General features: G+C 38.1%; 33 protein-coding genes, 12 tRNA genes and 1 pseudogene. 15 read left to right on the top strand and 31 right to left on the bottom strand.

Annotation, left to right across the window (positions count from 1 at the left end; all coding sequences use genetic code 11):
• Window positions 1-274 precede the first annotated feature (274 nt).
• The 6 genes from ESZ39_RS11040 to ilvD form a co-directional block, all read right to left on the bottom strand.
• Window positions 275-691: a YeeE/YedE family protein gene (locus ESZ39_RS11040; RefSeq protein ID WP_146879952.1), complete on the bottom strand. Its 417-nt coding sequence runs from the start codon at window positions 689-691 to the stop codon at window positions 275-277.
• Window positions 691-1,125: a YeeE/YedE family protein gene (locus ESZ39_RS11035; RefSeq protein WP_146879951.1), complete on the bottom strand. Its 435-nt coding sequence runs from the start codon at window positions 1,123-1,125 to the stop codon at window positions 691-693. The genes ESZ39_RS11040 and ESZ39_RS11035 overlap by 1 nt, the downstream gene beginning before the upstream one ends.
• Complete coding sequence (locus tag ESZ39_RS11030; protein WP_146879950.1) at window positions 1,122-1,469, bottom strand: hypothetical protein; 348 nt, start codon at window positions 1,467-1,469, stop codon at window positions 1,122-1,124. The genes ESZ39_RS11035 and ESZ39_RS11030 overlap by 4 nt, the downstream gene beginning before the upstream one ends.
• A gap of 617 nt (window positions 1,470-2,086) precedes the next feature.
• Window positions 2,087-2,290 carry a hypothetical protein gene (locus ESZ39_RS11025; RefSeq protein WP_146879949.1) on the bottom strand — a complete coding sequence of 68 codons (204 nt, stop codon included), beginning with the start codon at window positions 2,288-2,290 and terminating at the stop codon, window positions 2,087-2,089.
• Between the two features lie 123 nt (window positions 2,291-2,413).
• Window positions 2,414-3,901 (bottom strand): 2-methylcitrate dehydratase, encoded by a 1,488-nt coding sequence (gene prpD / locus ESZ39_RS11020; RefSeq protein ID WP_146879948.1) that lies wholly within the window; start codon window positions 3,899-3,901, stop codon window positions 2,414-2,416.
• Between the two features lie 317 nt (window positions 3,902-4,218).
• Complete coding sequence (gene ilvD, locus ESZ39_RS11015) at window positions 4,219-5,898, bottom strand: dihydroxy-acid dehydratase (RefSeq protein ID WP_146879947.1); 1,680 nt, start codon at window positions 5,896-5,898, stop codon at window positions 4,219-4,221.
• 1,530 nt (window positions 5,899-7,428) lie between these two features.
• Between ilvD and ESZ39_RS11010 the strand changes: the two genes are divergently transcribed.
• Window positions 7,429-10,071 (top strand): EAL domain-containing protein, encoded by a 2,643-nt coding sequence (locus tag ESZ39_RS11010; protein WP_191321765.1) that lies wholly within the window; start codon window positions 7,429-7,431, stop codon window positions 10,069-10,071.
• Between the two features lie 103 nt (window positions 10,072-10,174).
• On the opposite strand, the gene ESZ39_RS11005 is transcribed toward ESZ39_RS11010, so the two are convergent.
• Both ESZ39_RS11005 and ESZ39_RS11000 read right to left on the bottom strand, forming a co-directional pair.
• Complete coding sequence (locus tag ESZ39_RS11005; RefSeq protein WP_146879945.1) at window positions 10,175-11,074, bottom strand: ABC transporter ATP-binding protein; 900 nt, start codon at window positions 11,072-11,074, stop codon at window positions 10,175-10,177.
• Window positions 11,071-11,886, bottom strand: coding sequence for a hypothetical protein (locus ESZ39_RS11000; RefSeq protein ID WP_146879944.1), 816 nt, complete (start codon window positions 11,884-11,886; stop codon window positions 11,071-11,073). The genes ESZ39_RS11005 and ESZ39_RS11000 overlap by 4 nt, the downstream gene beginning before the upstream one ends.
• A gap of 233 nt (window positions 11,887-12,119) precedes the next feature.
• Between ESZ39_RS11000 and xdp1 the strand changes: the two genes are divergently transcribed.
• Complete coding sequence (xdp1, locus tag ESZ39_RS10995) at window positions 12,120-12,923, top strand: exosortase-dependent surface protein XDP1 (RefSeq protein ID WP_191321764.1); 804 nt, start codon at window positions 12,120-12,122, stop codon at window positions 12,921-12,923.
• 141 nt (window positions 12,924-13,064) lie between these two features.
• On the top strand, window positions 13,065-15,872 hold the full coding sequence (locus tag ESZ39_RS10990) for a tetratricopeptide repeat protein (protein WP_146879942.1): 2,808 nt from the start codon (window positions 13,065-13,067) through the stop codon (window positions 15,870-15,872).
• A 157-nt stretch (window positions 15,873-16,029) separates the two neighbouring features.
• On the opposite strand, the gene ESZ39_RS10985 is transcribed toward ESZ39_RS10990, so the two are convergent.
• The 20 genes from ESZ39_RS10985 to ESZ39_RS10890 all read right to left on the bottom strand — a co-directional run bounded on the left by ESZ39_RS10985 (window position 16,030) and on the right by ESZ39_RS10890 (window position 34,213).
• Window positions 16,030-18,444, bottom strand: coding sequence for a DUF748 domain-containing protein (locus ESZ39_RS10985; protein WP_146879941.1), 2,415 nt, complete (start codon window positions 18,442-18,444; stop codon window positions 16,030-16,032).
• A 160-nt stretch (window positions 18,445-18,604) separates the two neighbouring features.
• Entirely contained in the window at window positions 18,605-19,270 is a 666-nt protein-coding gene (locus tag ESZ39_RS10980) for a DUF2959 domain-containing protein (protein WP_223270353.1), read from the bottom strand.
• A 2-nt stretch (window positions 19,271-19,272) separates the two neighbouring features.
• Window positions 19,273-19,503 carry a hypothetical protein gene (locus tag ESZ39_RS10975; RefSeq protein WP_146879940.1) on the bottom strand — a complete coding sequence of 77 codons (231 nt, stop codon included), beginning with the start codon at window positions 19,501-19,503 and terminating at the stop codon, window positions 19,273-19,275.
• A 418-nt stretch (window positions 19,504-19,921) separates the two neighbouring features.
• Window positions 19,922-21,238, bottom strand: a complete 1,317-nt coding sequence (locus ESZ39_RS10970) for an outer membrane protein transport protein (RefSeq protein WP_146879939.1) — start codon at window positions 21,236-21,238, stop codon at window positions 19,922-19,924.
• Window positions 21,239-21,713: 475 nt separating this feature from the next.
• Window positions 21,714-22,475 (bottom strand): glycerophosphodiester phosphodiesterase, encoded by a 762-nt coding sequence (locus ESZ39_RS10965; RefSeq protein WP_223270352.1) that lies wholly within the window; start codon window positions 22,473-22,475, stop codon window positions 21,714-21,716.
• A gap of 62 nt (window positions 22,476-22,537) precedes the next feature.
• A complete protein-coding gene (locus ESZ39_RS10960) occupies window positions 22,538-24,514 on the bottom strand; it encodes a tetratricopeptide repeat-containing sulfotransferase family protein (protein WP_146879938.1) in 1,977 nt (658 codons plus the stop codon).
• 125 nt (window positions 24,515-24,639) lie between these two features.
• Complete coding sequence (locus tag ESZ39_RS10955) at window positions 24,640-27,039, bottom strand: TonB-dependent receptor (RefSeq protein ID WP_146879937.1); 2,400 nt, start codon at window positions 27,037-27,039, stop codon at window positions 24,640-24,642.
• 387 nt (window positions 27,040-27,426) lie between these two features.
• Window positions 27,427-28,776 (bottom strand): MFS transporter, encoded by a 1,350-nt coding sequence (locus ESZ39_RS10950; protein ID WP_146879936.1) that lies wholly within the window; start codon window positions 28,774-28,776, stop codon window positions 27,427-27,429.
• 727 nt (window positions 28,777-29,503) lie between these two features.
• Window positions 29,504-29,590 (bottom strand) — tRNA-Leu (locus ESZ39_RS10945).
• Window positions 29,591-29,650: 60 nt separating this feature from the next.
• Window positions 29,651-29,726, bottom strand: a tRNA-Gly gene (locus tag ESZ39_RS10940).
• 53 nt (window positions 29,727-29,779) lie between these two features.
• Window positions 29,780-29,866 (bottom strand) — tRNA-Leu (locus tag ESZ39_RS10935).
• A gap of 59 nt (window positions 29,867-29,925) precedes the next feature.
• Window positions 29,926-30,001: transfer RNA gene (locus ESZ39_RS10930), tRNA-Gly, on the bottom strand.
• Window positions 30,002-30,078: 77 nt separating this feature from the next.
• A tRNA-Gly gene (locus ESZ39_RS10925) sits at window positions 30,079-30,154 on the bottom strand.
• 65 nt (window positions 30,155-30,219) lie between these two features.
• Window positions 30,220-30,306, bottom strand: a tRNA-Leu gene (locus ESZ39_RS10920).
• A 4-nt stretch (window positions 30,307-30,310) separates the two neighbouring features.
• Window positions 30,311-30,384 (bottom strand) — tRNA-Cys (locus ESZ39_RS10915).
• Between the two features lie 70 nt (window positions 30,385-30,454).
• Window positions 30,455-30,530: transfer RNA gene (locus ESZ39_RS10910), tRNA-Gly, on the bottom strand.
• 131 nt (window positions 30,531-30,661) lie between these two features.
• Window positions 30,662-31,246: a CDP-diacylglycerol--glycerol-3-phosphate 3-phosphatidyltransferase gene (pgsA, locus tag ESZ39_RS10905; RefSeq protein ID WP_146879935.1), complete on the bottom strand. Its 585-nt coding sequence runs from the start codon at window positions 31,244-31,246 to the stop codon at window positions 30,662-30,664.
• A 74-nt stretch (window positions 31,247-31,320) separates the two neighbouring features.
• A complete protein-coding gene (uvrC, locus tag ESZ39_RS10900) occupies window positions 31,321-33,174 on the bottom strand; it encodes an excinuclease ABC subunit UvrC (protein WP_146879934.1) in 1,854 nt (617 codons plus the stop codon).
• Window positions 33,175-33,176: 2 nt separating this feature from the next.
• A complete protein-coding gene (uvrY, locus tag ESZ39_RS10895; RefSeq protein WP_146879933.1) occupies window positions 33,177-33,821 on the bottom strand; it encodes a UvrY/SirA/GacA family response regulator transcription factor in 645 nt (214 codons plus the stop codon).
• Window positions 33,822-33,958: 137 nt separating this feature from the next.
• A complete protein-coding gene (locus ESZ39_RS10890) occupies window positions 33,959-34,213 on the bottom strand; it encodes a hypothetical protein (RefSeq protein WP_191321763.1) in 255 nt (84 codons plus the stop codon).
• Between the two features lie 178 nt (window positions 34,214-34,391).
• On the opposite strand from ESZ39_RS10890, the gene fabA reads away from it, so the two are divergent.
• Complete coding sequence (gene fabA / locus ESZ39_RS10885) at window positions 34,392-34,907, top strand: 3-hydroxyacyl-[acyl-carrier-protein] dehydratase FabA (RefSeq protein ID WP_146879931.1); 516 nt, start codon at window positions 34,392-34,394, stop codon at window positions 34,905-34,907.
• Window positions 34,908-35,735: 828 nt separating this feature from the next.
• On the opposite strand, the gene gltX is transcribed toward fabA, so the two are convergent.
• A complete protein-coding gene (gene gltX, locus ESZ39_RS10880; protein WP_146879930.1) occupies window positions 35,736-37,148 on the bottom strand; it encodes a glutamate--tRNA ligase in 1,413 nt (470 codons plus the stop codon).
• A 276-nt stretch (window positions 37,149-37,424) separates the two neighbouring features.
• Between gltX and ESZ39_RS10875 the strand changes: the two genes are divergently transcribed.
• The 10 genes from ESZ39_RS10875 to ESZ39_RS18380 all read left to right on the top strand — a co-directional run bounded on the left by ESZ39_RS10875 (window position 37,425) and on the right by ESZ39_RS18380 (window position 45,175).
• Window positions 37,425-37,500, top strand: a tRNA-Val gene (locus ESZ39_RS10875).
• A 31-nt stretch (window positions 37,501-37,531) separates the two neighbouring features.
• A tRNA-Val gene (locus ESZ39_RS10870) sits at window positions 37,532-37,607 on the top strand.
• A gap of 31 nt (window positions 37,608-37,638) precedes the next feature.
• Window positions 37,639-37,714 (top strand) — tRNA-Val (locus ESZ39_RS10865).
• Between the two features lie 31 nt (window positions 37,715-37,745).
• A tRNA-Val gene (locus ESZ39_RS10860) sits at window positions 37,746-37,821 on the top strand.
• A gap of 843 nt (window positions 37,822-38,664) precedes the next feature.
• Complete coding sequence (locus ESZ39_RS10855) at window positions 38,665-39,060, top strand: RNA-binding S4 domain-containing protein (RefSeq protein WP_146879929.1); 396 nt, start codon at window positions 38,665-38,667, stop codon at window positions 39,058-39,060.
• A 962-nt stretch (window positions 39,061-40,022) separates the two neighbouring features.
• Window positions 40,023-41,732, top strand: coding sequence for a proline--tRNA ligase (locus tag ESZ39_RS10850; RefSeq protein ID WP_146879928.1), 1,710 nt, complete (start codon window positions 40,023-40,025; stop codon window positions 41,730-41,732).
• Between the two features lie 771 nt (window positions 41,733-42,503).
• A complete protein-coding gene (locus ESZ39_RS10845) occupies window positions 42,504-43,730 on the top strand; it encodes a pyridoxal phosphate-dependent aminotransferase (RefSeq protein WP_146879927.1) in 1,227 nt (408 codons plus the stop codon).
• A gap of 9 nt (window positions 43,731-43,739) precedes the next feature.
• Window positions 43,740-44,345 carry a 5'-deoxynucleotidase gene (gene yfbR, locus ESZ39_RS10840; protein ID WP_146879926.1) on the top strand — a complete coding sequence of 202 codons (606 nt, stop codon included), beginning with the start codon at window positions 43,740-43,742 and terminating at the stop codon, window positions 44,343-44,345.
• A gap of 43 nt (window positions 44,346-44,388) precedes the next feature.
• Complete coding sequence (locus tag ESZ39_RS10835; protein ID WP_317615710.1) at window positions 44,389-45,000, top strand: paraquat-inducible protein A; 612 nt, start codon at window positions 44,389-44,391, stop codon at window positions 44,998-45,000.
• A 70-nt stretch (window positions 45,001-45,070) separates the two neighbouring features.
• Window positions 45,071-45,175 (top strand): DUF2789 family protein, encoded by a 105-nt coding sequence (locus ESZ39_RS18380; protein ID WP_223270354.1) that lies wholly within the window; start codon window positions 45,071-45,073, stop codon window positions 45,173-45,175.
• A gap of 220 nt (window positions 45,176-45,395) precedes the next feature.
• Here ESZ39_RS18380 and ESZ39_RS10825 read toward each other — a convergent pair whose 3' ends face one another.
• The gene (locus ESZ39_RS10825) at window positions 45,396-45,833 is read right to left on the bottom strand and encodes a hypothetical protein (protein WP_146879925.1); all 438 of its coding nucleotides are present in this window, start codon (window positions 45,831-45,833) and stop codon (window positions 45,396-45,398) included.
• A 273-nt stretch (window positions 45,834-46,106) separates the two neighbouring features.
• Between ESZ39_RS10825 and ESZ39_RS18375 the strand changes: the two are divergent.
• Window positions 46,107-46,391, top strand: a pseudogene (locus ESZ39_RS18375) (hypothetical protein); the annotation flags it as partial.
• On the opposite strand, the gene ESZ39_RS18055 reads toward ESZ39_RS18375, so the two are convergent.
• Window positions 46,388-46,626 (bottom strand): hypothetical protein (locus ESZ39_RS18055; protein ID WP_223270351.1); only part of this gene is annotated, 239 nt, incomplete at its 5' end. The pseudogene ESZ39_RS18375 and the gene ESZ39_RS18055 overlap by 4 nt on opposite strands.

The raw sequence follows: 46,626 nt of genomic DNA, 5'->3' as shown, positions 1-46,626 counted from the left end.
CGCAGGAAAAATAACTCAAGGTAAGGCGCTCGATTGAGCAATAGCTGGCTATTGGGATTGAGAGCAACACAGCCTTGAGCTATTTTAACTAGTACAAGTGAGTAATAACTTAATGGGATTGGTATTATACCCAGGTCTGCTTAAGCAAGTATTGGTAAGTCATTTTAATACTTGAGTCAGTTTTTTTGACAAATAGGCTAAAAATATCAAGAGCAAAAAAGTACCAATCTAGTCCATAAAAGGCACTTGAAAAGAAGGTACTTGCAAATTAATTTTATTGGCTACGTTTATTCCATATTAAAAATAACCACATACCGGCCAGCATTGCAGCATTAAAGGTTAGTACCTGAGGCAGAAAGCTAACGATTGCTGTTAACGCGGGACCAGGACAGAACCCAGCCAAGCCCCAGCCACATCCAAACATGGCAGCCCCTAATATTAAGCGTTTATCAATGTCAGTTTTCTGTGGCCACTGGAATTGCGCAGAGAGTACTGGCTTGGAGCGCTGCTTCAAAAAATAAAACCCAGGGATAGTCACACTTAATGCGCCCGCCATAACAAAGCCAAGAGTCGGATCCCAATGGCCAAACCAGTCAAGAAAACCTTGCACACGCGCTGGATTGACCATCTCTGAAAGAATCAATCCCAAACCAAACAGCAAGCCAGATATTAGTGCGATAACGTTAGTCATTAAAGCCCTCCGAATAGGCGCACAACGGTAACTGTTGCAACACCAGACAAAATAAACGTTACCGTCGCCGTTATCGAGCGTGCCGACAGACGGCCAATGCCACATACGCCATGGCCACTGGTACAACCTGATCCTAATTGGCTGCCAAAGCCAACCAATAATCCAGCCACTACCAATGGCGCTAGCCCTGCTGTCACTTCAATCTCGAGAGGGGCGTTGAGTCCTTGCCACAAAAATGCGGCGAAGATCATGCCAGCGATGAACAGCAATCGCCAACCACGTCCAGACCATTTGACACGTTTTAGCTCTATGGCACCTCCCAAAATACTGCTTACACCCGCAATTCGGCCATTAAACAGCATGAGTAAAAGAGCCGAAATGCCAATCAATACACCACCAGCATAGGCTTTGGCAAATAGCTCCCAACCGCTCATAACACACCACAAGTAAGATTAACAGGTAACGCAATAGCCATTATTTTTCGATCAGATAAATCTGATTCATTGATAATTTCAAGGTATTCGGTTTGCGAAAACTCGCCAATAACGGGCACACAACCTAGCTCTTCTCGTAGCTTGTCTAATGCAGTAGTATGATCAGTATGAGTCTGGGTGTCTTTTGCACTAACCAACTTTAGACTCAGCTCACTAATGATTGGTACGTAATAATTGATATAGTCCAACACTGGACCAATGATGACTGCTTCACGCCCTTGCACACTTGACAACAGATAACTGTAGGTACTTGAGATTGGCTCAAATATTTGTCGATATAACATCAGATGACTCCTTTTTATTTGAGGATAATGAATATTCATAAAGTGGCTCACGCCATAGCAAATAGGCCCTTTAAATACTAATACCAATTTGATTAATTAAGTGCTCTACTTTTTTATGAGAAAAAATTAATAAATACAAGGCATAAAATTTAGTCAGTAATTATTCATCTTATAAATTTTATAACGCTGTAGTTTTTTATTTTAACCATTAAAAATGAGCAGATAATTAATTAACTTGGTATAAGGCACGCTAGTAGAGCAGTCCAAATAAAAATATTATCTCGTTATGTGCACCAAACAAGACAAGATTTTACGATGAATTAGTGATAATTAACGTTAGTGTTTCGCGTTTTTATAGTGCGTTTACTTGACTGCAAGCAAACATTTTACTCTTTTTTAAAATGCTGAACTTTCTACTCATATTTGAACGGTGTCACTTAGGCTGAGTTTCTTGTCTACCCCCTAAATGCTCGATTACCACTTAGAATTTACAAGGAAGTAAACAAGATTACTCCATCACACCAATACGGGTTAAATAAAGTGAGAACTATCGAGGAATTAACCTTAAAGCAGATATTCCCCTGCTAGTTATTCAGCTACAAGTGACCGCTTCTTGTCTATTCCTTTACGGTAATGTCTTCCAGTAACGTTATAATAGTGCGGTTATTGCTTAGTTTCGCTAAATCAATGAGATAGCTTTTTTCAAGCGCTTGCATTGGCTGATTTGCCAATAATTCTTTTATCGATTGCTCCTCATTATTTGCTATAGCAGTTTTCAAGGCTGCAAAAGTTGCAATACTGTGTTCATTTTTGTCCGTCATAGTAGATCCTATTAGTTTCATTCTGTTCAATGTTTGTTATTGAAGTCATAGCTTACTGCTAACACTAACAATATGACTGCGTAGGTTGCAAGATAAGTGATCCGATAAACTAAACACCGCAATTTAACCAATAACAAAGAAGTCCATAAAGCGATTTACTGGCGTAGTCTCAAGGGTGGCTTGATCTTGACAAACAGTGAAGATTTTTTGGCACTGCTGGTGTGGAAAACGTGATGCTAAGTTAGCTTTGAATTTTAGCTCCAATAATGGCATGCCTTCTTCACGGCGGCGGCGATGACCAACTGGGTATTCTACAACCACTTCTTCGGTACTGCTGCCATCGTTAAAGAAAACCTGAATGGCATTGGCAATAGAGCGTTTATCCGCTTCTAAATACTCTGTTGTAAAGCGCTTATCTTCGACAACTTCCATTTTGTCACGCAGTTCATCGATAATAGGATGTGCGCTGTGAAAGTCGTCTTCATAATGCTCTGCGGTTAAATTCCCGAACACCAACGGCACAGCAATCATGTATTGCAAGCAATGGTCGCGATCGGCAGCGTTGGCAAGCCCACCCGTTTTTGAAATAATGCGAATGGCCGACTCGTGAGTGCGGATTACGATTTTGTTAATATCCGCTAAACGAGATTTTACCTGGGGATATAAAATAACCGACGCTTCTGCAGCGGTTTGCGCATGGAACTCGGCCGGAAAGGAAATCTTAAACAAGATGTTTTCCATCACATAAGAGCCGTAATCTTGAGAAAACGAAAACTGGCGTTCAGCCTCTGGCTTTAGTGCTTGGTCTTTGTTCGTTTTCGAGAAAGAGACATCATAAAAGCCCCACTGTGGCGCGGTTAACACACTTGGTATGCCCATTTCACCGCGCATCGACATGTCAGCTAAACGAACCGCCCTTGAGGTGGCATCACCTGCGGCCCAAGATTTACGAGAGCCCGCATTAGGTGCGTGACGATAGGTGCGCAGTGCCCCACCATCGGCCCAAGCTTGAGATATTGCCGCCATAATTTGCTCTCGGTTGCCGCCCATCATTTTAGTAACAACCGCGGTTGAGGCCACTCGTACTAATAATACGTGGCATAAGCCGACGCGATTAAACGAATTTTCTAGCGCGATCACCCCTTGAATTTCATGCGCCATGACCATAGCTTCAAGTACTTCTCGCATGATGAGTGGCTGTTCGCCCTTAGACAGTCTCACTTGAGACAAATAATCTGCCACCGCCAGAATAGCACCTAAATTATCTGATGGATGCCCCCATTCAGCAGCCAACCAAGTGTCGTTGTAGTCGAGCCAGCGAATGATGCAACCAATGTCCCACGCGGCTTTAACCGGATCGAGTGTTAATGATGTTCCTGGCACTCGTGCGCCATTTGGCACCAGCGTACCTGGTACGATTGCTCCTAGGTGTTTTGTGCACTCAGGAAAGCGCAGCGCGAGCAGCCCACAACCTAAGGTGTCCATTAAACAGTTTCGTGCAGTGTTGAGAGCTTCTTCGCTGGAAACTTCAAAAGTTAAGACATAATCAGCGATATCTTGGATGACATGGTCGTAATCGGGGCGATTATTAATCTCTACATTACTACTCATTTTATCTCCTTATTCGTTTGATTTATTTTTTGGCCTAATGTTTAGGCTAATGTTTAAGCTAATGTTTATATTATTTTACGCTCAGTTATCTATGACGATATAAGCTGAATAATTTGTACATCAGCTTTAATAATGATCTTTTGTACTAGTCATTTTGCTTTTTAGCTCTTGGGTAATCATCTTTAAGGATCTGTTAAGATAGTTTAATCTTAACAGATCCTACTGTTTGCCATCAGAAGACTTAATATCTAACCCTCGCCCCCTTTGTTAGCATCACAACGGAACCAAAAATCAAAACAGACTCTGAACGGACTTGGTTAGTCTATTTCATCGGTAACACAACCTAGCGATGCAGATTTTACAGTGGCGATATACTTTCTTAATACACCATTTGTCGCTCTATAAGCTGGCTTGATCCATGCGGCTCTGCGCTTAGCGATTTCAGTCTGGTCTACTTTCAGTTGCAATTTGTTCATCACCGCATCAATGCGGATAATGTCGCCATTTTGCACCAAAGCAATCAGTCCACCTTCTGAAGCCTCAGGTGTAACGTGCCCGACTACAAAACCGTGAGAACCTCCAGAAAACCTACCGTCGGTGATTAATGCTACGTCTTTGCCAAGGCCAGCACCCATTACTGCTGACGTGGGTTTTAGCATTTCAGGCATTCCAGGCGCTCCTTTGGGTCCAGAATAACGGATAACGATAACCTCACCTTTTTGCACTTCTTCTTCAATGCCTTTTATTGCGGCGAATTCATCTTCATAAACTCTTGCTGGACCTTCGAATACTTCACCTTCTTTACCGGTAATTTTGGCAACTGAGCCTTCAGAAGCCAAGTTTCCGTAAAGAATTTGTAAGTGCCCTGTCGCTTTCAATGGCTTACTTAAAGGTCTGATAATATCTTGACCTGCTGGCAAGCCAGGTAAATCAGCTAAGTTTTCTGCGATTGTTTGCCCTGTAACGGTCAAACAATCGCCATGTAACAAACCTTCGGCCAATAAATACTTCATTACCGCAGGGATCCCACCTATGGCGTGTAAGTCTTGCATTAAGTATTCACCAGAGGGCTTTAAGTTTGCCAACAATGGCGTTTTATCAGCCATTGCTTGGAAATCATCTAAACCTAAATCAACACCACAGGCTCGAGCCATGGCTATCATATGTAAAGTTGCGTTGGTAGAGCCGCCTAGCACCATAATCATTCTTAAAGCATTTTCGAAGGCTTTTTTGGTCATGATATCTTGTGGTTTGATGTCTTTTTCCAGCAGATTTTTTACCGCATCACCCACTTTGGTCATTTCTATTTTTTTCTCATCACTCACCGCTAGATTAGACGAAGAATAAGGCAAGCTCATCCCTAAAGCTTCAATCGCTGAAGACATAGTGTTTGCGGTGTACATTCCACCACAAGCACCCGCGCCTGGGATCGCATTTTGGATCACCCCTTTATAATCTTCATCAGAGATAACGCCCTGCAATTTTTTTCCATAAGCTTCGAAAGCAGAAACAATATTTAAGTCTTCACCTTTCCATTTACCCGCTTTGACAGAGCCACCATAAACCAATATTCCGGGACGATTAACACGCGCTAAAGCCATCATTGCCCCTGGCATGTTTTTATCACAGCCGACAATCGCCACCATAGCATCATAATATTGCGCACCCGCAACGGTTTCGATAGAATCGGCAATCACATCACGAGAAACCAAGGAATACTTCATGCCTGCAGTACCGTTTGAAATACCATCACTTACGCCAATGGTGTGAAAGATTAATCCTACCAAATCGGCACCGATCACACTTTTTTTCACTTCTTTAGCAAGTTCATTTAAGTGCATATTGCAGGGGTTTCCCTCCCAACCGGTAGAAACGATACCTACTTGTGCTTTTTGCATATCCTCTTCTTTTAAACCAATCGCGTAAAGCATGGCTTGTGAAGCAGGTTGTGATTCGTCTAAAGTGACCGTTTTTGAATACTTATTTATTTCTGACATTGTTATGTTCTCCGAAACCATCATTGAATAACTGTGCTTAGAGCAAATCGCAAAAATATTTTTTGCGACCAACGCAGCGCTTTTTATATGTATTGCATTTTCTGCTCTACTGTATTTGTATTTGTATTTGTATTTGTATTTGTATTTGTATTTGTACCCAAACTACTTGAAGACACAGGGTTCAGCAAGTTAAGAGGTGCTCCAAATGCAATAAATTAATATCAACATCTTTAAGGTCAAATTCAATAATTAGTATTCCTATTTATAAATTTTACCTTTTAATCTTAACGATTAGTTCCGCCCATATAATTTGAATCTAAGGAATTAAATCATCACTGCTTGGAATAAAACTAAACTTTTGGTTAAAAATCGTTCAAACCTGAAGAAATTTATCGCATCAGAATACCATTATCAATTGAAAAATAACTAAACTACTAGTTTAATCCCGAGCGATAATAGAGCAACAAAAAACTAATAGAAAGTTCAATGCTAAATAACACCAAAACTCGACAATACAGAGACTTATACCAATCCCATTAAGTTATTGCTCACTTGTACTAGTTAAAATAGCTCAAGACTGTGTTGCTCTCAATCCCAATAGCCAGCTATTGCTCAATCGAGCGCCTTACCTTGAGTTATTTTTCCTGCGCACAACAAGATCACAAACTTAATGGAACTGGTATTAATGCTATCTGAAGTGCCTTAACACCTAAGGCAGTTGCACCTCCAAAACCATTTAGAAGCTGCAAAGTAAGTGGCCACTATTACTTAGCCACAATAGATAAGCCTTTAAATGTGGACTTCTGCTCTGGCTGAGATGTCGCCAGTTCCATTAGAAAAAGTTGCAAAAGAACAAAAACTCCCTCACCCAAAGGGCAATTATGATGGCTAAATTTTGCCCTTGATTCATATTTAACCAATCGGGTTACATAGCCACTTTCAAAATTTTAACCCACTACTTTCAAAATTTAACCTACTAATAGCTTACGCTACACCCCAGGTAGAGCGCTTACTTGCAAAGCTTGTGCTTTTCTGTGAATAACAGCACAAGCTTGGTGGAGTCCATATTTATCATATTAGGTGCGCTTAGCAATGGTTATTTGGCTAGGTTTAATTAAATTTATAAAATCACGACTATCAAAAGCTCTCTGCCTGATCCTCTTATTGTAAGTCCTAATCTTTGAATTTTATTCAAAAAATTATTTCACTAATAAGAAAACAGTGACTTAACAATGATATTTCTGCTACATTGATCACATAGAAAAATTAAATTTTTTAGCAACTACTAAGCTACTGATTTTTTCCATATTGTTAATTATTTGTACGGAGTAGAGCATTTAATGTGCCATTATTCTGCGTGACCAAGTAATATAACCTAGTGAAAATATCTAACAGCATAGGCTAAGAATAAGACCATACCCTGTTAAGCGAAATGATGTTTGCGCAACCACAAACACGGTGAGTATTGAAAAAGTTAACCGCAAAGGCGAACATTCCAAATTATCATTCATTTAGATGAGTATTTATTTTTTGATATTTTCTGAATTCAGCAAAAGAATCTCTACAGCTCTAATTACAATAATTTTACTTGCTATTGTAGCCAGCTTTGTTGGCCTTATTTATAACATTGATCAAAAGAATATAAGCGAATTAAATAGTGATTTTACTATTAATAGTAGCTATTACATAGATGAAACTGACAGTATTGACCTTAACCATATCTTAAGTAATGTTGATTTTATCGCTAGTAAATTAAATAATATTCCTTATGCATTAGCACAACAAAGTTATTGGATAAAGTTGTCTTTACACTATCCTATTGATAAAACATCGGTAACCGCCAGCGCGCAAGAAAGCTTTATTAAAGACAGTGGTAACAAGCAACTAATATTGATGGCCGAACATAGTATGCTTGATACTTTTATCGTCTATCAACTAAATGCCTTAACTGCGCCAAAAAAAGTCTTCCATAAACGCCCTAACTCAAAGAATTTAAGCCAAAATGTTTACCCTTATGCAAGACTACAGCTGAATCAATTCGGCCATAGTGAATACCTGATAAAAGTAAAAAACTCTGGTCCCCCTAATATCCCTTTACAGCTATTTACCCCACAAGACTTCGAACAAAGAGTACTGCTATCTCAACTGATATATGGTGCATTTATCGGCATATTAATCATCATGGCAATATATAACTTAGTATTATTTTTTGCTGACAAAGATAAAGTTTATTTATTCTATATTGGTTACTTATTATCTGCCTTTTCAGTGCTGTCCTCATTGACCGGTTATGGATACTTTCTTTTTTCCAACCAGGTAATGCAATTACTCAATAAATATCTCATTTTTACTGATTTCTTACTGATTATATTTCTGCTGTTATTTACCCTTTATTTTTTACGTTATGATCGCTTAAAACATTGGGCTTACAAATATTCAATCATATTTACTGTTATTATAGGTTTATTTAGCCTGTATTCTCTTTCGCTCGATGAATTAACACAAACCAAACTATTTTTCTCTCTACAGCCATTATTTTACATCGTCGCGCTCTTCTTAATTTTTAACCGCTTAAAACATGACTTTTTATGGGCACGTTTTTACTTCTTGTCCTGGTTACCCTTGTTAGTTGGCGCTATTATTCAACCTATGGTGCTGCTTAACCAGCTTGAATATAGCTTTTTAACGGGCAATGCATTCCTATTTGCTATCATGATTGAAGTGACTTTTATGGCATTTGCCTTAGCTGAGCGTATTCGCCGCAATGAGCAAGAAAAGCTAACCATGGTTGCCTACCACCAAAGTAACCATTTACCGAGACAAACAAATTTAGACCATAAAATTAGTCAACTGATAGAAGAAGGTAAGCAAGATTTTACCGTAGTAGTGATCAAACCAGAGCAATTTCACCGTATCGAACTCTATATTGATGAACAAATACGCGTCCAATTCTTTCAACACTTAAATTTAAAATTATCTTCATTATTCAGGTTTAACGATGCTGTACTTAATATCACTGAGCAATTTGAGAAACTCTGCTATCTGGAAAATAGCAGTTTAGCGATAGTTATTGATAATTCACTTAACGAGCAAGATATAGCATTGTTTGTTAACTCAATTCAGCAAGCTGCCCGCGATGTTTTTTATATTAAAGATCTTAAACTGCCCTTATCTGCGCATGTTGGTTTAGCACACTTTTCTGCTCATGATAACGTCAGTACAAACATGATTAATAACGCGTCAATTGCCGCGAATAAAGCTGAGTTAACGCAAAATAAATGGGCTTACTTTACACAAAAAGATAACCAAAGCAGTCCTTCGTCAATACAGCTAGCCATTGACTTACAACAAGCAATAACAGCGCAAGGGTTTGAATTATTTCATCAACCGCAGATCGATTTAAAAACCAATAAAGTCTGTGGTAGTGAATGTTTAATTCGCTGGCAGCACCCAACACTTGGTCATGTTTCACCTGATGTTTTTATTCCAGTAGCAGAGGATTTTGGTTTAATACCCTCATTAACATTATGGGTGGTAGAAACGGCGCTTAGCCAACAATCAGGACTAACCCAACATACCGGTATGAACCACATGGTGTCTATTAACATTAGTGGTAAAGACCTTATTCAAGCAAATTTCATTGAGGACATCACTAAAATAATTAATCACAGTGACATTAAAGCAGAGAAAATAATTTTCGAATTAACAGAGTCTGTTTCTTTTGCACAAAATAGCCTTGCAATAGAAACTATAGAAAACCTTATTGGACTCGGTATCACTATTAGCCTTGACGACTTTGGCACTGGCTATGCATCCATGTCACAAATTAATCAGTTACCTTTTCAAGAGTTAAAAGTAGACCGAGAATTTGTTGAAGATGTTTGTAGCAACAATAAACGTAAGGTTATTGCGGAAACCGCAGTAAAAATGGCAAAAGGATTAGGCTTAGAAGTGGTTGCAGAAGGTATTAATAGCAGCTTAGATGAAGAGACTTTACGCAGTTTTGGTTGCGATATTGGCCAAGGTTATTACTATGCTAAACCGATGTCTTATGAGGATTATCTAAGTTGGCTTAATCATTTATCTAATGGCCAAATACCCGCGAGTTTAGCCGGAGAATATATACCCGCTCCTCTTAAAGATACAGAGTTGTACAAACCAATAAAAGATTAGCTACAGATAAAATGTAGCTAATCCATGGATGATGCAGGTAGAGCGAGGAAGTGAGTAGTGAAACAGCTATGTTCCCATCAAAAAAAATTCAGATATTTTTTCGTTAAAACAGTTGGTTTTCAAGTGTTTTACCGTTAATAAGCTGGGCATAAGACCAATTATTACTTGCTAAAACTGTTAATAAATCCATTTCAATGGCTAGCTTACCTTGCTCATTACTGATGGTAAGTAAGTATTCTTTATCTTGTGTCATGCTCACTTGGCTAACCCCCGGGATTTGTAAGATTGCTGGCATAATTTCTGAGTAATGCTGTTTCATTCTCAGCGTTAAAAATCCAGCACTGTCATTATTCCCCAGCGTTTTATGCTGTTTTAACTGACCATTATCGAGATATAGTACTTGATCACATAATCGCTCAAGCTCGCTAAGATCATGAGAGCTTAAAATAAAGTTAACTTCGCTGGCATGCTCACTAACAATAGCGCGTATTTCTTTAGCATTAGCAGGGTCAAGCCCAGCGGTTGCTTCATCTAACATGACAATTTCAGGGCTGCCTAATAAGGCTTGCGCTATGGTTGCGCGTTTACGCATACCGTGCGACAACTCACTTGGCAGACTATTTACCACATCCGACAAAGCCACCATGTCTAGAACCCTAGCCGTATCTTTTTTGGCAAACTTATTGCTCATACCTTGTAAGCGAGCATAAAAGTTTAATTGCATCGCAATAGTAAACCTAGGGTCTAATTGCGCGTCCTGAGGCAAGGCTGACAAACGCCCAAACAGCGCTGAATTTCCAGGGACATGTCCCAATATACTAATATTGCCTGATGAAGGCTGAATATAGCCACATAACAAACTAAACAAAGTGGTTTTACCTGCACCATTAGGACCCACTAAAGCAACTGGCGCACCTTTTTCTAAGGAAAATTCGACCTTGTTGAGGACCGTCTTATCTCCATATTGTTTCGTTACTTGTTGAACATCGATAATTAAACTCATAGTGATGCCCTCTTCATCAGCAAATGGCTAGTAATTAGTAACAAAGCGGTCTGTATTAAAGGTAATAAATATTGGCTAGTGGCCATGCTGCTTTGCGATAAAATACTGCTTATTTGCTCACCTGGAAATAGCCAATTTAGATAAAAAACTTGGCCAAATTGATATTGAATAAAAGCAAGCACCAATGGGCCTAAGGCAAAGAATAATGTTGCGGCAACTATCGCAAGTCGCGCTGAATTAACGAAGCTATTAAGTAATGACATTAAGGCAATAAATGGCATAACAACGATTAACAATTCTAAAGATAATTTAGCACCAATCTGTAGGCTGGCCGATAAAAGTGTTACATCTCGCACACTGGCTAATATGGCTGTTGCTATTGAGGTCAGCAGTATTAATATCGCTATAATAAGCAGCTGACCTAAATAACGCCCTAATATTAACTCGGCTCGGGTTGTTCTTAGAGTGATAAACCTTAGTGTGCCACGATGCTTATCTGAACAAAACTGATCGCTACAGACCAATAAAGCAAAACTTGGGAAAAAATATAACGCCACTAGCCAATAAATAGCGTATTCAGCGACCGGCCAATCTAACAGTGCCGTTAGCCCCAAAGCACCAAACAATTGCGACGCCATGCTTTCAAATGAAGGCGAAATTACCATTGCAGACGCTGAGCCAACAAAATAATACAAGATAATAAACCATATTGTGGCAAAGGCTGATAACGCCAATAAACCGCGCTTAGTTGTAAACAAACGTAAAACTTCAAAAGCAACTAAGCACCAAATTCTCGACCAACTTATCTTCACATCACACCATAATAACTGTTATTTTTTAATAGATTAAAGTTAAAAGCAGCTAAATGCGAGTAATTAGTTTAAATACCTTTGATTGTTGTCAGCTTTTTTTACAGGTAAAAAACCCCCTAACTATAAGTACATGTAAAAAAAGAATAAAAAATATCGGTCTGTTTCTTGCTTGCCGCGTGATATATGTCGAAAATATTAATATACGTTTAATAAAGCATTATAGGAGTAAATTAATGAAATATTCGTTAACAACGCTAATGATGGCGGGATTGTTATTACTATCTGGACCTGTATTAGCAAGTACTACAACCGCAGATTTTGGTAACGTAATTAAAACAGGAAATAACTTTAATCAGTTTAATGTTAGTGTCGATGGTCTAACTATTAATATCTCTGGCTGGTCTGATACCGCCAACCACAGTGGCGATGGCCGAGGTGATAATACTATCGAAAGAGCAAAAAATTTGGATAAATGGAATGGTGGTTGGTCAATGCAGAATCAAGATGAAAAAAATGGTGGTTACTGCAATACATACGGCCATTCTGCAGATAATTTTGGTACTTGTGGTTATAAAGACTATGACTTCTTTTTGTTGTCCTTTTCTGAAGAGGTATCATTAGTAAGTGCAAGCTATAGCTGGATAGCAAAAAGAGCAAAAAAAACCCAGGTAAGTGTGGCAGCGTTAGATCATTCATCATTTACTGATTCTGACAGTTTAAAAAACAAAACTTGGGCCGACTTAGCAACAGGACATACTCTCAAGTCAGATTATGCGCAAGTTCAAAATGCTAGTGGTTATTATTCAAATTTTGATCGTAGTACTCATCGACAGTATTCAACTCTATGGTTAATTGGGGTATTAAATTCAGTATTTGGTGGTGATGCAGCATGGGAAGGTAATGATGGAATGAAACTATCCGGTGTTTCTTTCAACAAATCAGCTAATGATCCAGCGCAAGTACCGGAGCCTAATACGATGGTAATGTTTTTAATCGCGTTAATCGGCTTAGCACGTTTTGGTAAACGCCGCACTTAACCCTGATCAATAAAAAAGATGGCTTTGGCCATCTTTTTTTCATTTTTTCATTTTTTCATTTTTTCTCACGATTATTTTCACTAAAAATTCTATTATAAAAATTTTCGATATCAACACTACTTTTAAAAAAATCGAGGTACTATGCGCTATACCGTTTTAATATTGTCAATAATGGTGATCCCTTTTAGTTATGACAGTTATGCCAGTTATGACTATGAAAAAGCCCACATCGCATTTAATGCTAGTAAAATAGAAGCCGCTTATATACACCTAAAAAATGCTTTAAAAAATACTCCTGATGACTTACCCAGCCAGCTATTAATGGCAAAAATATTACTACAACAGCATCATTACACTGACAGCGCAAGCTTATATCAAGCAGCGTTAAGCAATGGTGCCGACATTAATTTAATATTAAATGAATTAGCTAACGCATTGATGTTATCTAAACAATACCAACAAGTTATTGCATTAAATGATTCAGGAAAATTAAATCAAAATAACCACTTACAATGGTTATTATTAGCGGCTAATGCCTATAGTGCTCTAGATGAAATAGCACAAGCTAAGGTATATTTGCAACAAGCCTATGTCATCGCGCCTGATAATATTAAGGTACTACAAAGCCTCTCGACTCATTTTTTAGAGCAAAAAGAACACTTCCAAGCAAGTGAGAAAATAACGTACCTGTTATCTTTATTTCCTGAAGATGCAAAAAATTGGTATTTGCAGGGGCAGTTACATATTGCCAAATTTGAATATAAGCAGGCCTTAGTCGCATTGGAAAAAGCCTATCAGCTTGCCCCATTAGACCCCTTTATTCAACGTGCACTTGCCAATATATATACCGGTGAAAATCGTATAAATGATGCCTTAACAATCACTAATTTAGTACTAAAAAATAGCCCTAAAGATCCCTTCGCATTATTACTAAAAAGCCGACTGCTATCAAATAGCCATCAAGAAGCAGAATCTCGCTTAATTTTAGACAACATCAGCAATCGCTTATCTTTACTGAGTGAGGAAGACAAGCAAAGTAATCAGTCACTGCTCTATGTCGCTAGTGTCAGTTCTTATGTCAAGGGTGATTTTGAACTGGCACAAACACAACTGCAAGCTTATCTAGAGGATAATTCAGACGATTTATTTGCCATTAATTTACTGGTGTCTATTTATATAAGCCAAGGGCAAACGTCTAAAGCACAAGCGACACTGGAAAATAAGGCGGTGTTAATTAAAAATGATCTAAAATTATCACTACAGTTAGTAGAAATATACCTGAAAAATAACCAACTCTTTAAAGCTGAACAAATGTTAAATAATTTGCCTGTTCACTTTCAAAGAACGCCCGACTATCTTCGTGCAGAAGCACTGCTCTTAACTCGCCTTAACCAATCAACTGCTGCTTTAACATTACTTGATAGTGCGCTAAACCTAGATGCACATCCAAAATTACTGATCACCAAAGCGTTAATTTTAAAGGAAAATAAAAACATTGCTGCTGCAATGGTTATTGCAGATAACTTACTGAGAACTGATGCAAACAATAGTGATTACTTAAAATTAAAATCCACACTGCTTTTAGCACAAAATAAATGGTTTGAAGCATTAACAATTATTGGACAAATTTTAGTGATAAAACCCAATGATTATACCAGCCTTTTTAACAAAGCTTCTGCCCTTGCCTTAGTGAATCAACTCGCTCCAGCGCTAACTATTTGTCATGATTTATTAGCACGCACACCTAATGCAAGCCAGGTATTAATATTGCAGGCAAAAATCAATCGAGATTTGGGCGAAGTTGACCAAGCAGTTACAGCACTTATTGCGCTATTACAAAAAGAACACAGCAATATCTCCGCATTAGAGACTTTACTGTATATTTACATCGACCAGAAAAATAACATTGATGCAATCAATTTATTAGATCGACTAACAAAGTTAAGTTTTTTAAATCCTGAATATGTACGCTTAAAAGCGCAAGTTTACCTCGCCTTAAAAGATCAAAACAACAGTAACAAGCAAATAGATATATTATCGAGTTTGGCAAAATCTTCACAAGACTTTTATGCTTTAGCCGAACTTCAAGCTAAAGCAAATATGTTAGTCGCAAGTAAGATGAGTCTTGATCAGGCTATTTCCACCCTGGAGGATAACTCAGCTAATAAACTTAACATTGAATTTGCACTGGTTAATGTAAATTTAATTTTGCAAGATTATGCTGCAAGCAACAAGCTTTTAAATAGCATTGAACAGCAACATCCAAAAAATAGTTTTACCACACTACTTCGTGGCCATTATTATTATGCTCAACAACAATTTCTCCCCGCTCAAGAGTCTTACCTTAAAACATTAATACTTGATAAGAAAAATTCTCAAGCATTAATTAAACTCTATCAGCTCGCGCAGCTAAATATAAAAAATGCTGAGTTTATTACGCTGGTAACTGCACTGCTGGAAGATTTTCCTGACTACGATTTAGCGCGCAATTTACTTGCTGATCATTATTTAAATAATGCCAATTTATTAGCGGCTAAACCGCACTACGAAAAACTGGCTAGCGTAAAACATTTAAAAAATCAGGCTGCCATATTAAATAATCTAGCTAATATTTTACAATTTGAAGATTTGGAAAAAGCTCGATTTTACGCAAAGCAAGCAGTTGAAATTAACTCGACCTCAGCTGCATTCTCAGATACTTATGCTTGGATCATCGCTCAACAAGGCGATTATGACTCCGCGTTGAATCTGCTACGAAATGCTTATGCTATGGACTCAAACAACCCAAGCATTACTTATCATTTAGCCTTCATATTGACCAAGCTTAAACGTAACGAAGAAGCATTAACCGTACTTAAAAAAAGCTTAGATAACAAATCAAGATTTAGTGAAAGAGTACAAGCTGAAAAACTTTTTCAAAGGTTAACTCTAGCTACAAGTCAATCGTAGCTAGAGTTAACCTTATGCTAAATATAAAGTTTTTTGCTATTTCTTTATGCTTGAAACTTTTATAGCTAGTCTTTTATACCTAACCTTTGAAAAGTAATAACAAGACTCTGAAAAAGATTAATCCCTTGTATAAAATTTTATTCAACAAACTAACTACCTAAATAACAAATTTTATACGCGGTTTAGCGCCGTTTGAAGTATCTATTTGTGGCGTACAAAACAAAAGCCGTGCTGAAGGAACTTTTAATTGCTCAACCATATGCGCTTTAAACACCTCAACACGTTGTTGCGATAGTATATTTAAGCGCGCTATGTTTTCTGGCTGATGCGCTTGTGAAGCATCAGTCAATTCAATATCACTGGCGGTTGCTATAGCACAAAGCTTAACATTGACCTTGTCTCTATCGCCAAGCATCACCGACATTTGACGACTAAATTCCAGCTGTTCAGTATTCAACTCAGTTGCACTGGCCAGATAATTTAAGTCGTTTATTCTTAGTTTAAGGGCAAATTCGCCCGCAGCCATGGCAACTTTCATCACACTGGCATAAGGCACAAACGTGGTGATCAAATAATCTTTTGCCGCTGACATTGTCGCCTGCTTAACCAGTAACGTTAACAAGCCTGATAAGCCAAATGAAGGTGAACGCGTATCGCCGGTTAGTGGTAGCGACAACGCTACATTACCATCAGAATCTTTCAACATACCCAAAGCAACATTAAACGGCACACTAAATTGCTCTTTTATCACACCTCTTTCATGATCATCCGCTGAGGTGAACTCTATACCTCGCAGTAATAAATCAATATCGCCATTGAGTTGGTTGCCCGTCAAGGCAGTTTTAAGCTTTATATCAAGTTGGCCACTTTCAATCTCGTATTGTAAAGCATCTTTAATATAGCTAGAAATACCCGGTAAACTCACCTCTTTAACCACAGCATCTAAGGTGAATTTCTGCTGGGGGGCAAATGGTAAGCCTCGCCCTTTTAAGTCAAAACTAGCATATTTATCGCTTTTCCCTTGCATATCAAGCACAACGCCCTGCTCAGGCTTACCGCTATCAACATCTGACAAAAGCAAATGAGTAATATTAACGTTGCGCTCGTAATACGGTGTAACACTACTATCTTTAAAGTCTATCTGTGCACCATCAAGCAAGCTAAACTGCCCTAATCTAAATATAGGCTTAACGGGTTTATTAGTTTCATCAACTACCCGCTCTTGTCTAACAAGTTTGTTATCCGCCGTGTTATTTTCTTGCTCAGTGTCAGGTGTTTTTTTATCGTCGTTATTAGCAGACGCCACAAGTGTGGCCAATTTTTTTTCTTTATCTAATAAAACATTAGCCACAAGTCCAGATAAAGTGATGTTATTAACAGCGATAAGCTCAGGTGTATACTCGATATTATTTACCGACAAGTGATTAAAGCTAGCTAATGCTGGCAGATTTTGTTGGCTATTTTTTGAAAATTCACTGTTAGCCACTTGCACCTTTTCAATCGTTACTTTGGTCATGTTTTGCTGGAATTGAAGGGCAATATTATTAGCTGATAAATTTGATATTTCAGCTAATAGCGCCTTACTCTCTTTCGATTTTACAGCAAGCTCCTCAATAACATAATTCAACATAACATCAACATTGATGGGTTTATTTGGCTGTAATAACACCGCTAAATCTTTTGCCTGAATTTTTTGACGCTTAATAGCTATAGCAATATTATTTTGCTCGACATGCAGATCATCAACGGAGGCTATTAGGTCACTGGCTTTGACTGATGTTTGCTCATCGCTGATGACAATATCCATTTTACTTGCATAACTTACTTTGCCATCAAACACTGATATGGAGCGAGGTAGAAAATTATTTGCCGAGTTTAACGCAATATTTTTTGCATTCAAATCTATACTGATTTGGCCTTGCTGTTTCAACAAACGACCATCTAAAGCAACTTCTACTCGTGCGCCATTTAAATGGCTGACTAAATTTAATTTAATCTCTTGTTCATTTTGTGTAAGTAAAATGTTCTGCAAAGAAAATGAATCTAATTGAATGTTATGTTTTTGTGAAAAGTGCAGTAATTCAATATGAGCATCGGTTAAGGTAAATTGAGGAATAATAACTTGATAAGGAAAATTAGTGCCTGCTTGCTCTGTTTTTGTTTCTGCTTCTGTTGCTAACGCTGTGGAATTTTCGCTACGTAATTCAACGCCGGCAACATTGAGTGACGACTCATTGACTGTGACAGGAATAAATAGGCCATTGACCGTAAATTCAGCGACATAAATTTTATCAAACAATAATTGATGTAAATGTAATTCTGCGTTCAAGCTTTGCAGTCTAAGTACGCTGCTTTGCTCGTTAGTTTTCACTTCTAAATGACTAATCGTTAAATGTGCTGTAAATGGGTTGTAGCGAATACTAGATGCAGAAGTTAGCAATAAAGGCTTTGGTAATCCATAAGTATTGAGAGCATAACGTATTATAACCGGTGAGAGTAACCAAATAAGACTATAAAGGAGAATAAAGCTGATAACTAAAATTTGGCTAAGGCGTTTAAAATAACGACCCATGTTGGATTCCTATAGGTTAAAAAATAACACAGAGCTAAACACAAAGTAATTTGCTTATGCTTATGCTTCTGCTTTAGACGATTAATTATATATAATAAAAAGACAAAACAGACTACTGCAATGTTAGTGTCATAGTCTGCAAGATAAAAAGCTCAATAAGCTATTCTGCTTTTAACAAGTCGATGAATTGCTGTGATTGCGTTATCGCTTTACTCATTTCAGATACTAAAGATTCAACATCACGTTTAATGGTTTTATACTCGCCTTGTAAAGCGCCAATAGCCTGCGCATTTAAGTTATGCTTGAGATATAAACTATTATCTTTCAAAGCTGATAACACCGGCGCCATTCTATCTTTAGCTCGATACATAGACTTAATCAAACTTTGGTAATTACGCTCAGTTTTTCTCAGTTTTTGCTGGCTTTTTTGCTTCAAGCTATTACTTGAATATTGTTGAATTTCTTCATTCCACTCAGTAAACAAGGCATCGGCAACGCTTTCAATAGCATCAATACGAGCAGCCACTTCTTCAGCCGAAGCTTTACTGGCTTGATATTGGTCATTGACCAATTCATATTGCGTTGTCAAATCACCACCGTCATAATTTATCAATTGAGACAGCTGATCTAATGCAGATTGAAACTGTTGCTGAGCATCTTCTTGAGCACCTTGGGCGTTTTCAACACGATCGAGCATAATATCGCGCTTATGCACACCCACTTTTTCCATGGCAGAATAATAAGCCGATTGGCAGCCAACAAGTAACACTAAGGCAACAACAACAAAATATAATTTTGATACTGCTCTAGTTCTCGTTTTTAACACGTTCAAAATCTGTTACCGCTAGAGAATTTTGCAGCGTCAATAATTGCCCACAAGTGGGTAATAAGTGCAAAGGCAATTGGGAAGATTAACCATGAAAGTCCCCAGAAAATGCTGGCAAAAACAAAAAACAAAATAGCAGGTAATAAACGCCCTTGCACTAATTGGCCTAAACCTGGAATAAAAAAACTACATATCGCTGCTAAAACATTACCGCCAGAACCTTGTTGTGCCATAAAAACCTCTTAAATATAGAATATTTTTAGCTAAAATACCGTGTTGTTGTCAAAAGTATAGCATTACCTTAATCTGTAAGCTGCTGTTATTAAGTTGATATAATGTAAATAAATAAGACCTAACGTTTAGCCAAGAACAGTAAATATTTTAAGACAACATCTAATTATTATTGATAATTAATTTTTTATTTAAATCAAAGTAATACCATAAAAATATAAAGCTATTTCAATAATATTAGCGTTAAAGGTTAGAGCCACCATCAATATGGGAGACTTACCTTAGGCATAAAAAAGCCAATCGTGTACACGGTTGGCTTTAAATGAATAACTGTTTAGCTGATATAGAGCGAAAAAAGCGCTTTAAAATGCGAGTAAATAAAGTGTAAATTTAATTAACTACGCAAAACACCTGATCACCTTAAAAGCTTTTGTTGTACTGTACGGCCAACAGCAATGCGTTACCTTCTGAGCTAAAGCTCCAGTCTTTATTACCAACAAATGCACTGAGTGAATCAGGTAACTGACCTAATAAGGCATCTTCTTCAGTAACCACAACATTATCACCGTTAATATATGAAAGACCAAAGTCGATGCTTTCAGTGCGACTTAACTGATATGTAGCGCCAGCGCTGTACCATAATCGGTCACTATCAGGTATTGAAATTGAACGATAATCTTCAGCAGCAGATTGGTCAAACGCAACACCAACTCTTAACGCGAGTACTGGATTAACATCATAGGTTGCCCCTAAAGCAAAGCGATAGCTATCTTCAAAATTCTCTTGTTTTTCAAACGCTAGTTCATTGCCGGCATACGCTTCAAGTTTTTCAAAACTCGACCATTGCGTATACATAATGCTGTAATGTGTTGCCCATTGCGTTGTAAATTGATGAAAACCTGAAAACTCTGTCACTGCTGGCATATCTACCGATAAACTAGCAGCGGTTACCGGCACTGCAAGTCCGGAAAATTCGCCTTCAAATGCAAGCTCTACTTTACTACGATAAGAAAGTGCGAATCGGTGATCTTCATTGATTTCATAAACAACACCCGCATTCCAACCATAACCAAAATCATCACCTGCCATGTTAACAATTTCAGTACTTGTTGGTACCGGTGCAACAACGCTACCAACACCAGGAATGATAACACCCTCTTTTAACACGCTACCTGCGTGCCTAATCAATTCAGCCTCACCATAGACTAGGTTCATACCTAAACCTAGACTAAGCTGTTCATTAATACGGTAAGAACCACTGATGTTAGCGTTGACAGTTTTTAGGTCAGTTTTACCGCCAATCGAGCCAGCAGCATAATCGTTGTCGTACTCGCTTTTAAGGCCAAAATTTGAATTAATGCCAATACCATAAGCAAAAGTATCATTTACCGGGTTAATAAAATACATTGCTGGGATAATAGCTGTTGGTACCACACCATCTTGATCAAGTTGACTAACATCGTAGTCTGCGCCAAGCATATCTGGTGCATCCAGACCTTTAATATTAACACCGGGATCGATATACGTGGCCGCTAATGAAAAAGAGGCTTTGTCGAATAAGGCCATGGCTGCTGGATTGCGCGCTAAAACAGCCGCGTCGTCGGCGATAACTGAATCACCAGCAAATGCACGACCTAAGCCAGAGGCACTGGTTTCGTTTAACTGAAAAGAGGCTGAATAGCTGTTAAACGTTGCCAATGTGATAGCAGCGGCAAGGATTGATTTTTGTAATGTCATACTAAGTTCTCGGAGATTGTGGAAAATAAAATATTTATCGTATTGTAGAAAGTGGATTAAATACTGAAGAGTCATGTGATAATACCCGACAAAACGTACTCACCTTGTTAAGAAGTGTAACGCTATATCAAAAAAGTATTTTAATAACGTGTGAGCAAAATTGTCATATTTAAAGTGATGTTGAGAATTTTAAGATAGTGACTGGCACAGGCAATATATAAAATTAATTATAAAAATAGACCATGGCAAAAAAAAATTAGAAAACAGCCTTAAATGATTTAGATAATGCGATGAGAGATCGTAATAAATGTACACTACATAGCAAAATAGTTCGTTAAATTCCTATTCTGGTTTTGGAGAAATTGAGCATTGCAAGACTTATACAATATTGTTTTTTACAAAACAGCTCATAGGTAATTCTGCCTTATTATATCGCTTAATATCACATTTAGGCTCAGATATAATATTGTCTTCATTATAGTCTTTCTGGAAAATTACAAAAAATACCATCAACATTTAATTTTGCCACTTTGGCAATATCATCATAGTCATTAACCGTATAGACATAAACTTTTAAACCGTTGTTATGTGCGTGATTGACGAAGTCCTGGTTAATAAAATCTAAACTTAAATTAATCGACTGCGCATTAAGTTCAACCGCACAATCGGAATAAGAAAGAGGAATCCCATCAATCAAAGCACCAACAGGTATTTGGGGAGATAGCTGTTTAAATTTATTTAATTCGTGATGATCGAATGAAGACACCATAAAATCAAGCGCTGACCAGGCATTTTTTTTAATATATTTATCTATGACTTGATACGTTGCAATTGCTGTTTTTCTTCCCTTTAGTTCTATGTTTACAATTACTCTTTTATCAACAAAGTCTAAGACTTCTTCAAGCGTTGGGATAAGTTCACCTTTTCCGGCGTCTAGTTGCCTTAACTCTGCAAAAGTTTTATCTTCGGTATAGCCAACACCATTGGTTGTTCTGTCTACTTTATCGTCATGGATAACGACAAGCTCACCTGTCTTGCATACGTATACGTCTAACTCTATCGCATCAACATTTAACGCTATTGCTTTTTTAAAAGACCTTATCGTGTTTTCTGGCTCATGTCCCATTGCGCCACGATGTCCTATTTTTAGTACTTTTTTAGCCAAAATTGATTCCTCTGTATTCTCTATATAGTAATATTTAACGGGTTTGAAAAGCAGCTTGTTAATTTCAGACACCGCTGCTTCTTTATTGACAGTTAATGCCGATAAAGAAAATGCAACGCTTGATTATTTGAGCCTTACTTGGTCTTGCTTAATGCTTTTTTCAGGGGCCCTAGATGTGACTCATAGTTGCGCCATTGTTCAAGGCCACTTTGATAAATGGGTTGGCGCACCTGCTCAGAACTTGGTGTACGAACAGCACGTTTATTAGTGTGAAAATCAATACAAGCCTGTTCAAAAGGCAAACCACAGTAGTCCAATATACGCCGAACCTGAGTGTCTAAATCTGCCACCACATCTTCATATTGTACCCGTAAAATCTTACCTGGTAATGCTTTGTCCCAATGGTCCATTATCTCAACATAATTGCGATAGTAATTGCCAATATCTTCAAGATCATAAGAAAACTGTTGGCCTTCGCCGAATAGTTGTTTATAACCGCTAAAACAACAAGATAAGGCATCACGCCTGGCATCAATAATTTTGGCGTTAGGGAGGATCAAATGGATAAGAGCAATATGTCTAAAGTTGTTTGGCATCTTGTCGATGAAAAACACGGCTCCTTGGCGGTGATGCTGGGTGTCTTCAATGTAACGCTTACCCATTTTAGTCAGCTCATCAGCTGATATGTCTTCTAGGATGCTAGGATATTTAGGCTTGTCCTGCGTGGCTTTTCGTCCATTCAGGCGGTGTGCTAAGCCAATAATATTGGCCAACTCCATCGTGCCATCAACCTGTGAGTGTGAAGAGAGAATTTGTTCTAAAAGTGTTGAACCCGCCCTTGGTAATCCGACAATAAATATTGGGTCAGGAGCAGAGTATCCCGCCTGTTTATTACGTTTAAAAAAAGCGGCATCAAAATTATTTTTCTGAAATTCAAACGATAACTCCAGGGATTTACTATCAAATTGGTCTTGCTCACTTTTTAACTTGTTGCCGCGATGGTAAAAAGAGAAAGCTTCGTCAAAGTGTTTGCTGTCTTCTAGGTCTTTACCAAGGGCAAAGCAGAAGTGAATTTTATCGTTTATGGCGGTTGTTGCGCTTGCTTCCTGATCCCGCATTTGCTGACGTTCATCCGCTGTAAATCGATAAGTTTTTAAATTAGCCAAACTCCAAAACGCATCGCCAAAATCAGGTCTAAGATCATAGCTTTTACGGTACGCGTTGATCGCGTCTTCAACACGGCCCATTGTTTTTAAAGCATGACCGAGTGTTAGATATATTGAATAATTGTCTAAGTTGTTATGCAATACACTTTCAAAGGTACTGACAGCCGCTTCAAAATCTCCCGTTGCTTGTTGCGCATTGCCAAGACCAATTTTAAAATTTGAATTTGTTGGATCTGAATCTAACAAAATTTTTGCTTGTTCAAGTGCTTTATGAAATTTTTGTCGCTTATGCAAAACATGAACGTAATCTAAACGAGCCCTTTTATAGTTTGGTTCAAATTCAAGGCAGCTGGCTAATAAGAATTCCGCATCGTCAAGAATTTGAAATTTTGTCCCTAACTCTGCCAGTAAGCGCATAGCTTCTGGTTGGTGCGGATTGTCTTTGAGAAAGTGACGACAGAGCCATTCTGCCCGGTGTAATTGTTTTTGGTATATTAGGCTAGAAACAGACACCAATGCCGGTGGCAAGCTAGAGAGCCAATCAACACGTTTTTTAGCTTCTTGACGCATTGGATAGTCAGGTTGATCAGCGAGTACGCGCCAACTACCAAACAATGCTGGATTTAAGGCAACCGCTTTTTCAAAGGACGCTATCGCTTGGCTAGTGTTCGCCATTGCTTTGTGAATATAACCTTGCTCTTGATGCGCCCTGCCATGATCCGGTTGTTTGACAAGAATTTGGTCCAGACTTGCCATAGCCTGGTTATGTTTTTGTTGTTTACGCTGACAGACGGCAAGACAATAAATACCTTCAATATGGCCTAAATTTTCCACCAGCATATCTTTAAGGTTTGCAGATGCTTGGCTTAAGTGGCCTTTCTTAATCAAGAGTTGACACTGTTTAATAACTTGGTCAGGTTGGAGGTTTTTTAATTGATTTGGCAAAATAATGTCTCGGTAAATATCAAGATACAATTGATATTATTTATAAAGGTCCAGAAAAAAATAGGTCGGCGTTATTAAACGCCGACCCTAACTTATCTTAAAATACTTTAAAATAAGGTCAAATGCTAATAATCATAGCTTATTCTAAAACCAATAGTACGAGGTCTTGTGGGCGAAACCCTAAAGACGTTATCAGCTGAACCTGCGGCAACTTGGCCAAGAGAGTCGGTAGCATTGTCAATAAAGAGTGTTGCTTTCCAATCATCTTTGCCGATAGAGGCTGACAGGTTAACCTGAGTATAAGATGGTAACTCGACACGGTCAGCAGCAACTAGGCTATTAAAACGTGAGTCTGTCCACTTGAAAACGCCTTGAAAAACAGCAGAAAAATCGCCGATTTCTTGATAGTAACGTCCGCCAATAACGCCTTCACTTTCTGGTGCGTAAGGCAGGTTTGACCCTACAGGGGTGATGTTTACCAATGTATTTGGAATATAGGTCAATTCTGAATCGATATAACTAAATGAGCCAAAAAGATCAATGTTACCGGTCGCAGCCCAATCAAGTTCAAATTCAGCACCATTGATTTCGGACGATCCAACATTGTCAAAGAATGAGTTATTGGCGATACTAAGGTCAAGAACACCTTGTTGCATGTCACTAAAGTCCACATTATATACAGCGCCATTAAAGCGTAATGTGTTATTTAGCCATGCCGTTTTCCAACCCAATTCAACACTAACGACATCATCGGTATCAAAAGTAGCCGGAATGCCGCCCGTGCCAGCTGAACGGTTGAATCCACCGCCTCTAAAGCCTTCTGAATAGGTACCATAGAACATCGTATCAGCATTCATTTTCCAGCGTATGTTAGCTTTATAGATGGTTCCTGATATCGTATTAGGCGTCAAACCGGCCAGTCTTGCATCTACATTTGTTCCATTATCAGCTTCTGGTCCAGACGCCCGTTGACCATTAGACGATTGTCCCATTAAGCCCATTTCAATCTCGTAGCGACGGGCACCTACGGTTACGGTAACATCGTCGGTAACATCATAAGCAAGTTCACCAAATACCGACAGCTCTTCACGATCTGTTTGGTAATCATTGAAATAGGTTACACCAGGAGGTCGAGCACTGCCATCTGTGTTAGTAAAAGCGCCCGGTATTGGAAAGTTTGGTGAGAAACCTGCTGCAATAGAACCCGCGTAGGTGAAATCGGTTAAAGTATTAAGTTGCTGATCATCATAAAAAACACCACCGATTGCTCTAAAACGGTCTTCGGCATTAGTTGCAACACGAATTTCATGCACAACACGCTCTGTTTCAAATTGTTCAGAAGTGGTCATTACAGGACTAAAGCATTCATCATAACCAGGGTAGCTACAAGTGTAGTAAGGAACGTAAGGGCCTATTTCTATATAAGCGGTATAATCAGTATTACCTTGGAATGTTCGGTTAGTGAACGAGCCGTTATAAATAACTTCAAGCCCGCCCATCATGCCATTCACCGTCCATTGAGTGAGGTCTACCTTATCATCCCCTTCAGTGGGAGAAAAAGTCGAGGCATTTAAGTCGTCTTCTGTACTAATAGCCGGGTCATATTCGAAAGAACCTTCTGTATCAAGCTGTTGGTTTGTGTGCTGTATTAACAAATCCCAATCGTTATTGATTTGCCATAATGCACTGACTCTCATGCCTCGGTATGTCGCTTCATTGTAATCATCTTTTGCCAGTGTAGAGTTACTAACTACTTGTCGAGATGAAGGTACGCCGCCAGCTAATCCTGGATTAGTCAATGGTAATGTCGTCGTGGTAAGGGCATTATCAATAAAGCCACCATCAGTAGAATTATAAGCAGCAACGCGTATTGCAAAGGTATCGTCTACAATGGGAATATTGAGATAACCTTCAGTTTTATTACTAATGCCACCACTTTTGGTAGATGACATACCTACTTCACCACCGGCCCTGAATTCGTCTAATACTGGTTTATTGGTAATAAGACGTACGGTACCTGCCTGTGAACTAGCCCCAAATAATGTGCCTTGAGGACCTTTTAAAACTTCAATGCGTTGTAGATCAACTGCATATAAATCGATATTACGACCGGAAGTAGTAATGGGTGCTTCATCAAGATAAAAGGCGACACTTGGCTCGCCTCCAATGCCAGCAAGTCTGACATCAGAACGGCCCGCGGATACACCACGGATATATGTTTCTTGTTTACCAGGCCCTTGACCTTCAGAGCTAACACCAGGTAACAATGCAATGTAATCTTCAAAGCTATCAATGCCTAGCTCTTGAAGTTTTGCACCACTCATTGTCTGTACAGCAAGCGGAACCGTTTGTTGGTTCTCTGCACGGCGAGTTGAAGTAACGACTATCGTTTCGATCTGACGTTCAGTCTCCACTTTCTTGTCTTCTGCTTTACTCTTTTCTTGGGCTTGAACGGCGCCATTACTTAGTGCAAGAGCGATTGCCATAGTCAATGCGGTTTTAACTGGTCTGTTCTTATGATACATAGGTATCCTCGTTGATTATCTTCGTTGATTATCTTCCTGCGACTTAGTCAGTTTTAATTGGTGCTAAGTAAATTAATATATTAATTTTGAAGCAAAGCGCTTATCAACAGCGACATCCTTTTGCCTCTTAACAACAGACCGTCAGAGTGATGCGAAGACGGCTGTCGCTTAGAAATTATCTGTTATATAGCTTCATTTTTTAATATAGCAGAAATTTTGACGCTACAGCATACTACAATATTTGAAAGATTACCGAATATAGGCAAAATAAACAGTAATCTTCGGTGAAAAGAATCAATTAAGAAGAAGTTATTTTTTGAACCACCCGCCAGGATTACTCAGGCGGGTAGCGATAATATTTTTATAAATATTAAGCAACTTACCTGATCAGCGCTTAATTAAGGCTTCTCCTGACTTTGCCGCTTTATATTCTGCATGCATAAATGCCCAAACAGAAATAATACCAACAGCTGAAATCAATATAAGCATATTCATAAAGCTGGACCAACCACCCGCACTATCGGCCAACCTTCCACCGATAAAAGCAAATGTCGCACTGGCTGCAAAACCAAAAGCATCAATAAGGCTCACCAGTTTTGCGCTATGCGGTCCACCATATTCAATAGAGAATATTGACATAGGTAAATAATAAGCTGGAGAAATTGAAAAAGCGAATAAGAAAATTGCGCTCAGTGCCACCATGTAATTCACTTCAACACTCAGATCAAACCAAGATAAATATTTTAAGGTAAGTACACTCAATAAACTAAGCGTCATCGCTATAGTTAATACTGTTCGGATGCCCTTTTTTGAAAAGCGGTCATAAAATGCAATTGAAGCTAAGAGTCCAGCTAAAGAGCCAATGGGAAATATAGTAGAAGCCATTGCTGCCTGTGAAGGTGATAATTGGTAAGTTTCCATAAGGTAAACCGCAACAAAATCTAGAAAAGCCATCATACAAGTAAGCATCATTAACATCAGCACTACTAGCCAAACTCTGGGACTTTTAACAAATGCTAGCATACCGGCCATCATGCTTGTGCCTTGAAGTGGGTGGTTGTATTTGTTGTCAATGGCCTGTTTTGAAGCTTTTGCTAGGGCGATACCTTCAGCACTAGTGTCAGTATTTTCATTTTCATTTTCTCTGAAAAAATTTGGGTTTTCAGGTTTTTCTTTTAGGAAGAAATAACAACCAATAAATATAACCAGTGCGAAAGCTGCAGCGATGAAGGCAACTGAGCGCCAATGCATAAAGCTCAATAACCAACCGAAAAATAAAGTAGCTAACACCACACTAAATCTAGAGCTAGTGGAAATAATACTCCACACCCGCCCATAATGATGAGGATGATACCATTCACCCACCAGTTTAGTCATACCTGGCCAGCCTGAAGACTTTGTGCAGTAAAGCAAAAATGAAAAAACAGTAAAAGCCATTACATTAGGTGAAAGTCCAAAGGCAATTACAAACAGCGCGGTAAGAAAAATGCCAATTAAAAAAGTAAAGCGCCCACCAATGACATCAGCAAGAGGCCCCCAAATGAGTTTCCCCACCAGCGCACCTAAGGTGCCATAAGCGGCAAAGTCACCAAGATTTGTTTTCGTTAAGCCTAAGGTGTCATCGGCAAGCATTGCAGGACTTAGAATAGTAACCATTTGACGACAGATCATCATGGCGGCATAACCAAGATACATGGCGATAATAATATTTAATTGCTTTGGGGGTCGATTAGACATAAATTCTCTGTGAACTGTTGCAATATAGTTAACTGAGCTGCTATAAAACTAAAGCTCTGTTGGGGGTTAATTGTTATTATTATTGTTTAAACGAGACTATGTTGCTCAGTAGCTTATACCAATTTGATTAATTAAGTGGTCTACTTTTTAATGAGGGAAAATAAAGAAATACAAGACATAAAATTTAGTAAGTAGTTACTCTACTTATAAATTTTATAACGCTGTAGTTTTTTATTTTAACCATTAAAAATGAGCAGATAATTAATCAATTTGGTATTACGTCAAATTTACGCATAAACACTCAGCGTGGGATGATACTAGACTTAAGCAAAATAAGGAAATTTCTGTCAGTACTATTTCTATGGGTAAGATTTTGGTTAGAAGACTTCAGTTTTTACTGTCGACAATATATAAAAATATTGTGAGCTGTAGTAATAAATTTAAGTTGCGTAAACGAAAAGAATTACTAAATTTTTATTTTCGTGTTTAATAGCTAAACATTAAAATTTGTGCTGATACAAATATTGATGAACTTGTGCGTAGAGAGCTTATGAAAGATGAACTTAAACAACTATTTAAGCCATTAAAACTGTTAAAATATTAATAAAAAATATAGTCAGTGGGTATTGCAGAGGTGAAATTAAAAATTTTCACACAAACGGTATTAGTAAAATTTTAATTACTATGGGGATTTTTAAATTTACTTAGCAGAACGCAAAGTAGAAGATGGTACCCGAGGCCGGACTTGAACCGGCACACTCTTACAAGCGAGGGATTTTAAATCCCTTGTGTCTACCAATTCCACCACTCGGGCAACGAGAGCTTTTTTTATAGTAGAGATTGGAACCCTACTTTGATAGTAAACTATCAGATTTGGAGCGGCTGACGAGACTCGAACTCGTGACATTCACGTTGGCAACGTGATGCTCTACCAGCTGAGCTACAGCCGCTTCGAATTACTTTACTTTATAATATAATACATCTAACTGACGTTAATCAATAATGGTACCCGAGGCCGGACTTGAACCGGCACACTCTTACAAGCGAGGGATTTTAAATCCCTTGTGTCTACCAATTCCACCACTCGGGCAACGAGAGTATTTTTATAGTAAAGATTGGGACCCTACTTTGATAGTAAACTATCGTTTTTGGAGCGGCTGACGAGACTCGAACTCGTGACATTCACGTTGGCAACGTGATGCTCTACCAGCTGAGCTACAGCCGCTTCATGTTCCTAATTTATAATAAAGCCTAGAATAAAAGCTTATAACAAAAATTAAGATTTTTAACTTATTTAAAATTTGGAGCGGCTGACGAGACTCGAACTCGTGACATTCACGTTGGCAACGTGATGCTCTACCAGCTGAGCTACAGCCGCTTCATTTTTAAATTTAATCCATACATACGTCAATATGTATTTATACCATTACTGCACTAATGAAATGGTACCCGAGGCCGGACTTGAACCGGCACACTCTTACAAGCGAGGGATTTTAAATCCCTTGTGTCTACCAATTCCACCACTCGGGCAATGTGGAGGCGGGTCCCGGAGTCGAACCGAGGTACACGGATTTGCAATCCGCTGCATAGCCACTCTGCCAACCCGCCAATTACATCAACACTACTTTCATTCACTACCAGTAGATAGTATTCCCTATATTTTCTCTTAAAGAGAAATTGGAGCGGCTGACGAGACTCGAACTCGTGACATTCACGTTGGCAACGTGATGCTCTACCAGCTGAGCTACAGCCGCTTCATCTGCTGACTCCCTGTCAACTGGAAACGCATTCTACATTGAAAAATTTATGAGTCAACCCTTTAATATCAATTTTATTTTGACTGCTCAAAAAGCGACTAATATGGTGTTTTTTTAACTAAAAACAGCTAGTTTAACTTACTTAGCTCTGGCCAAGCGGCTTTAAAATAAATCACCATTGACCAAAAAGTAAGCACAGTGGCGATAGCATAAAAACTAAAAGCCGCAAAAAGCAGTATTTCATGTGGAAATTCAAATAAAATTAATGGGATATCATAAGTTGGATACCAAATTAATCCCATAATTCCTAACATTTGCGTGGCAGTTTTATATTTACCCATTTGTGAAACAGCTATTATTTCTCTTTTACCCCGTGAAGACATAAACTCACGTAAAGCACTAATAAATATTTCGCGCGCAATCATTAATATTGCTGATATCGATATCCACCAAACTTGTAAGTCTTGAATCAAAATCACTAGCGCAGCAACCACCATTAACTTGTCAGCAACGGGGTCAATAAAAGCACCAAAAGCAGATGATTGATTAAGTTTTCTTGCTAAATAACCATCAAGGGCGTCACTAACAGCGGCAAACCAAAAAACAACAAAGGCACCAAAATGGTTCCATGACACCGGTAAATAAAACACCACGATAAAAACCGGGATTAAAACAATTCTAAATAAAGTAATTTGGTTGGGGATTGTCCACATAATATGTCTTATATTCTTATCGTTAACTAATTAAAATTGCATCGAAGTAAAAGACATTTTACACAGATTGTGAGTTAATTGTCATGCAAGGCGTTATAAATATTTTCTGCCAATAATTTACTGATACCCGGCACTTTTTCTAGCGTGGCTCTATCTGCCTTTAATACTTCTTGTAAGCCACCTAAATATTGCAACAGTGCTTGTCTTTTCTTAGCCCCTATTCCTGGAATATCTTCTAATGTTGATTTTTTACTGGCTTTTTGTCGTTTTGCTCGGTGTCCCGTGATGGCGAACCGATGCGACTCATCTCGTATATGTTGTACCAGATGCAGCGCCGGTGAGGTGGCCGGTAAAGATATTAGTTGATGACTACCGGCTAATATTAAGGTTTCTAACCCCGGTTTTCTTGACTCACCTTTAGCAACCCCGACCAACAATGGTGTTTTTACTTTATCTACGCCAGCAAAAAAATCTTCTGCTTTTGCTAACTGCCCTTTACCGCCATCGATAAAAATAATGTCAGGCATTTTTTCTTCACTGGTTACTTTGCTATAGCGTTTGTCTAAAGCAAATGCCATGGCGGCGTAGTCATCACCTGGCGTGATGCCATGCACGTTGTAACGCCGATAGTCACTTTTTAATGGCCCTTCTTGATTAAACACCACATTTGACGCGACGGTTTGTTGTCCCATAGTGTGGCTAATGTCAAAACATTCAATCCGTGATATGCCATTGGTTAATTCAAACACTTCATTTAATGCGACGAATCTTGCCTGCATTGATTCTTTATGAGAATTTTTCGTCATTAAAGCCGTTGCAGCATTTGTACACGCTAATTTAAGGTATTGCGCGCGCTCGGTGCGAACATTATGCGATATTTTTACATCATGCTCTGCTTGGGCACTGATGACCTGAACGATGTCTTGTTGGTTGTCAATGGCCTCAGGGATAATAATTTCTTTTGGGATAGCGCCTAAGTTAAGTTCATTACCAATATAATGTTGGCTGATAAAAGCAGCCATTATTTCGGCATCACTAGTATCGACAGGCACGGTGGGGAAATAACTTTTACTGCCTAATATTTTATGCTCTCTAACAAATAATAGGTGAATACAAGCTTGAGACTTATGACGATGAAGCCCGATAACATCCATTTCTGCGGCAGAGCCACTGACAAACTGCTGCTGCTGAACTTTTCTTAAGGTCGCGATTTGGTCTCGGTATTTTGCCGCATGTTCAAAATTGAGCGTTTTACTGGCGTTTTCCATATTCTCGACTAGATGTTCAATCACAATCGAGCTTTTGCCCTTGAGAAACAATTTAGCTAGCTGCACTTGCTTTTGATAATCTGTTGGCGATATTTTATCTACACAAGGTGCTGAACATCGGCCTAACTGATGCTGTAAGCATGGTCGACTTCGGGCGCGATAGTAACTGTCTTCGCACTGTCTTAGTGGGAAAAGTTTTTGCATTAAGCGTAAACTCTCCCAGACAGCACCTACCGTTGGGTATGGGCCAAAGTAATCGCCTTTAACTTTTTTCCCGCCGCGGTGTAAACCTAATTTTGGGTGTTTGTGATCGGTGATCAGTAAATAGGGATAGGTTTTGTCGTCGCGCAGTAAAATATTATATTTTGGCTGGTACTTCTTAATATAATTATTTTCAAGGATCAGCGCTTCACCTTCCGTATGGGTTACGGTAACGTCAATAGCAGAAATTTGTTTAACCAGTGCGCGAGTTTTATTACTGCCGACATCTTTGCGAAAATAACTCGCTAAGCGTTTTTTTAGCTGCTTAGCTTTACCAACATAGATCACTGTTTGGGCTATGTTGTACATGCGATAAACCCCAGCTTGTTCAGAAACTGCCGCTAGGAAGGCTTTATGATCAAATGAGCTTTCACCATTCGATAAGATATTATCAGACAATGCTATAGCACTTCAGTTTTTAGCATACCGTGGCGAATAGCCAAATGTGTTAGTTCAACATCGTTACCGACATTGAGCTTATCGAACATACGATAGCGATAGCTGTTAATGGTTTTAGTACTTAGCACTAATTGTTGTGAGATATCAGGTACTTTTTCACCACGCGTAATCATCAACATGATTTGCAATTCACGTTCAGACAAACTACTGAAAGGATTTTCATCTGGGGATTTAAATTGGCTTAACGCCATTTGCTGGGCAATCTCTGGTGTTATGTAGCGTTGACCACTATTTACGGCACGAATTGCATTGATCATTTCATCAGGACCAGCACCTTTCGTCAGATAACCTGCCGCACCAATTTGCATCACTTTGGTCGGAATCGGGTCAGTGCAATAAACCGTTAAAACGATAACTTTGACATCAGGCGCATAACGAATAATTTTTTTCGTCGCTTCCAAACCGCCAATACCTGGCATGTTCATGTCCATAAGAACAACATTAGGCTCAACTTTACGACAAAATTGCACGGCTTCCTCGCCTGTTTTAGCTTCACCAATCACCTTAAGTCCTTTTACTTCGTCTAGGATTTTTCGTATTCCAGTACGAACCAACTCATGGTCATCAACTAACAAAACATTTATCAACGGAAAATCACCTTATTTTTACTTTATAAAAAGCATCAGAATTAATAAAAATAATATAGAGAATTGGTCTCTAACACAATATAAATTCTTGCTTTTTTTCTAATTTTTTTCCTCAATCAGTGTTGTTTAAGCCATGATTATAGCTCGTTTTTATTTAGCCAGTTATTTAGCAAACCAATTTGGCCATTTTTATATGCTGCGTAAGTCAAACGCAGCGCATTACTTAAAATAATACTGTCATTCCATTTTGTTTGCTGGACAATCAACTCGTAACATTCTTGCGCTTCTGGTGACAGATAACCCCGCATTTCTTTTTTACCGCGATCTTTTTGTCGTTCACGATAACGCTTTTGTTTTTCAGCATTAGTTAATGCTTTCTTTTTTATATCCATCAATACCTTACCTATTAAACGTTTAAAATATTAGTTGTTATAACTAACCAATTCTTACAAATTATTTTGAATTTGTTAAGTCATATATAAATTTATTTAACTGTTCGGAGTTGTTTAGCGTACAAGTGTTAGCTAAAGTAACGTTTTTGAAATTATCAATAAATCTATAAGTGATCTCATGGAACAACAAAATTCGTTCTCAAAAGAAGACCTAGTAAAAGCAGGTACTGGTGAAATGTTTGGTCCTGGCAACAGCCAGTTACCCTCTGACAACATGTTAATGATGGATAGAATTGTTAGCATCAATGATGATGGTGGCGAGCATGGCAAAGGCGAAATTATCGCCGAATTAGACATAAACCCAGACCTTTGGTTTTTTAATTGTCACTTTAAAGGTGACCCTGTTATGCCAGGTTGTCTTGGCTTAGACGCTATGTGGCAATTAACTGGGTTTTTCTTAGCATGGTCAGGTGGTCCAGGTCATGGCAGAGCTTTAGGTGTCGGAGAAGTCAAGTTTACCGGACAAATTCTGCCAACAGCGAAAAAAGTCACTTACACAATCACCTTAAAACGCGTTATTAAGCGTAAATTATTTATGGGTATTGCTGACGGTACCGTTGCTGTTGATGGTCGTGTGATCTACACAGCAAAAGATTTAAAAGTAGGTTTATTTACAGATACCACTAAGTTTTAATTTAGTATTTGATAAATACTGCAGTACTAGAGAGCCCGTCAATTAGACTGGCTCTCTAAATTTAAAATTTAAACACAGAAAAAAACAAAAATAGTAAAGTAAAGGTCCAACAAAAAAATCACTTTCATTAATCACTTCTCATTGAAACGCGCAGCGCCTCGGTGTCCTCAGTGGTAAAATCTCTTAAAGCTCTTAACTCACTCTCATACAAAACCAAAAGCGATAAAACAAAAAAACATTCACCACCGAGGGCACAGAGAGACTTCGTCCACACAGAGAAAAGCAAAAATATTAAGGTAATGTCTTAGCCAATATAAATTTACCTGCATTAAATTCTTTCAGTACTTACTCATTCTTTTCTTATTCTTTCCTCCCTGTAAATCTTAAAAAAATTCACAGAAAAACATTCACAGAAAGAAAAGAATGAGGACTGAATGAGGAAAAGCAAAACATTAATCTAAAGGTTCAACAAAAAAATCACTTTCACTAATCACTTCTCAGTGAAGCGCACAGCGCCTCGGTGTCCTCGGTGCTAAAATCCCTTAAAGTTCTAAAGTCGCTTAAATTCCTAAAACTTCTTAACCATCAAAAGTATCTAATACCAGTTCCATTAAGTTTGTGATCTTGTTGTGCGCAGGAAAAATAATTCAAGGTAAGGCGCTCGATTGAGCAATAGCTGGCTATTGGGAGTGAGAGCAACACAGCCTTGAGCTATTTTAACTAGTACAAGTGAGCAATAACTTAATGGGATTGGTATAAAATCCTAAGCATAAAAAGCCAGCAATTAAGCTGGCGCTTGTTTGTCTAAATTTTTAAAACACTTTAACGTTAAGCATTAGCAATACGTGCATCAACCACAGCAATCGCTTGATCAATTCTAGCCAAAACCTTTTGTTGGTCTAACAACGCCAAAGTAATATCCAGAGAAGGTGAATTACCACCACCCGTGGCAGCAACGCGCAATGGCATGCCCACTTTACCCATGCCTACTTCCAGCTCTGTTGCCGTATCATTAATCGCAGCATGAATAGGTGCAGGTGACCAATCAGTCAAAGCCGCTAATTTATCTTTGACTAACAACAAGGGTGCTTTTACTACTGGGCGTAAATGTTTTTTCACCGCGCCAGCATCAAGCTCAGTAAAATCCTCATAAAAATATCGGCTGATTTGTGCCATTTCTTTTAATGTTTTCACTCTATCCGCTTGTACTTTAACGATTTCTTCAAGGGCTGGGCCATTTTCAACATTGATACCTTGATCGCTCATATGCCACGCAAGATGAGAGGCAACATAAATGGGATCTAGTGTTTTCATGTAATGCTGATTAACCCAAATAAGTTTGTCAGTATTAAAGCCTGAAGCGGCTCGATTACAATCCTTAAGATCAAATAACTCAATCATTTCTTCACGTGAAAAAATTTCTTTATCGCCATGTGACCAGCCCAAACGAACTAAATAGTTCAGTAGTGCTTCTGGTAAGTAACCGTCATCACGATATTGCATTACACCCACAGCGCCATGACGTTTTGATAAACGCTTGCCGTCATCACCTAATATCATCGGGATATGAGCATATTCAGGTACGGTTGCGCCTAATGCTTTTAAGATATTAATTTGTTTTGGCGTATTACTGATATGGTCATCACCACGAACCACATGAGATACTTTCATATCCCAATCATCAACAACAACCGTTAGGTTATAAGTCGGTGTACCATCTGAGCGAGCAATGATTAAATCATCAAGTTGCTCATTGCTAATGGTAATGTCACCTTTAACCATATCTTTAATTACGACGTCGCCGTCTAGTGGGTTTTTAAAACGAATAGCATAAGGTTTATCTTCTGGATAATCCGTGCGCTCACGCCATAAACCATTATATTTTTCGATTTCACCTTTCTCTTTAGCCTCGGCACGCATTGTGTCAACTTCTTCAGCTGTGCTGTAACAACGATAAGCGTTACCTGATGTTAATAGTTGCTCAATCACCTCTTTATAACGATCAAAGCGTTGCGTTTGAAAATAAGGGCCATGAGTCCATGGTAAGTTTAACCAGTTCATGCCGTCCATAATAGCGTCAACTGATGCTTGTGTTGAACGCTCTATATCGGTGTCTTCTATTCGAAGAATAAAGTCACCGCCATTTTTTTGAGCATAGAGCCAACTATATAAAGCAGTACGAGCACCACCAACATGTAAATATCCCGTAGGGCTAGGGGCGAATCGAGTTGTTAAAGTCATATAAGTCTCAATGAAATATCTATTTGCTTAAATCAGCAAATTAAACAAAGGTTATTAAAAAAGTTGCTATATTTTATCAGGCACACGCATGAAATACACCTTTAGCGCGTTAAATATCCTGACAACCTAAGATTATAAATAAAAATAAAGTTCACAAAACCACCAGTCTGTCGAAATTTAAAGCATTCAAGCTAAATAGTTAAAAAAAATATAAATAATTACTGAGTTTTGGTTGACAGCTTTTTTGATCTCCCTATAATACGCCCCCACAGAGAAGGACGATTAGCTCAGTTGGGAGAGCACCGCCCTTACAAGGCGGGGGTCACTGGTTCAAGCCCAGTATCGTCCACCACTTCTATGCCATATAGAAGCAAAACCAAAATGGACGATTAGCTCAGTTGGGAGAGCACCGCCCTTACAAGGCGGGGGTCACTGGTTCAAGCCCAGTATCGTCCACCACTTCTATACCATATAGAAGCAAAACCAAAATGGACGATTAGCTCAGTTGGGAGAGCACCGCCCTTACAAGGCGGGGGTCACTGGTTCAAGCCCAGTATCGTCCACCACTTCTATACCATATAGAAGCAAAACCAAAATGGACGATTAGCTCAGTTGGGAGAGCACCGCCCTTACAAGGCGGGGGTCACTGGTTCAAGCCCAGTATCGTCCACCATATTTATTTCTTATTAAATTTCTTAGTTAACACTTAACCCAAAAGTAAACGTTAAAGCACTTTCTCCTCTTTATCACCCGCGCCAAGTCACTAGTTCAAACCCAATATCGTCCACCATTTTTATTTATTATTAAATTTCTTAATTAGCACTTAATCCAAAAGTAAACGTTAAAACACCTTCTCCTCTTTATCACCCGCGCCGAGTCATTAGTTCAAACCCAGTATCGTCCACCATCTTTATTGCTTATTAAATTTTTTGGTAACACTTAACCCAAAAGTAAACGTTAAAACACCTTCTCCTCTTTATCACCCGCGCCGAGTCATTAGTTCAAACCCAATATCGTCCACCACCTTTATTGCTTATTAAATTTCTTAATTAGCACTTAATCCAAAAGTAAACGTTAAAGCACCTTCTCCTCTTTATCACCCGCGCCGAGTCATTAGTTCAAACCCAATATCGTCCACCACCTTTATTGCTTATTAAATTTCTTAATTAGCACTTAATCCAAAAGTAAACGTTAAAGCACCTTCTCCTCTTTATCACCCGCGCAGGGTTATCGGTTTAAGTTCTGTATCGTCAGCATTTATGTAGTGTCACATCGTTCATGGCTCAACATTGCTAGTACAGCTAAAATATTTTATATGTCATGACCTATTCAACTTCACCGCCATAGTCACAACTAAATGTCATCAATAAGGTTTTAATATTCTCTGAGCATCAATTAAGCATTAACAATTTTCTTAATTACTCATTTTACTCGCAGTTCTGGCTAATACGACAACGACATCGCAAAAAAACTAAGATATAATTAGCTTTTTCATTAACTACAAGAACAGACCTACATGCCTTCAAATTTTCCGCTTATTGATGTTTCTACACAGCCTATCGAACTTTGTAAATTACTAAAAATAGCGAATATGGTGAGTGGTGGCGGTGAAGCTAAAATAGTAATTAGTGAGGGATATGTACTATTGAATAACGAAGTAGAATTTCAAAAGCGCAAAAAAGTTTATCACGCTGATATTATAGAATTTAACAGTGAAATTATTCAGGTTAATGTTGTTAAACTCGGCAAAGATGAATTACCGCTAACGACTAAAAAACAAGTAGCAGCAACTTTAACCAAACAGAGCGCGTTTAAAAAAGCTAAAAAGAAAAAATCTAATATTAATGAAAAAACACAAACCGTTCAAGTAACTGACACCCCCCGCTCAAAGCGTAAACCTATTTCTTTTTAAATACAGTGCCTCAATCCAGGCTGATTTTCTATAGTTAAGAGTGAATGCATTTATAAATTTTTGCCAAAAAAATTTCTTGTTCCATTTCAGGAACAAGCTGACGACGACCAAAGCCAAATTTTTTTTCCCACATTACCTCCCCCATACTTCTAAGGTCAATTTACAGCAATCTTTCACAATACCTATTTTTCAGCCTAATCCAATAGGTATTGTAGTAACCCTTGAGTTCTAAATAGCCTAAGTCCTCAATGTCGTAAAAGTTAATCAACAGTTTTGCGTTAAATATTTAAAAGCCTTTAACATTAGGCAAAATTTTCTGTTCACGTACCATTAAGAGCTTTGTTTTTATCTGAAATTTATAATACTGGTAATGGTTTGCTAATCTTAATGTGAACGTTACTCGCTAACAAAGAGATATAATAATTATGAGTTTCACTGTTATTTATCTTGCTAGACATGTCGACACTAAGCGCCTGCTACTGCAGAAGAGAAATCTGCTGAGTCCAAGTGAAATTTCGTGGTATATAGCTAAATCCAGCTGAGTAATCACGATATCTTATGGCGGCAAAAGAGACGATAAATAACACATCGAACGCAAAAGAGATTATTTTTATTGCCGGTAGTAATAATCCCTATAATTATAACAGCATAGATTATGATGACGAACCATCAAGGCCCAGTAATAAAATCTGGCGCTATAATATCGATACCAATAAATGACAAATCACCTATAGCAAAATGGCTACTATAGACCATTGTGGCCTATTAGAACTCAGTGGAAAATTACTGTTCAATGACGGTATGAGCAAAAAACAACAAGTGCTTAAGGGTATTAACCGTTGTTAATCCTCATTTATAAACAATTTTACCTATTGGCGCGATTTAAACCTTTTGTGGCTGAAATTGCCCTGCTAGAATAAGCGTTATATTTTATACTTGTTTATTAATGGAATTTTTTCTCAATGCGTACAAGCCAATATTTACTTTCAACTTTGAAAGAAACCCCTGCTAATGCTGAAGTTATCAGTCATCAATTAATGTTACGTGCTGGTTTAGTGCGTAATGTCGCATCAGGTTTATATACTTGGTTGCCGACAGGTTTAAAGGTACTTCGTAAAGTTGAAAACATTGTGCGTGAGGAAATGGAACGAGCGGGTGCATTAGAAGTACTAATGCCGATGGTTCAGCCCGCTGATTTATGGGAAGAGTCGGGCCGCTGGGAAGACTACGGCCCCGAGTTATTACGTTTAAATGACCGTCATAACCGCGCTTTTGTTTTAGGTCCAACGCATGAAGAAGTCATTACTAAACTGGTTAGTAACGAAATTAGTAGTTACAAACAACTGCCATTGAACCTGTTTCAAATTCAGACAAAATTCCGTGATGAGATTCGTCCTCGTTTTGGCGTAATGCGTGGGCGTGAGTTTTTAATGAAAGATGCTTACTCTTTTCATTTAGGCGAAGAGTGCTTGAAAAAAACATATCAGGCGATGTTTGATGCCTATTGTCGTATTTTCGACCGTTTAGGCTTAGATTACCGTCCAGTGATTGCTGATACCGGCGCTATTGGTGGTGAAGCGTCACATGAATTTCACGTTTTAGCCGATTCAGGCGAAGATGACATCGCCTTTAGTGATGTCAGCGATTTTGCTGCAAACGTAGAAAAAGCAGAAGCGCTAGCACCAACAGGTGAACGACCTGCAGCAATACAGAATTTAGCAGAAGTTTCAACACCTAATGTGCGCACAATAGAAGACCTTGCTACATTTTTATCTGTTGATGCAAGCCATACTGTTAAAACATTGTTAGTCGTTGGCGTAGCAACAAAAGCAAATAAAGCCCCTCTTGTTGCTTTAGTGTTGCGTGGTGATCATCAGTTAAATGAAGTTAAGGTCGAAAACTTAGCACAAATTGCTTCGCCCTTAACTTTTGCCACTGACGAACAAATTTTAGCAATCGCTGGTTGTAGTGCCGGCTCAATCGGTCCAGTTGGCTTAACTATTGATGTTATTGTTGACCGAAGTGCAGCGCATTTAGCCGACTTTGTTTGTGGCGCAAATAAAAGTGACATGCACTTAACCGGCGTAAACTGGGATCGTGACGCACAAAACTACAGCGTTACCGACTTACGTAATGTGGTAGCCGGTGACCCTAGCCCTTGTGGCCAAGGTAGTATTGTTATTAAGCGTGGTATTGAAGTGGGTCATATTTTCCAACTAGGTGAAAAATATGCTCAAACCATGAGCTGTGGTGTGTTAACAGAAAACGGTAAAAACCAAACTTTAACTATGGGTTGTTATGGTATTGGCGTTTCACGTATCGTTGCCGCCGCAATCGAACAAAATCATGATAAATACGGTATTAAATGGCCTGCCGCTATTGCTCCTTATCAAGTGGCGATTGTGCCAATGAACATGGCAAAGTCAGCGCGCGTTAAAGAAACCGCAGAAGCGTTATATGAGCAATTACAAACTGTTGGCATAGAAGTTATTTTTGATGATCGCAAAGAACGCCCTGGTGTTATGTTTGCCGATCATGAATTAATTGGTACACCACTCTTACTTATTATTGGTGAACGTAATCTCGACAACCAAGAAATTGAAGTGAAAAATCGTATTACTGGTGAGAAGTCTATGTTGGCAATAGCCGATGTTATGTCTTTATTTACCTAATCATGCACTCGCTAACTTAGCGATAAATGTCATACATATATAAATATAACAACGGCTTTGCAGTTTATGCAAAGCCGTTTTTTTATCTCTTAGATTCAAGTCTGGTTATGTTATACCAGTTCCATTAAGTTTGTGATCTTGTTGTGCACAGGAAAAATAATTCAAGGTAAGGCGCTCGATTGAGCAATAGCTGGCTATTGGGAGTGAGAGCAACACAGCCTTGAGCTATTTTAACTAATACAAGTGAGCAATAACTTAATGGGATTGGTATTACTAGCTTTAGCACAAAAAATAGCAGGTATGCCAATAAAGCACTCGGTCATACTATTGATTAATTTTCCTGATCAAAACTTATTATTAACGAATAAACAGCCAAACACACAATCATAATAACAAGATGATATAGTTATTAATGATTTATTATAAAAAACTTACAAGTAACTGTTTCAAAGTTAAGCAATATTCGCAACAATAGACTTAAGCAAAAGAATGTAATGCCCGCGCTGTTAATTTTTTGAACTTATTGTGTGCAGACAAAACCTAAGTACTCACCTCCATGTGAGCACAGGTTTTTAGTTCCAGACAAAACCTAAGTACTCACCTCCATGTGAGCAGCACCTTAGGCTATTTTGACTAGCGCAAGTCGGTAATAACTTAATAAGGTTGTTATAAAATGCGTTTTACAATAACTATAGCTTTATGTTTAGCTTGATTTTCTTTTAACGATGACAATAACGTTAATTCACTTTTATCATTTATAAGACTGCCATTATGAAAACTATCACCAAATCTTCAAAATTAAAAAACGTCTACTACGAAATTCGTGGACAAGTTGCCGCCGAAGCCAAACGTTTAGAAGATGAAGGCTATAAAATTTTAAAACTTAATATTGGCAACCCTGCTCCCTTTGGTTTTGAAGCGCCTGATGATATTTTAAAAGATGTTATTCGCAATCTACCAACAGCCCAAGGTTACTGTGAGTCGAAGGGAATTTATACTGCGCGCGTAGCGGTTATGCAGTATTTTCAACAACAAGGCATTTTAGATGTCAGTGTTGACGACATTTATATCGGCAACGGCGTCAGCGAACTCATTGTTATGGCTATGCAAGGCTTGTTAAATAATGGCGATGAAGTGCTTATTCCAGCACCTGATTATCCATTATGGACCGCCGCTGTTGCCTTGTCTGGTGGTGAGCCTATACATTATCATTGTGATGAAGAGAATCAGTGGTTTCCAGACTTAGATGATATCGCGAGCAAAATATCGTCAAAAACCAAAGCTATTGTTTTGATCAACCCCAATAATCCTACTGGTGCGGTTTATAGCGAAGAATTACTTCAAGGTGTAATCGAACTTGCGCGTGAACATAACTTGATTATATTCAGTGATGAAATATACGATAAAATTCTCTATGACCAAGCACAACATATTCCAACGGCAAGATTAGCTACCGATGTTTTAATCATCACTATGGGTGGTTTGTCTAAAAACTATCGTATCGCAGGCTTTCGTGCCGGTTGGATGGTCATTACTGGTCCTAAAATTCATGCCGAAGATTATTTAAAAGGCTTAGATATTCTCTCTTCAATGCGCTTGTGTGCCAATGTGCCTTGTCAACATGCTATTCAAACCGCACTTGGCGGCTATCAAAGCATTAATGAATTAATTCAAAATGATGGCCGCTTATTAAAACAACGTAACCTTGCGCATGAAATGATCAACAAAATTGATGGTCTTTCGTGTAATCCAGCAATGGGCGCTTTATATTTGTTTGTTAAAGTAGACCAAGAAAAATTTAATATCCATGATGATGAAAAAATGATTTTAGATTTACTTAAGCAAGAAAAAATACTCTTGGTGCACGGTCGTGCTTTTAATATCAAGCAAGACAATTACTTTCGTTTAGTGTTTCTCCCTCATGTCGACGAATTAAAACCTGCATTAGAAAAACTAGGCAATTTTTTCCGTACCTACCGTCAATCAGCAAGTGAATAAGGTTATATAATGCAAAGTACTTTTCTCGCTTGGATGTTCAGAATGCCACTAATTAAACGTTGGTCGTTGATGTTTTGTGTTAAACCAGAAAATGTTGCAGAGCATTCTCACCAAGTGGCCATTGTCGCCCATTTGCTGGCTGTAATTAAGAATAAAAAATTTTCCGGCAACATTAATGCTGATAAAGTAGCTACTGTCGCGCTTTATCATGAAGCCAGTGAAACCCGTTTTGGTGATATTGTTAGCCCGACAAAATACGCCAATCCTGAAATTGCTCGCGAGTTTAAAAAAATCGAATATATAGCTGAAAAACAATGTCTTCAGTCTTTACCTGAAGAGTTTCAAGCCATGTTTGCTGATATTATTGTGCAAGATAATGTGGATGTTCAATACAAAAAAATTGTCAAAGCAGCTGATATTTTAGTGGCTTATATTAAAGCGCTTGATGAATTAAACCATCAAAATCATGAGTTTGACCATGTAAAAGAACGCTTAGAATTGAAACTAGAAACAATTAAACAGCAAATGCCTGAAGTCGCCTATTTTATGGATGTTTTTCTGCAGTCATGCTCAGCAACCGTTGATAAACTAACCGAAGTTCAAGTTAAAAAATAGTCATGAACTACCGCTCTTAATTTATTTTGGAATAATTTATAATATGATGATTAAAAAACATTTAGGTTTTTTCTTTAACCTTATTGCTATGGTATTATTTATTCCAGGTATATTATTGCCAATGTTCTCACTCAATATGGCTATGACAGCCAATATCAGTGGTGCAAAAATCACTAATACAATCATTGATAAAAACTTGTCGTTGTTACAAACCATACAAGAGCTTTGGCAAGATGAACGCTTGTTAGTTGCGCTATTAATTTTTACCTTTTCTATTTCAATACCGGTGTTAAAATTTATTTTACTTAGTATTGCTTACGCAAATAAGCACTCTGGATTAGAAATTACGGTTTATAAATTTATTAGCAAAATTGGCAAATGGTCAATGGCTGACGTTTTTGTTGTGGCAATTTTTCTTGCGGTACTATCAACCAATCACGCTGAAACCGCAGCAGCACAACAATTAGCTTTATTTGGTTTTAAGTTAGATTTTATTGTCAGCAGCGAAACATTATCCGCATTAGAACCAGGCTTTTATTACTTTACTAGCTATTGCCTATTATCTTTATTAGGTACAACTATTAGTAACAGTAGTATTAACACAAAGACCAAAAAGCTATCGCCCTCAACATCAGCGGACACTGTGATAAATTAGAACTATTGCATAATACAGAGTAAGTTCTTCTATAGTTACGATACTTAAGCACTTAACATAGGAGTATTTTATCGATCTTTCACCCCACAATATGACAAGTTTATTCGCTCAGTTGGGTATTAAAAATAGTAATGAAGAAATAGAGATTTTTATTGTATCTAACCCTGGTATCTAGGTAAATCAAGCACTTGCTGATGCTGATTTTTGGAGTCTTGGAGTCAAATAGTAAGTGCATAACTTGAATAGGTAGAAAAGTGGTCGCTGAAGTTGGTTTTTTATTTATTAAGCTTTTCACTAATGATAACTCATAAAAACTTTACCATTTCCTAGGTTCTTATATTGCTAAAGTTATTTCTATTTAATAGTAAATAACATGGTTTGTTTAGTTATTTAAACTAAGTACGTGATGTTATGATCTCATGTAAAAATTGCGGCTGATTTAAAGTAAAACCTTCGGCGTCAAGCCATAACATTGCTTCATTTAAATGGTCAAAAACACAACGATCGTATCCCATACCTGTGTTTGGTATCATTTTTTCCAATTGCATTTCTTTTACTGAACTAGGTTGATAAACATGGCAGTCTTTAATACAACCCTGTTCTTTAAACCACTGACAAAGTTCAGTTACATGTTGTTCTATTTCTGGTGTACCTAACTCCCATTGTTCAAAAATAGAAATTATTGCCCAATCACTGCCAATCAAGGGTGCTGCCGCTATTTTAAATTCTTTTACATAAGCAATAATAGCTTCTTCATTCCAAGAATCTGCAAACCACTGCATAAGTACTTTATCAGTAACCTTTATTTTCCAACGGCCGTGAATTTGTAACATAAAAGAACCAAGTGAAATAAAAGAAAGTATAATATACAGCTTACGATGGCAGTAAGCTAACTCTGTTTTAAAAAGCCATAAAAATCATGTTATAAAATCACAAAAAATATTACAATCTGCTATAGGTCAATTTGATAACTGAGTCACTTTGGAAACACGGTTTATAAGTAATCACATTTTAAGCCTTATTTTTTTAATGCTAGCTATGACTAATAAATTTTCATATGCTGACGATAATACGCTGAACATTAGCGTCCCCCCCCCTTTCCGCCATTTAATAGCTTTTCTCAGGATCCAGAGTGCACAGGCGTAGGTGTTATTGCAATAAAAGAGGTAACCAAAAATATCAAGGTAAAGCTTGCGTTAGCTTCTTACCCATACGCTAGAATTATACACTCCTTGAAAACTGGACAACTCGATTTAGCCTTTATTTTCAAAAACAATACTATTGCCAATGATGTTGAATATATTGGCCCTCTCTCGCTATCGAAAGTTGTTGTCTTGACTAAAAATAACATTACGATTCAACATTATGATGAATTATACCAGTTCCATTAAGTTTGTGATCTTGTTGTGCGCAGGAAAAATAATTCAAGGTAAGGCGCTCTATTGAGCAATAGCTGGCTATTGGGAGTGAGAGCAACACAGCCTTGAGCTATTTTAACTAGTACAAGTGAGCAATAACTTAATGGGATTGGTATTATACCAGTTCCATTAAGTTTGTGATCTTGTTGTGCGCAGGAAAAATAATTCAAGGTAAGGCGCTCGATTGAGCAATAGCTGGCTATTGGGA

The organism is Colwellia sp. C1TZA3, from assembly GCF_007954265.1.
Taxonomy (GTDB): Bacteria; Pseudomonadota; Gammaproteobacteria; order Enterobacterales; family Alteromonadaceae; genus Cognaticolwellia.
The sequence above is the reverse complement of the archived record's forward strand: the minus strand, read 5'-3'. Positions and strand labels throughout refer to the sequence as shown.

Bases quoted from the DNA above. Each gene is read 5' to 3' on its own strand.
- ESZ39_RS11040 (WP_146879952.1), bottom strand. From the start codon at position 691: ATGACTAACGTTATCGCACTAATATCTGGCTTGCTGTTTGGTTTGGGA.
- ESZ39_RS11035 (WP_146879951.1), bottom strand. From the start codon at position 1,125: ATGAGCGGTTGGGAGCTATTTGCCAAAGCCTATGCTGGTGGTGTATTG.
- ESZ39_RS11030 (WP_146879950.1), bottom strand. From the start codon at position 1,469: ATGTTATATCGACAAATATTTGAGCCAATCTCAAGTACCTACAGTTAT.
- ESZ39_RS11025 (WP_146879949.1), bottom strand. From the start codon at position 2,290: ATGACGGACAAAAATGAACACAGTATTGCAACTTTTGCAGCCTTGAAA.
- prpD (WP_146879948.1), bottom strand. From the start codon at position 3,901: ATGAGTAGTAATGTAGAGATTAATAATCGCCCCGATTACGACCATGTC.
- ilvD (WP_146879947.1), bottom strand. From the start codon at position 5,898: ATGTCAGAAATAAATAAGTATTCAAAAACGGTCACTTTAGACGAATCA.
- ESZ39_RS11005 (WP_146879945.1), bottom strand. From the start codon at position 11,074: ATGAGTTTAATTATCGATGTTCAACAAGTAACGAAACAATATGGAGAT.
- xdp1 (WP_191321764.1), top strand. From the start codon at position 12,120: ATGAAATATTCGTTAACAACGCTAATGATGGCGGGATTGTTATTACTA.
- ESZ39_RS10990 (WP_146879942.1), top strand. From the start codon at position 13,065: ATGCGCTATACCGTTTTAATATTGTCAATAATGGTGATCCCTTTTAGT.
- ESZ39_RS10985 (WP_146879941.1), bottom strand. From the start codon at position 18,444: ATGGGTCGTTATTTTAAACGCCTTAGCCAAATTTTAGTTATCAGCTTT.
- ESZ39_RS10975 (WP_146879940.1), bottom strand. From the start codon at position 19,503: ATGGCACAACAAGGTTCTGGCGGTAATGTTTTAGCAGCGATATGTAGT.
- ESZ39_RS10970 (WP_146879939.1), bottom strand. From the start codon at position 21,238: ATGACATTACAAAAATCAATCCTTGCCGCTGCTATCACATTGGCAACG.
- ESZ39_RS10955 (WP_146879937.1), bottom strand. From the start codon at position 27,039: ATGTATCATAAGAACAGACCAGTTAAAACCGCATTGACTATGGCAATC.
- ESZ39_RS10950 (WP_146879936.1), bottom strand. From the start codon at position 28,776: ATGTCTAATCGACCCCCAAAGCAATTAAATATTATTATCGCCATGTAT.
- pgsA (WP_146879935.1), bottom strand. From the start codon at position 31,246: ATGTGGACAATCCCCAACCAAATTACTTTATTTAGAATTGTTTTAATC.
- ESZ39_RS10890 (WP_191321763.1), bottom strand. From the start codon at position 34,213: ATGGATATAAAAAAGAAAGCATTAACTAATGCTGAAAAACAAAAGCGT.
- fabA (WP_146879931.1), top strand. From the start codon at position 34,392: ATGGAACAACAAAATTCGTTCTCAAAAGAAGACCTAGTAAAAGCAGGT.
- gltX (WP_146879930.1), bottom strand. From the start codon at position 37,148: ATGACTTTAACAACTCGATTCGCCCCTAGCCCTACGGGATATTTACAT.
- ESZ39_RS10855 (WP_146879929.1), top strand. From the start codon at position 38,665: ATGCCTTCAAATTTTCCGCTTATTGATGTTTCTACACAGCCTATCGAA.
- ESZ39_RS10850 (WP_146879928.1), top strand. From the start codon at position 40,023: ATGCGTACAAGCCAATATTTACTTTCAACTTTGAAAGAAACCCCTGCT.
- ESZ39_RS10845 (WP_146879927.1), top strand. From the start codon at position 42,504: ATGAAAACTATCACCAAATCTTCAAAATTAAAAAACGTCTACTACGAA.
- yfbR (WP_146879926.1), top strand. From the start codon at position 43,740: ATGCAAAGTACTTTTCTCGCTTGGATGTTCAGAATGCCACTAATTAAA.
- ESZ39_RS10835 (WP_317615710.1), top strand. From the start codon at position 44,389: ATGATGATTAAAAAACATTTAGGTTTTTTCTTTAACCTTATTGCTATG.
- ESZ39_RS10825 (WP_146879925.1), bottom strand. From the start codon at position 45,833: ATGTTACAAATTCACGGCCGTTGGAAAATAAAGGTTACTGATAAAGTA.